35 protein-coding genes, 4 tRNA genes, 1 other RNA gene and 1 pseudogene are annotated in these 40444 nt (G+C 71.3%); 18 read left to right on the top strand and 23 right to left on the bottom strand.

The annotated features are described in order from the left end of the window. The 8 genes from H293_RS51620 to purS form a co-directional block, all read right to left on the bottom strand. On the bottom strand, positions 1-237 hold a 237-nt coding region (locus H293_RS51620; RefSeq protein ID WP_033416542.1), incomplete at its 3' end, for a transposase domain-containing protein. Between the two features lie 59 nt (positions 238-296). Beyond that, positions 297-1361: a phosphoribosylformylglycinamidine cyclo-ligase gene (purM, locus tag H293_RS0144750; RefSeq protein WP_020124280.1), complete on the bottom strand. Its 1065-nt coding sequence runs from the start codon at positions 1359-1361 to the stop codon at positions 297-299. A gap of 45 nt (positions 1362-1406) precedes the next feature. Then, positions 1407-2933, bottom strand: a complete 1527-nt coding sequence (purF, locus tag H293_RS0144745; protein ID WP_020124279.1) for an amidophosphoribosyltransferase — start codon at positions 2931-2933, stop codon at positions 1407-1409. Positions 2934-2990: 57 nt separating this feature from the next. Further along, the gene (locus tag H293_RS0144740; protein WP_020124278.1) at positions 2991-3815 is read right to left on the bottom strand and encodes an META domain-containing protein; all 825 of its coding nucleotides are present in this window, start codon (positions 3813-3815) and stop codon (positions 2991-2993) included. A 31-nt stretch (positions 3816-3846) separates the two neighbouring features. Beyond that, positions 3847-4644, bottom strand: coding sequence for a maleylpyruvate isomerase family mycothiol-dependent enzyme (locus tag H293_RS0144735; protein WP_020124277.1), 798 nt, complete (start codon positions 4642-4644; stop codon positions 3847-3849). A gap of 281 nt (positions 4645-4925) precedes the next feature. Next, positions 4926-7184, bottom strand: a complete 2259-nt coding sequence (gene purL, locus H293_RS0144730; protein WP_020124276.1) for a phosphoribosylformylglycinamidine synthase subunit PurL — start codon at positions 7182-7184, stop codon at positions 4926-4928. Next, entirely contained in the window at positions 7181-7885 is a 705-nt protein-coding gene (purQ, locus tag H293_RS0144725) for a phosphoribosylformylglycinamidine synthase subunit PurQ (protein ID WP_020124275.1), read from the bottom strand. Before purQ ends, purL begins: the two co-directional genes overlap by 4 nt. Next, on the bottom strand, positions 7882-8145 hold the full coding sequence (gene purS, locus H293_RS0144720) for a phosphoribosylformylglycinamidine synthase subunit PurS (protein WP_020124274.1): 264 nt from the start codon (positions 8143-8145) through the stop codon (positions 7882-7884). The genes purQ and purS overlap by 4 nt, the downstream gene beginning before the upstream one ends. Before the next feature lie 269 nt (positions 8146-8414). Between purS and H293_RS0144715 the strand changes: the two genes are divergently transcribed. From H293_RS0144715 to H293_RS0144680, 8 genes are all read left to right on the top strand, one after another. Further along, complete coding sequence (locus H293_RS0144715) at positions 8415-8732, top strand: histone-like nucleoid-structuring protein Lsr2 (RefSeq protein ID WP_020124273.1); 318 nt, start codon at positions 8415-8417, stop codon at positions 8730-8732. Between the two features lie 125 nt (positions 8733-8857). Further along, positions 8858-8929: transfer RNA gene (locus tag H293_RS0144710), tRNA-Gly, on the top strand. A gap of 80 nt (positions 8930-9009) precedes the next feature. Continuing rightward, positions 9010-9082, top strand: a tRNA-Gly gene (locus tag H293_RS0144705). A 140-nt stretch (positions 9083-9222) separates the two neighbouring features. Then, the gene (locus H293_RS0144700; RefSeq protein ID WP_020124272.1) at positions 9223-10161 is read left to right on the top strand and encodes an ABC transporter ATP-binding protein; all 939 of its coding nucleotides are present in this window, start codon (positions 9223-9225) and stop codon (positions 10159-10161) included. Then, the gene (locus H293_RS0144695) at positions 10158-10931 is read left to right on the top strand and encodes an ABC transporter permease (RefSeq protein WP_020124271.1); all 774 of its coding nucleotides are present in this window, start codon (positions 10158-10160) and stop codon (positions 10929-10931) included. The genes H293_RS0144700 and H293_RS0144695 overlap by 4 nt, the downstream gene beginning before the upstream one ends. Before the next feature lie 14 nt (positions 10932-10945). Further along, on the top strand, positions 10946-12163 hold the full coding sequence (locus tag H293_RS0144690; protein ID WP_033416546.1) for a sensor histidine kinase: 1218 nt from the start codon (positions 10946-10948) through the stop codon (positions 12161-12163). Further along, on the top strand, positions 12160-12768 hold the full coding sequence (locus tag H293_RS0144685) for a response regulator transcription factor (protein WP_020124269.1): 609 nt from the start codon (positions 12160-12162) through the stop codon (positions 12766-12768). The genes H293_RS0144690 and H293_RS0144685 overlap by 4 nt, the downstream gene beginning before the upstream one ends. Positions 12769-12790: 22 nt before the next feature. Next, a tRNA-Gly gene (locus tag H293_RS0144680) sits at positions 12791-12863 on the top strand. 44 nt (positions 12864-12907) lie between these two features. On the opposite strand, the gene H293_RS0144675 is transcribed toward H293_RS0144680, so the two are convergent. From H293_RS0144675 to ffs, 6 genes are all read right to left on the bottom strand, one after another. Then, complete coding sequence (locus H293_RS0144675) at positions 12908-13807, bottom strand: phosphoribosylaminoimidazolesuccinocarboxamide synthase (RefSeq protein ID WP_020124268.1); 900 nt, start codon at positions 13805-13807, stop codon at positions 12908-12910. A 124-nt stretch (positions 13808-13931) separates the two neighbouring features. Beyond that, positions 13932-15443, bottom strand: a complete 1512-nt coding sequence (locus tag H293_RS0144670; protein ID WP_020124267.1) for a N,N-dimethylformamidase beta subunit family domain-containing protein — start codon at positions 15441-15443, stop codon at positions 13932-13934. Between the two features lie 255 nt (positions 15444-15698). After that, positions 15699-18056, bottom strand: coding sequence for a M48 family metalloprotease (locus tag H293_RS0144665; RefSeq protein ID WP_020124266.1), 2358 nt, complete (start codon positions 18054-18056; stop codon positions 15699-15701). Between the two features lie 302 nt (positions 18057-18358). Next, entirely contained in the window at positions 18359-19612 is a 1254-nt protein-coding gene (gene purD, locus H293_RS0144660; protein WP_020124265.1) for a phosphoribosylamine--glycine ligase, read from the bottom strand. A 108-nt stretch (positions 19613-19720) separates the two neighbouring features. Further along, a complete protein-coding gene (locus tag H293_RS0144655; protein WP_028808753.1) occupies positions 19721-22222 on the bottom strand; it encodes a DNA polymerase III subunit gamma and tau in 2502 nt (833 codons plus the stop codon). 59 nt (positions 22223-22281) lie between these two features. After that, positions 22282-22380: signal recognition particle sRNA small type (gene ffs / locus H293_RS54380), an RNA gene on the bottom strand. 72 nt (positions 22381-22452) lie between these two features. Here ffs and H293_RS0144650 point away from each other — a divergent pair. Then, positions 22453-22540 (top strand) — tRNA-Ser (locus H293_RS0144650). 79 nt (positions 22541-22619) lie between these two features. Here the strand turns inward: H293_RS0144650 and H293_RS0144645 are convergent. Then, positions 22620-22955: pseudogene (locus tag H293_RS0144645) on the bottom strand (tyrosine-type recombinase/integrase); the annotation flags it as partial. A gap of 212 nt (positions 22956-23167) precedes the next feature. Further along, positions 23168-23473: a putative quinol monooxygenase gene (locus H293_RS0144640; RefSeq protein WP_020124262.1), complete on the bottom strand. Its 306-nt coding sequence runs from the start codon at positions 23471-23473 to the stop codon at positions 23168-23170. Positions 23474-24202: 729 nt separating this feature from the next. Between H293_RS0144640 and H293_RS0144635 the strand changes: the two genes are divergently transcribed. From H293_RS0144635 to H293_RS0144625, 3 genes are read left to right on the top strand one after another with little or no spacing between them, the layout of a single operon-like run. Beyond that, positions 24203-26629, top strand: a complete 2427-nt coding sequence (locus tag H293_RS0144635) for a helicase-associated domain-containing protein (RefSeq protein ID WP_020124261.1) — start codon at positions 24203-24205, stop codon at positions 26627-26629. Between the two features lie 14 nt (positions 26630-26643). Beyond that, a complete protein-coding gene (locus tag H293_RS51615; RefSeq protein ID WP_033416540.1) occupies positions 26644-26814 on the top strand; it encodes a hypothetical protein in 171 nt (56 codons plus the stop codon). After that, positions 26811-27233, top strand: coding sequence for a PIN domain nuclease (locus H293_RS0144625; protein WP_020124259.1), 423 nt, complete (start codon positions 26811-26813; stop codon positions 27231-27233). Before H293_RS51615 ends, H293_RS0144625 begins: the two co-directional genes overlap by 4 nt. 195 nt (positions 27234-27428) lie before the next feature. Here H293_RS0144625 and H293_RS0144620 read toward each other — a convergent pair whose 3' ends face one another. Continuing rightward, positions 27429-28208, bottom strand: coding sequence for an SDR family NAD(P)-dependent oxidoreductase (locus tag H293_RS0144620; protein WP_020124258.1), 780 nt, complete (start codon positions 28206-28208; stop codon positions 27429-27431). 31 nt (positions 28209-28239) lie between these two features. Here H293_RS0144620 and H293_RS0144615 point away from each other — a divergent pair, with 31 nt between their 5' ends. Continuing rightward, the gene (locus H293_RS0144615) at positions 28240-29112 is read left to right on the top strand and encodes a DUF72 domain-containing protein (protein WP_020124257.1); all 873 of its coding nucleotides are present in this window, start codon (positions 28240-28242) and stop codon (positions 29110-29112) included. Here the strand turns inward: H293_RS0144615 and H293_RS0144610 are convergent. From H293_RS0144610 to H293_RS0144590, 5 genes are all read right to left on the bottom strand, one after another. Beyond that, entirely contained in the window at positions 29084-30943 is a 1860-nt protein-coding gene (locus H293_RS0144610; protein ID WP_020124256.1) for a copper resistance CopC/CopD family protein, read from the bottom strand. The genes H293_RS0144615 and H293_RS0144610 overlap by 29 nt on opposite strands. 123 nt (positions 30944-31066) lie before the next feature. Next, the gene (locus tag H293_RS0144605; RefSeq protein WP_020124255.1) at positions 31067-31819 is read right to left on the bottom strand and encodes an SDR family NAD(P)-dependent oxidoreductase; all 753 of its coding nucleotides are present in this window, start codon (positions 31817-31819) and stop codon (positions 31067-31069) included. Beyond that, complete coding sequence (locus H293_RS0144600) at positions 31816-32283, bottom strand: cupin domain-containing protein (RefSeq protein ID WP_020124254.1); 468 nt, start codon at positions 32281-32283, stop codon at positions 31816-31818. The genes H293_RS0144605 and H293_RS0144600 overlap by 4 nt, the downstream gene beginning before the upstream one ends. Next, complete coding sequence (locus H293_RS0144595; RefSeq protein WP_020124253.1) at positions 32273-32884, bottom strand: GNAT family N-acetyltransferase; 612 nt, start codon at positions 32882-32884, stop codon at positions 32273-32275. Before H293_RS0144595 ends, H293_RS0144600 begins: the two co-directional genes overlap by 11 nt. 8 nt (positions 32885-32892) lie before the next feature. Beyond that, positions 32893-35052 carry a penicillin acylase family protein gene (locus tag H293_RS0144590; RefSeq protein ID WP_020124252.1) on the bottom strand — a complete coding sequence of 720 codons (2160 nt, stop codon included), beginning with the start codon at positions 35050-35052 and terminating at the stop codon, positions 32893-32895. 74 nt (positions 35053-35126) lie between these two features. On the opposite strand from H293_RS0144590, the gene H293_RS0144585 reads away from it, so the two are divergent. The 3 genes from H293_RS0144585 to H293_RS0144575 all read left to right on the top strand — a co-directional run bounded on the left by H293_RS0144585 (position 35127) and on the right by H293_RS0144575 (position 36939). Then, positions 35127-35873 carry a siderophore-interacting protein gene (locus tag H293_RS0144585; protein ID WP_020124251.1) on the top strand — a complete coding sequence of 249 codons (747 nt, stop codon included), beginning with the start codon at positions 35127-35129 and terminating at the stop codon, positions 35871-35873. A 33-nt stretch (positions 35874-35906) separates the two neighbouring features. Then, positions 35907-36503, top strand: coding sequence for an HhH-GPD-type base excision DNA repair protein (locus H293_RS0144580; protein WP_020124250.1), 597 nt, complete (start codon positions 35907-35909; stop codon positions 36501-36503). A gap of 115 nt (positions 36504-36618) precedes the next feature. Then, positions 36619-36939 carry a hypothetical protein gene (locus tag H293_RS0144575; protein WP_028808752.1) on the top strand — a complete coding sequence of 107 codons (321 nt, stop codon included), beginning with the start codon at positions 36619-36621 and terminating at the stop codon, positions 36937-36939. A gap of 196 nt (positions 36940-37135) precedes the next feature. Here the strand turns inward: H293_RS0144575 and H293_RS0144565 are convergent, their stop codons facing one another. Further along, positions 37136-38689 carry a helicase HerA-like domain-containing protein gene (locus H293_RS0144565; RefSeq protein ID WP_028808751.1) on the bottom strand — a complete coding sequence of 518 codons (1554 nt, stop codon included), beginning with the start codon at positions 38687-38689 and terminating at the stop codon, positions 37136-37138. A gap of 170 nt (positions 38690-38859) precedes the next feature. Between H293_RS0144565 and H293_RS0144560 the strand changes: the two genes are divergently transcribed. Further along, positions 38860-39156 carry a type II toxin-antitoxin system VapB family antitoxin gene (locus H293_RS0144560; RefSeq protein WP_003999914.1) on the top strand — a complete coding sequence of 99 codons (297 nt, stop codon included), beginning with the start codon at positions 38860-38862 and terminating at the stop codon, positions 39154-39156. Positions 39157-39255: 99 nt separating this feature from the next. Then, positions 39256-39900, top strand: coding sequence for a LytR C-terminal domain-containing protein (locus H293_RS0144555; protein WP_259294693.1), 645 nt, complete (start codon positions 39256-39258; stop codon positions 39898-39900). Positions 39901-40444: the final 544 nt, after the last annotated feature.

Below are 40444 nucleotides of genomic sequence, written 5' to 3'. Positions count from 1 at the left end.
CTGCGTGAGCAGCCGCGCAACCTCCTCATACCCCTGCCCGGAGAACAAGCACATCGCCAGCACGAAGTAGACCACCACCCGCGGCGGCAGCAGCCGAGTGCGCTGACCCGAACGACCGGACTCAGCGACCACCCGGTCCACCAGCTCCGGCGGAAATGTACGCGTTAGCAGCCCGACCGCGATCCGGTCCGACAACCGCTCATCCGTCTCCGGCTTGACCTGCCCAGGGCGTGGCATCCAGGCACCTCCTGGATGCCACGCTACCAGTCGAGACCCTTAAGTCACTGGTATTGGGTCTAGGCGTAGTCACCGACGAGCTCGGCACCCGTGGCGTGCTCGCCGCGGTCCGTGATCTCGCCCGCGACCCAGGCCTCGACCCCGCGGTCGTCCAGGGTGGCCAGAGCGACGTCCACCGATTCCTCGGGGACGATCGCGATCATGCCCACGCCCATGTTCAGGGTCTTCTCCAGCTCCAGGCGCTCGACCTGCCCCGTCCTGCCGACGAGGTCGAAGATCGGGTCCGGGGTCCACGTGGCGCGGTCCACGACGGCGTGCAGGCCGTCGGGGACGACACGGGCCAGGTTGGCCGCGAGGCCGCCGCCGGTGACGTGCGAGAAGGCGTGCACCTCGGCCGTGCTGATCAGGGCCAGGCAGTCCAGCGAGTAGATCTTGGTGGGCTCCAGGAGCTCCTCGCCGAGCGTGCGGCCGAGCTCCTCGATCCGGGCGTCCAGGGCGAGGCCCGCCTCGTTCAGGAGCACATGCCGGACGAGCGAGTACCCGTTCGAGTGAAGTCCCGAGGACGCCATGGCGATCACGGCGTCACCCTTACGGATGCGATCCGCGCCGAGCAGCCGGTCGGCCTCCACGACGCCCGTACCGGCGCCGGCGACGTCGAAGTCGTCCGGGCCCAGCAGACCCGGGTGCTCGGCCGTCTCGCCGCCCACCAGAGCGCAGCCAGCGAGCACACAGCCCTCGGCGATGCCCTTGACGATCGCGGCGACCCGCTCCGGGTGGACCTTGCCGACACAGATGTAGTCGGTCATGAACAGCGGCTCGGCACCGCACACCACGATGTCGTCCATGACCATCGCGACCAGGTCGTGGCCGATGGTGTCGTAGACGCCCAGCTGGCGCGCGATGTCCACCTTGGTGCCGACACCGTCGGTGGCCGAGGCCAGCAGGGGACGCTCGTAGCGCCTCAGGGCGGAGGCGTCGAAGAGGCCGGCGAAACCGCCGAGGCCGCCGAGGACCTCGGGGCGCTGCGTCTTCTTCACCCACTCCTTCATCAGCTCTACGGCGCGGTCGCCCGCCTCGATGTCGACGCCCGCGGCTGCGTAGCTGGCACCAGTTGTCTCAGACATGGCTAGTGAGAACCTTCGTGTCGTACTGCAGGTGGGACGGGCCGTCTACGGGCGACGGATCGCGTCGGCGGCGGCCGTGGCGGCCGGGCCGGCGGCCAGCTCCGTCTCCAGGAGCTGCTTGCCGAGCAGCTCGGGGTCCGGGAGATCCATCGGGTACTCGCCGTCGAAGCAGGCGCGGCACAGGTTCGGCTTGGCGATGGTGGTCGCCCCGATCATGCCGTCGATGGAGATGTACGCCAGGGAGTCGGCGCCCAGCGAGGTGCCGATCTCGTCGATCGTCATGCCGTTGGCGATGAGCTCGGCGCGGGTGGCGAAGTCGATGCCGAAGAAGCAGGGCCATTTCACGGGCGGCGAGGAGATCCGGATGTGGACCTCGGCGGCGCCCGCCTCACGGAGCATGCGGACCAGCGCCCGCTGGGTGTTGCCGCGCACGATCGAGTCGTCGACGACGACCAGGCGCTTGCCCTTGATGACTTCCTTGAGCGGGTTCAGCTTCAGGCGGATGCCGAGCTGGCGAATGGTCTGTGAGGGCTGGATGAACGTACGGCCGACGTAGGCGTTCTTCACGAGACCCGCACCGAAGGGGATGCCGGACGCCTCGGCGTAGCCGATGGCCGCCGGGGTGCCGGACTCCGGTGTCGCTATGACCAGGTCGGCCTCGACGGGCGCTTCCTTGGCGAGCTTGCGGCCCATCTCCACGCGGGAGAGGTACACGTTCCGGCCGGCGATGTCGGTGTCGGGGCGCGCCAGATAGACGTACTCGAAGACACAGCCCTTGGGCTTCGCTTCCGCGAATCGGGAGGTGCGGAGGCCGTTCTCGTCGATGGCGACGAACTCGCCCGGCTCGATCTCGCGGACGTAGGCCGCGCCGCAGATGTCGAGGGCGGCGGACTCGGAGGCGACCACCCAGCCGCGCTCCAGGCGGCCGAGGACCAGCGGGCGGATGCCCTGCGGGTCACGGGCGGCGTAGAGGGTGTGCTCGTCCATGAAGGCGAGCGAGAAGGCGCCCTGGATCTGCGGGAGGACCTTCGCGGAAGCCTCCTCGATGGTCAGCGGCTTGCCGTCCTCGTCGACCTGGGCCGCGAGAAGCGCGGTGAGCAGGTCGGTGTCGTTGGTGGCGGCCACCCGCGGGCTGCGGCCCTCCTGCTTGGGGAGGTCGGCGACCATCTCGGCGAGCTGCGCCGTGTTGACCAGGTTGCCGTTGTGGCCGAGCGCGATGGAACCGTGCCCGGTGGCACGGAAGGTCGGCTGGGCGTTCTCCCATACGGAGGCACCGGTGGTCGAGTAGCGGGCGTGACCGACCGCGATGTGACCCTGGAGCGAACCGAGAGAGGTCTCATCGAAGACCTGGGACACGAGGCCCATGTCCTTGAAGACGAGGATCTGGGAGCCGTTGCTGACCGCGATTCCCGCGGATTCCTGGCCCCGATGCTGGAGGGCGTAGAGCCCGAAGTACGTGAGCTTGGCGACCTCTTCGCCCGGAGCCCAGACACCGAAGACGCCACAAGCGTCCTGGGGGCCCTTCTCACCGGGGAGCAGGTCGTGGTTGAGTCGTCCGTCACCACGTGGCACGGCTCCGAGTGTAGGCGAGATCGACCACTGGTCCGAATTCGCGGAGAGTGGGCTTTCTTACTCCGCGCGGGCCGTAACACTCCTCCCGGGGGTCTTGGTGATCTTCAGAGAATCGTGTTTCTGCTGGTAGGAGACCTTTCCGTCGAGGATTTCGGCGAGTTCGCGCTCGGTCTTCATCACCGAGCCCGCACACATCATGCGCGTGGTGACGAGGGGCCCGAACTCGATGGTGCCGTCCTTGACGGTGGCCCTGCCGTGGAACGTGTTGCAACCGAGGCTGCCGGTGACGGTGTTGTTCTTGGTGAGGGTGAGATAGGCGTTCTCGCCGAGGGACCAGCGGGTGCCCTTCAGGGCGGGGGGCTTCTTCTCCCGGAAGGTGATGCTGTCGCCGCCGGGACGGGTCAGGGTCAGGGTGCTGACGCCGTTCCGTGCCGTGACCTTGGCCGTGTGGGTGCCTTGGAAGACGTCGACGAACCGCGCCTCGAACTCTCCGAGCGGGTCGGGGCAGCCGATCAGCGTCTGGACCAGGTCGGTGATCCGCACGGTGTCGCCGTCGATCTCGGAGTCCGCGCCGATGCTGTTGCAGCCGACCGAGCCGCCGGACTCGCCGCCGTCCTCACGGGAGGCGTCGGCGTCGGGCTTGAAGATGATGCGGGCGTCCTGGACGGTCTTGGCGTCCTTCGGCAGGACGTACTCCTTGCCCTTCACGGTCACCTTCTGCGGCAGCCACTCCACGTCCTTGATGTCGGCCGGCCGGGACGCCTTCCCGCGGTCGGTGACGCTGTCGCTTCCGGTGCCGGATTCCGTGCCGCAGGCGGCTGCCAGCAGTGTGGTGCCGGCGGCGGCCAGGGCGGCGCATGTCACGCGTGTCGTCCGCTTCATGGCTCTTTGACGCACGAGCCCCGTGAAGGGTTCAGCCCATCAGCGGGAGCAGCCCGTCCAGGTCCGCCCGCTCGCCGCTCGCGCTGACCCTCGCCGCGTCGAGCGCGTCCTTCCAGCCGAGCCGGCCGGTCGCGAGCCGGATCCAGGTCAGCGGGTCGGTCTCGACGACGTTCGGCGGGGTCCCCCGGGTGTGCTTCGGCCCCTCGACACACTGCACGACGGCGTACGGCGGGATCCGCACCTCGGTCGAGCCGCCGGGCGCCTTGGCGGCAAGGGCGTCGGCGAGGAGCCGGGTGCAGGCGGCGAGGGCCTGACGGTCGTGGGGAATGCCGAGGCCGGGCACGGCGGCGTTGAGGTCGTCGGTGTGGACGACGAGTTCGACGGTCCGGGTGACCAGGTAGTCGGCGAGCGGCATCGCGCCCGCATTCGTCTCCAGGAGCCGCGTACCGGGGTGTGTGTCCAGCAGTTCGGTCAGGGTCCGCTCGATGTCGCCGAGGTAGGCGTCCAGGTCGCGGTGTTGCTCGGCGAGGCCCCGGGTGAACTCGGCGATGGCCGCGGAACTGGCGGCGGTGGCGGCGGGCCAGTCAAGAACCGTGGCGTCCTGCCGCACGGGTGCGGGCCGGTCCAGGCTCCGGTGGACGGCCGTGACCGCCATCCCGATGTGCGCGACCAGCTCCCGTACGGTCCACTCCCCCAGCCGCGTCGGGAGCGCCAACTGCTCGGGGGACAGTGTGCGTACAGCCTCTCGTACGTTTCCGAGCTGGGCCTGCACGGCCTTGCGGATCTTGACGGAGTCGTACGCGCGGGCGCGCTTCCTGGCCGGGGGCATGGCGGTGAGCCTAGTCGGCGGGGAAAGGGGGAGGGCGAGGTGGTCTTCCAGCGGCCCCGTACCCGGTCGCGCGGCCTCGACCGTGGCGCGAGCAGCGACCGGCGCGGTCTTCCGGATCGATGCCGGACTCACGCCCTGGACGCGCTGTCGGCCCTGCGGCCGCCCAAGTCACCTGCCCTACCGAGCACTTCGGAGCCGGAGCGAACGCGAACCGGTATCGCGTCGTGACGAAGGCCCCGCCCGTCGGGTGACGGGCGGGGCCTGCTCAGTCGTACGACCGACTACTTGAGCAGCGCCGGGATCGTCTCCTCGTGAGCCGTCCGCAGCTCCTCCAGGGGCAGCTCGAACTCGCCCTGGAGCTCGACCGAGTCGCCGTCGACGACACCGATGCGGGTGGCGGGCAGGCCGCGCGCGCCGCACATGTCGTTGAAACGGAGCTCCTCGGAGCGGGGGACCGCCACCACCGCGCGACCGGCCGACTCCGAGAACAGCAGCGTGAACGCGTCCAGACCGTCCGGCACGATCAGGCGGGCACCCTTGCCGCCGAGCAGTGCCGACTCCACGACCGCCTGGATCAGGCCGCCGTCGGAGAGGTCGTGCGCGGAGTCGATCATGCCGTCCCGGGAGGCGGAGATCAGGATCTCGGCGAGCAGCCGCTCGCGCTCCAGGTCCACCTTGGGCGGCAGACCGCCGAGGTGGTCGTGGACGACCTGGGACCAGGCCGAGCCGCCGAACTCCTCACGCGTGTCGCCGAGGAGGTACAGCAGCTGGCCCTCCTCCTGGAAGGCGACCGGCGTGCGGCGGGCCACGTCGTCGATGACGCCGAGGACCGCGACCACGGGGGTCGGGTGGATGGCGACCTCGCCGGTCTGGTTGTACAGCGAGACGTTGCCGCCGGTGACCGGGGTGCCGAGCTGCTGGCAGGCGTCGGCCAGTCCGCGGATGGCCTCCGCGAACTGCCACATGACGGCCGGGTCCTCGGGCGAGCCGAAGTTCAGGCAGTCGGAGACCGCGAGGGGCTTGGCACCGGTCGTCGCCACGTTCCGGTAGGCCTCCGAGAGTGCCAGCTGCGCGCCCGCGTAGGGGTCCAGCTTCGCGTAACGGCCGTTGCCGTCGGTCGCGATGGCGACACCGAGGCCGGTCTCCTCGTCGATGCGGATCATGCCGGAGTCCTCCGGCTGGGCCAGCACCGTGTTGCCCTGCACGAAGTGGTCGTACTGCGAGGTGATCCACTTCTTGGAGGCCTGGTTGGGTGAGCTCACCAGCTGGAGGACCTGCTGCCTCAGCTCCGCCGAAGTCCCGGGCCGGGGCAGCTTGTTGGCGTCGTCGGCCTGGAGCTCGTCCTGCCAGGACGGGCGGGCGTACGGGCGCTCGTAGACCGGGCCGTCGTGCGCGACCGTGCGCGGGTCGACGTCGACGATCTTGCCGCCGTGCCAGTAGATCTCCAGCCGGTCGCCGTCGGTGACCTCACCGATGACGGTGGCGATGACGTCCCACTTGTCGCAGATCTCCAGGAACCGGTCGACCTTCTCCGGCTCCACGACCGCGCACATGCGTTCCTGGGACTCGCTCATGAGGATTTCCTCGGGCGAGAGGGTCGAGTCGCGCAGCGGTACGTCGTCCAGGGTCACGCGCATGCCGCCGGAGCCGTTGGAGGCGAGCTCGGAGGTGGCGCAGGACAGGCCGGCCGCGCCGAGGTCCTGGATGCCGACGACCAGCTTCTCCTTGAAGGCCTCCAGGGTGCACTCGATGAGGAGCTTCTCCTGGAAGGGGTCGCCGACCTGGACGGCCGGGCGCTTGGAGGGCTTGGCGTCGTCGAAGGTCTCGGAGGCCAGGATCGACGCGCCTCCGATGCCGTCACCGCCGGTGCGGGCCCCGTACAGGATGACCTTGTTGCCGGCGCCGGACGCCTTCGCGAGGTGGATGTCCTCGTGCCGCATCACACCGATGGCACCGGCGTTGACCAGCGGGTTGCCCTGGTAACAGGCGTCGAAGACGACCTCGCCGCCGATGTTGGGCAGGCCCAGGCAGTTGCCGTAACCGCCGATGCCCGCCACCACGCCCGGCAGCACCCGCTTGGTGTCCGGGTGGTCGGCCGCGCCGAAGCGCAGGGGGTCGACCACGGCGACCGGCCGCGCGCCCATCGCGATGATGTCGCGGACGATGCCGCCGACCCCGGTGGCCGCGCCCTGGTAGGGCTCGACGTAGGACGGGTGGTTGTGCGACTCGACCTTGAAGGTGACCGCGTAGCCCTGGCCGACGTCCACCACGCCCGCGTTCTCACCGATGCCGACGAGAAGGGCGTCCGACTGGGGAGCCTTCTCGCCGAACTGGCGCAGGTGCACCTTCGACGACTTGTACGAGCAGTGCTCGGACCACATGACGGAGTACATGGCGAGCTCGGCACCGGTGGGCCGGCGCCCGAGGATCTCGACGACCCTCTCGTACTCGTCCTTCTTCAGGCCCAGCTCGGCCCAGGGCAGCTCGACGTCGGGGGTCGCGGCCGCGTGCTCGACCGTGTCCAGAGGCGTCCGGCTCATGCGTTGACCAGCTTCTTGAGGATCGAGGTGAAGAAGGGGAGGCCGTCGGTGCGGCCGGACCCGATGAGCGGCTCGACGGCGTGCTCCGGGTGCGGCATGAGGCCTACGACGTTCCCGGCCTCGTTGGTGATGCCGGCGATGTCACGGAGGGAGCCGTTGGGGTTGCCGCGCTCATTGGCGACTCCGTCGCGGGCCAGGTACCGGAAGACCACCCGGCCCTCCGCCTCCAGCTTGTCCAGCGTGTACTCGTCGGCGACGTACCGGCCGTCCATGTTCTTCAGCGGGATGTGGATCTCCTGGCCGGACGTGTAGTCGACGGTCCAGGCGGTGTCCGCGTTCTCCACCCGCAGCTTCTGGTCGCGGCAGATGAAGTGGAGGTGGTCGTTGCCGAGCATCCCGCCCGGGAGGAGGTGGGCCTCGGTGAGGATCTGGAAGCCGTTGCAGATTCCGAGAACCGGAAGCCCGGCCTTCGCCTGCTCGATGACCGTCTCCATCACCGGCGAGAAGCGGGAGATGGCACCGGCCCGCAGATAGTCGCCGTAGGAGAAACCGCCGGGGAGGACGACCGCGTCGACCTGGTGGAGGTCCTTGTCCTTGTGCCAGAGGGCGACCGGTTCGGCACCCGCGAGGCGGATCGCGCGCTGGGTGTCACGGTCGTCGAGGCTGCCGGGGAAAGTGACGACGCCAATACGAGCGGTCACTTCGCGGCCTCCGCGACTTCCTCCACCTTGACGGTGAAGTCCTCGATCACGGTGTTGGCGAGGAAGGATTCCGCAAGATCGTGGATGCGGGCGAGCACGGCCTCGTCGACCGGCCCGTCAACTTCCAGTTCGAATCGCTTTCCCTGACGTACGTCGGAGATGCCTTCGAAACCCAGACGCGGCAGTGCACGCTGCACCGCCTGGCCCTGGGGGTCGAGGATCTCCGGCTTGAGCATGACGTCGACTACGACGCGTGCCACTGGCACTCCCGGTGGTGTGGTGCTGAGCAGGTTCCTTCAGACTACCCGCACAAAATTTCTACGCGCGTTGAGTTGTAGGAATCTACGTGACGGCCATCACGACGCGGGGCGGGTGCGGGTCTTCGCGAAAGTTTCCGGGAAAGATCTCAGATCGACACCCGATACCTATTGCGCTCGGACACGCGGAAGGATTTAGTCGAGCTTCACAATGCATTGTCGGGCACTGTACAAATGAATTGTCAGCGTGCCGTACGAAGGGACCGATATTCGTGGCGCAGAAGGTCGTGGTCACTCTCTTTGACGACATCGACGGCTCGGAAGCGGCGGAAACGATCGCCTTCGGACTCGACGGCAAGTCGTACGAGATCGACCTGAATCAAGCCAATGCCAAGAAACTGCGTAAGGCGCTCGAGCCGTACGTGGAGGCCGGCCGCAAGCGGTCCAGGTCGGGCAAGGCGTACAGGCAGACCGAGGTCGCTCCCGACCCGGCGGCGGTCCGGGCCTGGGCCCAGGCCAACAAGATGGACGTCCCCGCCCGCGGACGGATCCCCAAGAAGGTCTACGAGGCGTTCGCCGAGGCCCGTTAAGGGCCTGTCGACGCCGGGTCACCCGCCCCTCGGAGCAACCGACTTGCGTTGCACCCCACCTGGTCAGCTAGAGTCTGGAGCACGCCGAGGGGCGAGGCCGAAAAGGCCCAGCTCACGGAGTACACGCGGGTGTAGTTCAGTAGTAGAACATCCCCCTTCCAGGGGGAAGGCGCAGTGTGCAATTCCTGTCACCCGCTCTGCACCACTTGTCCGGCCACTCTGGTGGATCAGGTAGGATGGTGCTCGCGCCGATCGGTGAGAGCCGGTCGGAGGCAATGCGAACGTAGCTCAGTTGGTAGAGCGCAACCTTGCCAAGGTTGAGGTCGCGAGTTCGAACCTCGTCGTTCGCTCGGTCGTTTCGAAGGCCCCGGTCCACTGGATCGGGGCCTTCGGCGTTTCCCCGTACCCCGCGGCCCCTTCTGACATTTGTCATACACATAGGTGACAGCGCGCACTCCTGCCGGGACCCTGCCGCCGGGACGCTGAAGTCATGAACACCAACGAACACGAACACGTGATTGAGGTCACCGACCTCCGGCGTGTGTACGGGGGCGGGTTCGAGGCGGTGCGCGGAATCAGCTTCTCCGTGGCCCGCGGAGAGGTCTTCGCCCTGCTCGGCACCAACGGCGCCGGCAAGACCTCCACCGTCGAACTCCTGGAGGGGCTCGCCCGGCCGACCGACGGACGGATCCGCGTCCTCGGACACGATCCGTACACCGAGCGGGCCGCGGTCCGCCCGCGGACCGGGGCGATGCTCCAGGAGGGCGGCTTCCCCTCCGAGCTGACCGTCGAGGAGACCGCGCGGATGTGGGCCGGCTGTGTCAGCGGGGCCCGGCCGCCGCTGGAGGTGCTGGAACTCGTCGGGCTCGCCCGGCGGGCCGGCGTACGGGTCAAGCAGTTGTCCGGGGGTGAGCGGCGGCGCCTCGACCTGGCGCTCGCGCTGCTCGGCGACCCCGAGGTGCTGTTCCTCGACGAGCCGACGACCGGCCTCGACGCCGAAGGCCGCCGGGACACCTGGGAGTTGGTGCGGGCCCTGCGCGACCGCGGGACGACCGTGCTGCTCACCACCCATTACCTGGAGGAGGCCGAGGATCTCGCCGGGCGGCTGGCGATCCTCCACGAGGGGCGGATCGCGGCCACCGGGACACCGGCCGAGGTGACCGCCGCGCAGCCGTCGCGGATCTCGTTCGAGCTGCCGGAGGGGTACTTCGTGGGGGATCTGCCACCTCTCGGGGAGCTCGGGGTGTGCGGACACGACGTCGACGGGAGGGTCGTACGGCTGCGGACGCACGCGTTGCAGCGGTCGGCCACCGGGCTGCTGACGTGGGCCGAACGGGCCGGGGTCGAACTGCGGCGGCTCGATGTGCGGTCCGCCTCGCTGGAGGAGGCGTTCCTCGGGATCGCGGCGCGCGAGGAGGTGGCGGCATGAGCACACTCACCACTCCCGCCGGGCGGCTGGGCGCCCTCGCCCGGGCCGAGTTCACGCTGCTCGGGCGGAGCAAGGCCACGCTCGTGACGGCCGTGCTGGTACCACTCGCGCTGCCGTTCAGCCTGCGGTCCGTCGTGGACGACATGGACGTCGAGGAGGCCGGGCTGAGCGTCGGCACAGTGCTGCTGCCGGCCGCGATCGGCTTCGCCCTGCTGTTCGGTGTGTACAGCGCCCTCGTCGCGGTCTTCACCGCCCGGCGCGAGGAGCTGGTGCTGAAGCGGCTGCGCACGGGGGAACTGCGGGACGTCGAGATCCTCTGCGGAACCGCGCTGCCGATCGGCGCGACCGGGCTCGTGCAGTCCCTGGTGCTGGTGGCAGGAAGCACGGTCCTGCTCGACCTGCCCGCGCCGCACGCGCCCCATCTCGCCGCCCTGGGGCTGCTGTTGGGCCTGGTGATGTGCACGGCGCTCGCGGCCCTGACGGCGGCCGTGACCCGGACCGTGGAGAGCGCGCAGGTCACCTCGTTGCCGTTCGTACTGATCTCGATGGCCCTCTCGGGCGTCACCGTCCCCCTGGAGATGCTGCACGACCGGCTCGCGTCGGTGTGCGAACTCCTGCCCCTGTCACCCGTCATCACCCTGGTCCGCGGCGGCTGGACGGGCACCCTCTCGACGTACGAGGCACTGGGCGCCCTCGGGACGGCACTGGCCTGGACCGTGCTCGCGGTGTTTGCTGTGGGCCGGTGGTTCCGGTGGGAGCCGAGGCGCTGAGGTACGGGGAGAGCATGCGCGAGGCAGGAGGCTGGTGGCGGCGCAAAAGCACGCCGGCGAAGGTGGAGACGTACACACGCTGGTCGTTCCACTTCTTCGTGCTGATCTACGTCGCCTCGGTCGGCCTGCCGGTCTTCGGGCAGGTGACGGGGCAGCTCGCGGTCTGGTTGGTAGTGCTCGTGTGCGCGCATGCCGTGGTGTGCGCGGTGACCGCGTCGCGGGCGCTCGACTGGACGCGGGGGCGGCGCGCGCAGCCGGTGCGCACGCTGTGGGTGCTCGGGGCGGTCACTCTCGCCATCTCCGTCGCGGTGATCGGCATAGCCGAGCGGGGTCCGGACGATGACGGGCACCACATGGCGGTGGGCGCGGTCTTCGTGGGCGTGCTGACCTTCGCGGCCGGTATCGGCGCCCTCGGCGTCCGCGGGCGACGGCACGTGCTGGCGCTCGTGGGCGGCTTCGCCGCGGGCGCCGCGCTCGGCGGCTTCCCCCTCGGATACGCCGTCCCGGAGTCACTCGTCACCGGCATGGTGGTGCTGGTCGCCGCCGGATTCCTCGCCTTCACCTCCATGTTCTCCGTCTGGCTCCTCGACGCCGTCTACGAACTCGACGAGGCCCGCGAGACCCGCTCCCGGCTCGCCGTCGCCGAGGAACGGCTGCGGTTCGGGCGGGACCTGCACGACGTCATGGGGCGGAACCTGGCCGTGATCGCGCTGAAGAGCGAACTTGCCGTACAGCTGGCCCGTCGGGGACGCGACGAGGCCGTGGACCAGATGACCGAGGTGCAGCGGATCGCACAGGAGACACAGCGCGAGGTGCGGGATGTCGTACGGGGCTACCGGGAGGCCGATCTCGGCATCGAACTCACGGGCGCGCGGGGGGTGTTGATCGCCGCCGGCATCGACTGCGAGGTCACCGGGGAGCCGGGCGGGCTGCCCGCCGAGGTGCAGTCGGCGCTCGGCTGGGTGGTCCGGGAGGCCACCACCAACGTACTGCGGCACGGGGACGCCAAGCGGTGCACGGTGGCCGTGTCGAGGGAGGAGGAGCGGGTGGTGCTGACCGTGGAGAACGACGGGATGCTGAGGTCGTCGGGTGGCGCCGGCGGGTCCGGGCTCGCCGGGCTGCGGGAGCGGCTCGCGGCGGTGGCCGGGACGCTGGAGGCGGGGCCCGCGCGGGAGGGCGTGTTCCGGCTGGTGGCGGAGGTGCCGCTGGTGGCGCCGGAGGTGGTCGCGTGACCGTGCGTCTGTTGCTCGCCGATGACGAGCATCTGATCCGGGGCGCGCTCGCCGCGCTGCTCTCGCTGGAGGACGACCTGGCCGTCGTCGCGGAGGCGGCCACCGGCCCCGAGGCGCTGGCGATGGCCCGGGCGCACGGACCGGACGTCGCCGTACTGGATCTCCAGATGCCCGGTGCGGACGGTGTGAAGGTCGCCACATCCCTGCGGACCGAGCTGCCTTCGTGCAAGGTGCTGATCGTCACCAGTCATGGGCGTCCCGGGCATCTCAAGCGGGCCCTGGAGGCCGGTGTGCGGGGGTTCGTCCCGAAGACCGTGAGCGCGCGGCGGCTCGCGGAGATCATCCGCACGGTGCACGCGGGAAACCGTTACGTGGATCCCGAGTTGGCCGCCGACGCGATCTCCGCCGGAGACTCCCCGCTGACCGTGCGGGAGGCCGAGGTACTGGAACTCGCCGCCGACGGGGCGCCCGTCGCCGAGATCGCCGAACGGGCCGCGCTGTCCCAGGGGACCGTACGGAACTATCTGTCGTCGGCCGTCTCCAAACTCGGGGCCGAGAACCGTCACGCGGCGGTGCGGCTCGCGCGGGAGCGAGGTTGGGTATAGTGGTTCTCGCGCCACGGCGCATGCGAACGTAGCTCAGTTGGTAGAGCGCAACCTTGCCAAGGTTGAGGTCGCGAGTTCGAACCTCGTCGTTCGCTCTGTTTCGGCAAAGGCCCCCGGTTCTCACCGGGGGCCTTTCGCGTTACGACCAGCTCGTGCCCGTCAGGCGCTCGTACGCCTCGATGTACTTGGCGCGGGTGCGGTCCACGACCTCCTGCGGCAGCGGCGGCGGAGGCTGCTCGCTCTTCCTGTCCCAGCCGGACTCCGCCGAGGTCAGCCAGTCGCGCACGAACTGCTTGTCGTACGACGGCTGCGCGTGCCCCGGCTCCCACTGCTCGGCCGGCCAGAAGCGGGAGGAGTCCGGGGTGAGGACCTCGTCCGCGATGACGAGGGTCTCCCCGTCGAAGCCGAACTCGAACTTGGTGTCCGCGAGGATGATCCCGCGGTCCCGGGCGATGTCCCGGCCCCGCGAGTACACGGCGAGGGTCGCCTGGCGCAGCTGGGCCGCGGTGTCCGCGCCGACCTGGCGGGCGATCTCCTCGTAGGAGACGTTCTCGTCGTGCTCGCCGACGGCGGCCTTGGTGGCCGGGGTGAAGATCGGGGCGGGCAGCTCGCTGCCGTCGACCAGGCCCTCGGGGAGGGCGAGCCCGCAGACGGTGCGCGACTCGTTGTACTCCAGCAGTCCGGAGCCGGTGAGATAGCCGCGGGCGACGGCCTCCACGGGGACCATCCGGAGCGACTTGCAGACCAGGGTGCGGCCCGCCCAGTCCGCGGGGGCGCCTTCCGGCCCGTCCGTGCTCAGGACGTGGTTCGGCAGCAGGTCGACGATCTGGTCGAACCACCACAGTGACAGCTGGGTGAGGACGCGGCCCTTGTCGGGGATCTCGGTCGGCAGCACCCAGTCGAAGGCGGAGATACGGTCACTGGCGACCATCACGAGGTCGCCCGCCTCGTTCTGGTACAGCTCGCGCACCTTGCCGGTGTGCAGGTGCACCAGGCCCGGAACCTGGAGCGGCTCGGGCTTTTCTACGAATCCGGACACGGTTCCTCCCCGTGGCTATGTCCAACGGGTCGATTGTCCCGTACACCGGGCTGACCTTGGACTTGGGGTGTGCTGCGGGTGCTTCCCCGGTGTCTTGCTGTCTCGTGCTGTGTCTTGCGTGGGCTCAGTCACGCTTGCAGATGCGGTCCAGGAGGTTGGCGGTGGCGCGCTGGACACGGGGGTCGACATGGCCCGGGCGGTCCAGTGCCGGGGACCAGGCGAAGGTGCCGGCGGCGAAGACCAGCGCGCCGGAGGGGGCGCGGTACAGGGAGGTTTCCTGGTGGCGCAGGGCGCCCTCGCTGTCCGCGTACGGCGAGTGGGCGAGCAGGATGCGGTCGTCGTGCTCGGGGAGCGGGGTGCGCGGGAAGTAGCGGTCGGCCTCGCCCGCGACCAGGCCGGCGAGTTCGTCGCCCTCCTGCGCGCCGGTCGCGTCCCACAGCCAGTGCTCGGCGTTGCGGACGATCAGGGGGTGCGGCTCGGGCACCCTTCCCGCGTACTGGATGCCGACCACCTGCTGCTCGGGGCGGTCCACCTCGCGCCAGAGCGCCGGTTTTCCCGGCCCCCTGCGTTTTCGGCAGGTGAGCAGGCGGTCGGGGACGCCGGACGGTGAGGGCGCCAACTCGACCTGCCAGTACATGGTGTTGGCGGACAGGAAGACCAGGGAGGTGCCGCTGTCCCGGGCACGCTCGACCGTGCGGCGCATGGCCGTCGACCAGTACTCGTCGTGGCCGGGGAAGACCAGGCCCCGGTAGCGGGTGGGGTCGAGCCGGCCGGCGTGCAGGTCGCGGGCGTCGGCGTAGGCGAGGTCGTAGCCGTAGCGCTCGGCGAAGCGGATGAAGTCGTAGGCGTGGCCCACGTGCATCGGCAGGCCCGCGCCCGCGTACGGCCGGTCGAAGGAGACCGTGGTCGCGGCGTCGGCCTCGCCGAGGAGCCGGCCCTGTTCGTCCCAGGCGTGGTAGAGGCTGGCCCCGGTGCGGCCGTCCTCCGGATAGAGGTTGTACGCCTGCCAGGTCACGTCGGGCAGCAGGAGCAGCAGGTCCGCGGGGTGGTTGTCGCGGACCGTGAAGGGGATGTGGGAGCGGTAGCCGTCGGCGGTGGTGAGGACGGCTACATACGCCCCGACGCTCCAGTACGAGGGGATCTGGAGTCGCCAGGACAGCCACCAGTGGTGGCAGGAGACCGTGCGGTCCGCGGTCAGCGGCGGGGGCTGCACGATGCCGGAGAGACGGGGGCTGGTGGTGACCTTCGCCGCGCCGTCGCCGCTGTAGTGGCCGATGCGGTAGATGTCGACGCCGAACTGCTGCGGCGGGTCGACGGTGATGTGGAAGTCGACTGCCTCGCCGGGGGCCACCGCGCCGGTCGAGGTGAAGCCCTTGATCTGACGGCGGACGTCGTCGGCGGAGCGGGGGCCGCCGCCGGAGCTGCGGGGGGAGGGGAGGCGGACGCGCGGGGCGCCCTCCTTCGGGGCGTGGGCGGGGTCCGTCTCGACGTACCAGGGAACCACCTGGCCGGTGTCGCCGAAGTACGTCTCGCTGCCGCGCAGCCAGGGGACGGGGCCCTGGCCGAAGGGGTCCGTCACGGCGTGCGCGAGTGCTCCCGACTCCCAGCGGCGGATCTGCTCCGGTCCTGGCCCCATGGACGCTCCCCTCCCTCGTGCCCCCGTCGTTCGTCCTGCGCGGTGCGGTGCGGTGCGGCGCGGTGTGCGCGTGTGCTGTGCGCGTGCGGTGTTGCCCCGTGTGGTGTCGCCGCGTGTCGTGCATGTGTCGTGCGCCTGTCCTATGGCGCGCGCCCTTGCCATGTGCGCGATCGGTCCCAGCACATCACATTCCGCGCTCGGACTGTCACTATTCGTCGCGGATTGGCCGAAAGTGGAAGAGGGTATTCCGTCTCGTCAGACGAGGCGGACCGGCTTCTCGGGGCGTATCCCCGACTTGACCAGCCAGGCCCGCAGAGGGGCCGGGTCGCCGTCCTCCACGAGGCTCAGCACGCGGGGGGCGAGGTCCGCGGCGCGCTCGCCGTTGATGAGGAGGGACGGGCCGTCGAGCCAGTCCAGGCCGGGGGTGGCGCCGGCGGTGTCGATCGCGGCACAGCAGACCATCGCGGTGACGTGGTCGGTGAGGAGCTCCCGGGCGCTGCGAGGGGGCTGCAGCGGGAAGAGGGGCAGGGCCGTGTCGTCCCAGGGGGCGATGTCGGGGGCGGTACGCGAGTGGGGGGCGGCGGCTTCCTCCCGAGCGAGCTCGGCACTGAGCGCTGCGGCGAGGGTCTCGGCTTCGGCTCCTGTGGTTCCAGGTGTGGGGTCGGGGTGCGCTTCGTCGGCGGTGGGGCCGACCGGCAGGGCCGGGTTGCGGTCGGCCGCCATGGTGTCGTCCTGCGGGGCCGGGGCCGGGGCCGGTACGGGGTCTGCGGCGGCGGAGTCCGGGGTGCCTGTGTTGGTGGGTGCAGGGTGGGCGGGCTGGTCAGCGGCCGTGAGGTGAGGTGCGGGGCCGGCGAGGTGGGCGGCGGCCGTGGGATGCGGCGGCGTCCGGTCGCCGGGCCCGGTGGCCGCGGCGGACTCCGAAGCGGGATCTGCAGGTCGATCGGCGGCTGTGGGCTGTGACATGCGGTCGGCGGACCCGGCCGCTGCCGCGGACGGCGAGGCCGGACCGGCAGGTCGATCGGTGGCACTGGGCTGCGATGTCCGGTCCGTGGCCCCGGGCGCCGCCGCGGCCTCTGCGGCAGAACCGGCAACTCGATCAGCAGCCCTGGACGGTGAAGCCGGGTGGGCAGACCCGTCGGCGGCCGCGGACTCTGGCGCCGGAGCAGCGGACCCCTCGACAGCCGAGGACCGCGACATCGGGTCGGCTGAACCGTCGGCGGCCAAGGACTGTGAAGCCGCACCAGCGGCCCCCGCGACGGCCGAGGACTGTGACATCGAGCCGGTTGACCCGTCGAAAGCCGAAGACTCCGGTGTGGGACCCGTCGGCTGGGGTGCGGACAGGTGGGTCAGGACGCGGGAGAGGGTCGGGGCGTCGGACTCCGGTGGGGTGGATTCCGAGGGGCGGCGCACGCCCTGGGCGTCGAGGACGCGGTGGAGGCGGGCCGCGTCCAGACGCCACTTCCGGTCCACGACCTCTTCCGGGTACTCCTGCCAGTCCACCGGGGACCAGTCCGGGCCGGTCTCCGCGGGGCCGCCGTGGAAGAGGCGGGCGGCGAGCAGGGAGGCGGCCTCGTCGATCGCGCCGGGCTCTTCGAGCAGGTCGCAGGCGGGGCGCTCGCCCAGCCGGGAGGCGAAGCCCTCGGCCAGGCGGTCACGGCGGGACAGTTCGGTGAGGGCCGCCACCACACCCGCGTCCAGACGGGAGGGCCAGCGCCCCATCCGCCACGCGGGAAGCGCGACCCGGGTCAGCAGCCGGTCCCAGCCCGCGTACGCCAGGCCCACCTGCTCCTGGGCCACGATCCTGAGGCCGTAGTCCACAGCCTGTGCACGCTCCGCGGCCGCGGCGGCGACCCCTCGCTCCATCTGGGTCGCGTGCTCCCGGCAGCTGCGCAGAAGGAGACGGGCCACCCAGGCGACGCCCGCGCACAGCACACGGGTGAGCCCGCAGCGGCCGGGAACGGAGCCGACGGCGACCGCCGCGTCGAGACCCCGTACGAAACGACGGGCCGCGGCTATGTCGGGGTGGGCCGAGGGGCCCGTACCGGCGACGACCGGGGCGAGGACCGCGCGCAGTTCGCCGACGCGCATCCACCACAGGAACGGCGAGCCGATGACCAGCACCGGTGCGGCCGGGACACCGCGGTGGGAGCCGGGGACGCCCGCGATCTCGTCCTCCCGGCCGGCCTGCGGGGGCGGCCCGTGGGCGGGGTGGGTGCGGTCCTCCAGCCAGCTGTCGCAGTCCGGGGTGAGCGCTATGGCGGAGGGGGCGGGGACGTCCAGGCGGTCGGCGAGGTCGCGCACCATGCGGTACAGGTCTGGCGCGGACTCCTCGGCGATCGCGACGGTCGGGGTGACGGCGGGGCGGGCGCGGGCGACGACCAGGGCGACGGCCCCGGCGGCGAGCAGCACCGCGGCCCCGAGAACGCTCATGACCAGCCGGGCGGTGTCCCAGAACCCGCCCACGAGATGGTCGGTGGACCCTCCGGCGAGCAGCACCACGGCCAGGGCCGCGGGCAGCAGCGCCACGGCCAGCGCACGGCTGCGGATCCGCAGCACGGCGAGGGCCCGGGAGCGCGCGGCCTGCGCGCCCATCTCCACACCGATACCGGTCATGACCGGACCTCACCCCCTCGCTGCCGTCCTGAATGCCCAGCCGTCCTGGCGTTGCTCACTCCCCCACTGTGGCACCCGTCACTGACACCGCAATGCCGGTGGGCCAAGTGCCGGACCGCTTGCGCGGCACCCTAGTTGGGGCCCGGGCCCCCGTCAGCCGTATGCGGCCCCGGTCACTCGATGGAATGGCTTTGGGGAAAGGTGGATGACGTACAGCAAAGATCAGGCCCCGAATCCTTAGACGGATCCGGGGCCTGTCGGGTTGTTCGGGAGCGGGGGTTTCGCCCCGGTTTTCGGACTTCTCAGGCCCCGGACGCCGCCTTCGCCGCGATGTCCGTCCGGTGCTGGGAACCGTCGAGCCGGATACGGCCCACGGCCCGGTACGCGCGCTCGCGGGCCTCGGTGAGGTCCTTGCCGGACGCGGTGACCGACAGGACGCGGCCGCCGGCGCTGACGACGGCGTCGCCGTCCCGCCTGGTGCCCGCGTGCAGGACGTACGCGTGCGGGGCGTCCTGCTCGGCCACCTCGTCGAGGCCGGTGATCGGGTCACCGGTGCGCGGGGTGGCGGGGTAGTTGTGGGAGGCGACGACCACGGTGACCGCGGCGTCCTCGCTCCAGCGCAGCGGCGGCAGGTCCTCGAGGTTGCCGCTCGCGGCGGCGAGCAGGACACCGGCCAGCGGGGTCTTGAGGCGGTTCAGGACGACCTGGGTCTCGGGGTCGCCGAAGCGGGCGTTGAACTCGATGACCCGCACGCCCCGGGAGGTGATCGCGAGACCGGCGTACAGCAGTCCGGAGAAGGGAGTGCCGCGGCGGCGCATCTCGTCGACCGTCGGCTGCAGAACCGTCTCCAGGACCTCGTCCACCAGCTTCGGGTCGGCCCAGGGCAGCGGGGAGTACGCGCCCATGCCGCCGGTGTTCGGGCCCTCGTCGCCGTCGAGGGCGCGCTTGAAGTCCTGGGCGGGCTGGAGCGGGAGGACGGTGTCGCCGTCGGTGATGGCGAAGAGGGAGACCTCGGGGCCGTCGAGGAACTCCTCGATGACGACCCGCTCGCAGGCGTTCGCGTGTGCCGTCGCGGCCTCGATGTCGCTGGTCACGACGACGCCCTTGCCCGCGGCGAGACCGTCGTCCTTGACGACGTACGGGGCACCGAAGGCGTCGAGGGCCTCGGCGACCTCCTCGGGGGTCGTGCAGACGTAGGAGCGGGCGGTCGGCACTTCGGCCGCGGCCATGACCTCCTTGGCGAAGGCCTTGGAGCCCTCGAGCTGCGCGGCCTCTCCGGACGGGCCGAAGACCGGGATGCCCACCTCGCGCACGGCGTCGGCGACTCCCGCGACGAGCGGGGCCTCCGGGCCTACGACGACCAGGTCGACGCCGAGTCGCTGTGCGAGCGCGGCCACCGCCTCGCCGTCGAGGGCGTCGACCGGGTGCAGCTCGGCGACCTCGGCGATGCCGGCGTTGCCGGGTGCGCAGTGCAGTGCGCTGACGTCGGGGTCGAGGGACAGGGAGCGGCACAGGGCGTGTTCGCGGGCGCCGTTACCGATGACGAGGACCTTCACGGGGGTCAGCCTAACGGGGTTTTTGTGCCGGCTTCCTAAGGGGTGGAGGGAGAGGAGTCGTAGGTTCCTCCAAGTTGAGGTGCCTTGCCCGCTCCTCCACCGGCCCCCCTACTCGTTCGTGATCTCCTCGACCACGGTCGCCCCGAGCTCCCGCACGATCAGTTCGCGACCCGAGAGGGCCGACTCGTTGAGGTCGGGGTCGTCGTCCTCGGGGATGTCGTCCTCGATGGAGACGGGCGGGGGTTCCGGCGCGGACCGCTGTGGGGCGGGGGCCGGTGCGGAAGCGGGCGCCGAAGTGGGCCGGCCCGCCGGGGCGGGCGTCGACTGGGAGGACGGCGGGGTCTGGGGGGCCGGGGCGCCGTACCCACCCGAGTTCCCGGTGCCGTAGCCGCCGCCGGTACCCCCTCCCCCGTAGCCACCGCCACCGCTGCCGCCGCCGTTGAAGCCGCCGGAGGCCGGGGGTGCCGCGCCGCCGCCCGAGGGGTCGACGACGGCCTCGATCTTCCACTGCACGCTGAACTGCTCGGAGAGCGCCTGGCGCAGCACCTCCTCGCTGCCGCTGCTCGCGAAGTTGTCACGGGCGCCGGCGTTGACGAAGCCAAGCTGGAGGGTGGTGCCGTCGAAACCGGCCACGTGGGCGTTCTGGCTGAGCAGGATCCAGGTGAAACGGCGGCGGTTCTTGACCGCTTCCAGGATGTTGGGCCAGAGCTGCCGGGGGTCGAGGCCGCCGGCAGGTGGGGCGTAGGCGGCCGGACCGGGTGCGGAGGTCGCGGACGCCGCGGGAGCGGGAGCGGGAGCGGGCTGGGCCGGTGCCGAGGCGGCCGCGGGTCGGTGAACCGCGGGCGCCTGGGACTGGCCGCCACCGGCCGGGGTCGGGGTGGGCCACCCACCGGGACGCCGGCCGCCACCGGCAGGAGCGGCGGCGGGCCAGGCGCCGGGGGCCGGGGCGGATGCTGCGGGGGCCGGAGATGGGCCGGCCGGTGGACCGGAGGGAGCGCCAGGGGCCTGACCCGCGGGAGAGGAGGACGGGTCGTCGGGGGCGGGGGCGGCCGGAACGGCGGGGGGCGCCGAGTCGGCCGTAGCGCCGGGGAATCCACCCGGGCCACCTGTTCCACCGGGGAATCCACCTGGGCCATCTGCTCCACCGGGGATGCCGCCACCCTGCGTGCCACCTCCGGGCAGGCTCCCGCCCTGGATGCCACTGCCCAGGGTGCCGCTGCCGGGCCCTGAACCGCCAGGCGCGCCCGCCGCTCCTGCGGCCCGGACCGCCGCCCGCGCTGCGGCCGGACCACCGCCGGGCGGAACCGGAGCTGGTGGCGGAACGGCACCCGATGACGGGACGGCGGCCGATGGCGGGACTGCGGCCGTGAAGGGGCCGGGAGCGGCTCCCCCGTGGGCCTCCGGCCCCGGTACGTACCCCATCGCGGGGGCGCCGCCGCCGGCCGAGAAGTTCACGCCCCGCTCGATGCGGTCGAGGCGGGCCATGACCGAGCGCTCGTCCCCGTAGGCCGCGGGGAGCAGCACGCGTGCGCAGATGAGTTCCAGCTGGAGGCGGGGCGAGTTGGCGCCGCGCATCTCCGTCAGGCCTTCGTTGACGAGGTCGGCGGCGCGGCTGAGCTCGGCGGGGCCGAAGGTGCCTGCCTGGGCCTGCATGCGCTCGATGACGTCGGCGGGGGCGTCGATGAGCCCCTTCTCGGCGGCGTCGGGAACGGCGGCGAGGATGACCAGGTCCCGCAGCCGCTCCAGCAGGTCGGTGACGAAACGGCGCGGGTCGTTGCCGCCCTCGATGACACGGTCGACGACCTCGAAGGCGGCGGCGCCGTCACCGGTGGCGAAGGCCTCGACGACGGAGTCGAGCAGGGAGCCGTCGGTGTAACCGAGGAGGGAGGTGGCCATGGCATACGTCACACCCTCCTCCCGCGCTCCGGCGAGCAGCTGGTCCATGACGGACATGGAGTCACGCACGGACCCCTGACCGGCCCGCACGACCAGCGGAAGCACCCCGTCCTCGACGGGGATCTTCTCCTTGCCGCACACCTCGCCGAGGTACTCCCGCAGAGTGCCGGGCGGTACGAGCCGGAAGGGGTAGTGATGGGTCCGCGACCGGATCGTCCCGATGACCTTCTCGGGCTCGGTGGTGGCGAAGATGAACTTGAGGTGCTCCGGGGGCTCCTCGACGACCTTCAGCAGCGCGTTGAAACCCGCCGACGTGACCATGTGGGCCTCGTCGATGATGTAGATCTTGTAACGGCTGCTCGCCGGCCCGAAGAAGGCCTTCTCCCGCAGCTCACGGGCGTCGTCCACACCACCGTGGGAGGCGGCGTCGATCTCGATGACGTCGATGGACCCCGGGCCGTTCCTGGCCAGGTCCTGACAGGACTGGCACTCACCGCACGGGGTCGGCGTGGGCCCCTGCTCGCAGTTCAGGCACCTGGCGAGGATGCGCGCGCTGGTCGTCTTGCCGCATCCGCGCGGACCGCTGAACAGGTACGCGTGATTGACCCGGTTGTTCCGCAGCGCCTGCTGCAGCGGGTCGGTGACATGCTCCTGCCCGATGACCTCGGCGAAGGACTCCGGGCGGTAGCGGCGGTACAACGCGAGAGACGACACGCATACGAGGTTATAGGCGCCCACTGACAACCCGACCCCGCGCGGGCCCCCGGTCCGGGAACGCGAACGCCCCCCACGCACCCGCCAGAGCCAACCTACCCTTGCTGCCTTCCGGCCCTGGGGGAGTTCAGTCAGATAGCGCCGCGTGAGGGGCTGCCCAAACAGTACCCGATGGCAGGGGGTGGGAACGAGTTCGCGAGCACTCCTCAACGTCTTGTATTGTTTGCCGCGGAGGATTCGCCTAGAGGCCTAGGGCGCACGCTTGGAAAGCGTGTTGGGGGCAACCCCTCACGAGTTCGAATCTCGTATCCTCCGCCAGTGCCTCACCGGGCACGATGTCGAAGGGCCCCACCGTTCGCGGTGGGGCCCTTCGACGGTTGCGGTCTCATCTACAGTCTCAACGCGAGCCTGCGGAGCCCTCCGGGCCGCCTTCCTCGGCGGCCTTGGCCACATCCCAGATGAGACCGCCGACCCGCTGCGCCACGTCGGCCATGATCCCGCTCGTCACGTGCTGGTAGCGGGCCGCCATCGCGGTCGACGACCACCCCATGATCTGCATCACCACCCGTCCCGGAACTCCGAGGATGAGCAGGATCGTGGCGGCGGTATGCCGGGCGTCATGCAGCCGGCCGTCCCGCACCTTGGCATCGGTGAGGAGCTGCTTCCACACGTCGTAGTCCGTGCTGGGCACCAGCGGCTGACCCACGGGAGACGTGAAGACAAAACCGGGCTGTCCTAGGTCCAGCACCGTTGCGTTTGGGGTGGCGTCGCGTGTCAGTTAAGGCTGTGAACAGCGCAAACGGGACGCCTGGTAGGTCAACGGGTGTCAGACAAGTGATCCGCGGCCGTTCTCCCAGACGGATATCGATCGCCGCGCTGACCTGCTGCAAACCCGCGTCCTGGGATCAGTCCGACGCGCCGGCCGTGGAGCAGTCCGCCTGCTCTTCAGGGGAGCTTGTGGGCGAGGACGTCGAGGCGCTCGACGGAAGGTGGTTGGGCGAACAGTTCACCGGCTCGTTCCATCAGGGCGCTGCCCAGGCGGCCGGCGAGATGGGTCTGGCGTGCGTCGTCGTCGGGAAAGGCGTCGAAGATGGCGAAGGTGGACGGGCTCAGGCGCACAGCGAACCAGGCGACGGTACCGGGCTCCTCCTGGACGAGGGCAAGGCCCTTGCGGAGGAAGGCGGCGACCTCTTCCTCCTTGCCGGGCAGGGCCTCGACCTGTACGTGCAGCGCGACGTTGATGTCGGCCATGAGGGGCTCCTTTCCAATGCTCGGCCGCCCGGGAGCGACAGGGCACCGGAGTAAATGGTTGGCATCGAACGGGTCTCCTGTATGACCGCATCGATACCTCACCCTTCACCGTTTTGCCCCAGTTCGCGATCTTGGGTGCGTCTACTTGGGTGCGTCTGGTGGGGGTGCTCGGTGGCCGCACCGCGCTGTATGTAGCGCCAGTTCCCAACCTTCGGCAGGACCATAGTGGGCCCCGTGACCGAAGGCGCGCAGTGCACTACGGAGTAGACGGGCTGACCGGTCGGTGAGAAGGGTGACTCCTGGGATCTGTGGGACTGGCGTGGGTTAGGGAGCCGACAACAAAGGTTGCGGCTGGCTGAAACTGCTTGGGCGGGCTGTAAATCTGCCAACTGTCGCTGGCGTCCGGTCTCAACGGCAGTCTCATCCGTGGCGGTTCACGCTTGTTCAAGGCCGTGCCGACAGCAGGCAACACGCAGGATCTGAACGGGCCTGAACTACCAGGAACGGGAGATTTGGGCGAGCGGGCGGCCGGATCTTCTCCTGCCGTCGGCTCGTCTCGTCGGCCTGGGCCCGGCGGGGAGGCGCCGCGGGCTCTGTCTTCGTACGACATCCGCGGATCATGGAACTGCGCCATCCTTGGCGTTGGCGTTGGCGTTGACGTTGGCGTTGGCGCCGAAGCGGCTTCGGCCCGCCTGTGACGTATTTCCTGTTCTGTCGAGGTGCATCCTCATGAAGTCCCGATCAACACTTGCGACCTGGCTGAGTGAACTCGACCGTTCCCGCCTGGCACGCGTACTCGCCCTGCGGAAGGACGCGGCCTCCTCTCCGGAACCACGCTCGGTGGGGGAACTGGCGGACCGTCTCCAACGTCCGGGGTCCGTGGCACTCGTCCTGCCACGACTCACGCTGCCGTGCTTGCAGGCCGCCGAGGCGCTGGCAGCCCTGGGAGCACGAGCGACCCGCGACAGCCTCGCGGAGTTGCTCGGCTCGACCTCCCCTGCGGCGGTGCACGCGCTAGACGCGACCCTGGAGGCGCTGTCGGATCGGGCGCTCGTGTGGCACGACGGCGGCGGGGTCCTCCGCATGCCCACGCCCTTGCGCCAGGCGTGGAGCACGCCTCTGGGACTTGACGCCCCGCTGGAAGCGCTGCTGGCCGGCACCACCTCCGAGGAACTGCGCGGCATGCTGGCGGTCCTGGGTATCAAGCCACCCGGCACCAAGCAGCAGCGGCTCGCGGCTCTGGTGGAGCATCACAGTGACGCGGAACGGGTCGCCGCGCTGGTGGCGGGGGCACCGGCGGCCACACGGAAGGTGCTTGAGCAGAGCGCCAGGTTCACTCCGCGTCAGTCACCGTTCGCCGTGTTCGGGGGTCTTGGACTCGATCTCCCACCAGGCGCCAGTTGGGCACTCGACCGCGGGCTTCTGCTCCAGGACCGTCACCGGTACGGGCCCGTCCGGATGCCGGTCGAAGTGGCCCTGGCTCTGCGGGGACCCGGTTGGCACGCTCCGTTCGAACCTCTGCCGCCCGTCCCGCAGTTGGTGCCCATCACCTCGGCGGAGGTGGAGCGGGAGGCCGCGGTGGCCGCCACCGCGTTCGCGGCCCAGGCAGCCTCCGTGCTTTCGGCGTGCGCGGCCGCCCCACCGGCCCGGCTGAAGTCGGGCGGGATCGGCGCGCGTGAACTGGCCCGGCTCGGCAAGGTCGCCCACGCGGAGGACGCCGTCGTACGCATCGCCCTGGAGACCGCGTACGCCGCCGGACTGCTGGCCCGCGACGGCGATCGCGTACCTCCCACCGAGGCGTACGACACCTGGGCCGAGCAGGAGCCCGCGGAACAACTCGCCGTACTGCTCCGGGCATGGCGGGACCTGCCGCTCACCCCCACCCGGGCGCGCGACGAAGACAACAAGGCGCTTCCCGCGCTCGCCGGTGCGCCTGCCTGCGGCGGCTGTCTGCAAGCCCGCCACGGGCTGCTCACCGCGGCGGCGGGACTCCCGGCAGGACAGGGTGTGAAGGTCGCTGCGGAGCTGGGGCCGCTCGTGGCCTGGCACCGCCCGCTCGCCGACGACGCCTCGCCCGAGGACGCGGCACCGTTCAGCACCGTGATCCGCGAAAGCGAACTGCTGGGCGTGCTGGCACGGGGTGCGCTGTCCCCACTCGGTGCCCACCTGGCGGCCCACACCGACGAAGAGCTCGACATCACGGCCCGGCGGCTGCTGCCCCCCGCGACCACGACGGCCCGGATCGGCGCCGACCTCACCGCCGTCGTCACCGGCACGCCGTCCGCGCGGCTCTCGGCGCTGCTGGATTCGATGGCCGACCGGGAGACCAGTGGCACGGCGTCGGTATGGCGCTTCAGTGCCGGCAGTATCCGCCGGGCCCTGGACGCCGGCCGCACCCCGGACGACATCGCAGCCGACCTGGCCGCTATCTCCGCCACGGCCCTGCCACAGCCGCTGACCTATCTCATCGCCGACACCGCGCGAGGTCATGGACGGGTGCGCATCGCCCCCGCGGCCTGTGTCATCCACGGCGACGAACCCGCGCTCCTGGCCGAACTCGCCGCCCACCGGGCACTGTCCAAGCTCGCTCTACGGCAACTCGCCCCCACGGTCCTGGTCAGCGGCAGCCCACCGGCGACGACCCTCGCCACGCTCCGTGCCGCGGGCTACGCCCCGGTCGCCGAGACCGCCGGGGGAACGGTACGCATCGAGAAGCGCCTGCCGCAGAGGGCCGCCGCCGTCCCGCCCCCGCGAGGGAACGTCGGGCGGCGCGGCCCCCGGACCACCGCGACCCGCGCCTCGGACGTGCGCACCGACACCGGGATGGACGCCCTGGCCGACCTCCTGCTCAAGGCCCCGCCGAGTGCACCGGAACCCGACCCGTTCGGTAGCGGGGTGCCTTTCGCGACGGACACCGAGGAGATCGTCGCCGGATACGCGAAGCACCTGTCGTACAGCGACGTCCGACAGATCGCCCACGCCATCGACACCGGTGCGGCCATCACTGTCGAGTACATCGCCACCTCGGGCAACCGGACCGTACGGACCCTCAGTGACCTGGAACTCGACCCGCCCTACCTCGACGCGTGGTGCCACCTGCGCGAAGCGGAACGCGTCTTCACGCTCTCCCGCATCCATGGCGTGATGCCTGTGTAGGGCTCGGCGCGGATGTGGCCAAAGCCCTCGGGACAAGTACCAAGAGGGAGACGGTCAACACCGCTCTTCGCGAGGTGCTGGAGAGTCGGCGTCGCGCCCTGGCTCTCGCCCGGCTGCGGACCGCAGCCGGGGACGGCGCATTCGATCTGGAGCTGTTCGAGAGCAAGGGGAACTACCGCCGGTGAACGCGGCCCAGTTCCTGATCGACACCAGCGCGCTCGCTCGGTTCATGGGCGAGGACGCGGAGCAGTACGGCTGGGACCAGGCGGCAGCCGCTGGGCTCATCGCCACCTGCCCGATCACCGAGCTTGAGTTCTTCTACAGCGCCCGGTCGGCCGCCGACAGGGCGCGCGGCATCGAGGACGTGCGACTGATCTTCGGTTGGGTTTCCGTCGACGACCGCGCATACGACCGCGCCTGGCAGGTCCAGGAAGCCCTCACCAAACAGGGAAAGCACCGCGGTCCGGGTGCGGTTGATCTCGTCGTCGCCGCGACGGGCGAGTTGCAAGGGCTCACCCTCCTGCACCGCGACCACGACTTCGCCTGCATCGCGGCGGTGACCGGCCAGGCTCTTCGGTGGTACGGCCCGGAAAGCGGCAAATAGCCGGGCGGTGGTTGCAGTTCCGGTTGCATTCACCTCCGTACAGCACCGGTCAGAAGCCCCACCCACCACAGCTGCACCGCGGGTCAGAACGCTCCCGCACACCCCTGTGTCACCAGCAGTCCTGCCAGGATCCGCTGCCACCCGACGGCCCGGGACCCGCACAGCTCCGGAGCCCCCCGCCCCCGGCAGAACAGCTCAGTGCACCGACAACCCCCCATCCACAAAGATCGACTGCCCGGTGACATACCCCGACGCCCCGCTCGCCAGGAAGACCGCGGCCCCTGCGAAGTCGTCGGGGAGGCCGTTGCGGCCGGTCATGGTGCGGGCGGCCAGGGTGGCGACCTGGTCCGGGTTGTCGGCGAGGCGTGAGTTGAGGGGGGTCAGTACGAAGCCGGGGACGAGGGTGTTGCAGGTGACGCCGTGTGGGGACCAGGCCTCGGCCTGGGAGCGGGCCAGGGACTCCAGGCCGCCCTTGGAGACGCCGTAGGCGCCGCTCTGGACGAAGGCGCGGTGGGCCTGCTGGGACGTGATGTGGATGATCCGGCCGAAGCCGCGCTCGGCCATGCGGGGGCCGAAGCGCTGGCCCAGGAGGTAGGGGGCCGCCAGGTTGACGGCCATGGTGGTGTCCCACACGTCGTCGGTGAGCTCGGTCATCGGTGGACGCAGGTTGATGCCCGCGGAGTTGACCAGGACGTCCGGCTCGCCGAACAGGGCGGCGGCCGCCTCCGCCGCCGTACGGACGCCCTCCCTCGTGCTCAAGTCGGCGCTCACCCAGGCCGCCCGGCAGCCTTCGGACGTCAACTCATCGACCGCAGCGACCAGTTCGCGCTCCCTGCGGGCCACGATCACCACGCTCGCCCCCGCCCGTGCCAACGCCCCCGCGATCGCCCTGCCGATGCCCGAACTGCCCCCGGTCACCAGCGCCACTCGGTCGTCCAGCGAGAAGAGTTGGGAGAGATACGCCTGGGAAGTCATGGCCGCACCCTAAGTCGGTACCCGGGCCCCCATGACCCGCATTCTCGTCGGCACGTGCTCCTGGACCGATCCCGCGCTCGTCCGCAGCGGCTGGTACCCGCCGGGGCGGCGGGACGCCGAGGGGCGGTTGCGGTACTACGCCGAGCGGTTCCCGGTGGTGGAGGTGGACGGCACGTTCTACGCCCTGCCCAGCGAGCGCAACAGCCGTCTGTGGGTGGAGCGCACGCCCGCCGATTTCGTGTTCGACGTGAAGGCGTACGCCCCGCTCACCGGGCATCCGGTGAAGCAGCCCGCGCTCGCGGACGTGCCGTTGGACGAGGTGTTGGCGCGGTTCGCCGCCGGGGTCGAGCCGTTGCGGGAGGCCGGGCGGCTCGGTGGGGTGCTGTTCCAGTTCCCTCCGTGGCTGCGGCCGGGGGCGCGGGCGGAGCGGTTCCTGGAGGAGACCGCGGACCGGACCGCCGGATGGCCCGTCCAGGTGGAGTTCCGGCATCCGTCCTGGTGGGAGGAGGGGCAGCGGGACCTCACCTGCGCGCTGCTCGGCAAGTACGACTTCGCCGCCGTGGCCGTGGACATGCGCCAGGGCCTGCCCGCCTCCCTGCCGCCGGTCACCCCCGTCACCGCGCCCCGGCTGTCCGTCGTGCGCTTCCACGGGCGCAGCTCCTCCTGGGGCCGCGGCAGCAAGGAGGAGCGTTTCCGGTACGACTACCCGCGCGCCGAACTCGCCGAGTGGGTACCGCGGTTGCACGCACTGGCCGAGCGGGTCGACGAGCTCCACGTCCTGTTCAACAACTGCTGCGGAGCGGCCGCCGTGCACGCCGCCGGGACCATGGCGGACCTGCTCGGCCCGCTTGACCCACTCGACCCGCTCGACCCGCTCAGCCCACGATCCTCACCGTCTTCGTGACACTGATCTGGTCGACGTCCGAGACCCTGATGGTCGCCTTCATCCGCCAGTCGCCCGCGAGGGGCAGGGTGAGGTCGTTGGTGCCCCAGTAGCCACCCTTGTTCCTCAGCTGGGCGTCGATCGGGCCGATCCGCTTGGCCGGGAGAGTGAAGGACAGCCGGAGTTCGGGGACCGTGGCGAGGCCTCCGTCGGCCGCGTAGACGATGGCCTGGACCGAGTTCTGGCCGGTGCGGCCCGGGTCGAGGGTGATCTGCACCTTGCCCGTGGCGCCGCCCACCGCGAAGGGGACGTTGGTGACGGACGCGGCGGGCAGTCCGCCCGTGGCCGGGCCCGCCTCGGCCGCCTCGGCCTGCGCCCGGCCGGGCAGCGTGCCGCTCAGCACGGTGCTCAGCACCAGGACCACGACCCCGACGGCCACTTCGGCGAGCACGGAACGGCGCAGGCCGTGCCGGTAGGCCGGTGCGGCCGGACCGGGGGTGACGGGCGCCGGTTCCGGAGCCGACGGCGATCCGCCCACCCGCTCCGGCACCTTCTCCCCCACGACCGCCGTCGGAGCCTCCTCCAGTACGCCCCCCGTCGACACCTTCTCCCGTACGACCGCCGCCGGCACCGTCTCCCGTACGACCGACTCCGCCTCGGCCGCGACCGTCTCCGACTTGGCCACGACCGTCACCAGCCGTCCCGTCCACTGCCGTGACAGCCTCGCCGCCGCCAGCAGCAGCGTCACCGCGAGCAGCTTGAGGACGAGCAGATGACCGTACGTCGTGCCGGTGATCGCGCTCCAGGAGCCGAGGCCGCGCCAGGACTGGTAGACGCCGGTGCCGACGAGGACGGTCACCGAGGCGAAGGCCAGCCGGGAGAAGCGGGCGGGGACGGCGGCCGGGAGCTGCGCCGAGGCCCGGTACAGCGTGGTGAGCAGGGCCGCGAGGCCGCCCAGCCAGACCGACATCGCCAGCACGTGCAGCACCGCGGACGTCATCGCCACCGGCACCTGGATCCCGGCGGAGGCGTGCTCGGCGGCGGCCCAGGTCAGCGCGAGGCCCACGGCGAGCGCACCGCCCGCCGCCTGCCACACGCGGGGCAGCCTCTCCTCGCCCAGCCGCAGCAGTCGTACGACGAAGAAGTACCCGACCAGCAGCAGGGCCAGGCGGACCAGGAGGGCCTCGCCGGGGCGGGTGGTCAGGGTGCGTTCGAAGGCCTTCAGGGAGAACGCGGAAGCCGGGCCCGCCCCCGACTCGTACGGCGCCCGCAGCACCAGCAGGAACACGGTCGAGCCGAGCAGGGTGCCCCAGCCCGCCCACAGCAGGCGGCGCAGCCGGGCCGGCTCCGGGGGGCGGCAGGCGGTGACGAAGACGGCGGTGCCGATGAGCAGGGCCACGGCGAGGTAGGCCAGGTAGCGGCCCATGTTGAACAGGCTCTCGGTGGCCGGGTCCTCGGTCGGGCCGGTGTCCGCGACCACGATGGCCGGGGAGGGTTTGCCGACGGAGAAGGTGAAGGCGCCGGAGACCGGGTGGCTGTCGGCCGAGACCACCCGCCAGGCCACCGTGTAGGTGCCCTGGGCGAGCTTGGCGGGCAGCGAGACGCGGGCCGTCTCCGAGCCGCCCGGACCGTGTCCGGCGTCACCGACCTTCAGGCGCTTGCCGTCGGGGTCGAGCACCCGGAAGGAGTCGTCGAGCAGGCCGACGGACTCGGTGAAGGTCAGGGTGATGTCACGGGGGGCGGACTTGAGGACGGTGCCGTCCTTCGGGTCGGTGGCCCGGAGGGCCGCGTGGGCCGAGGCCGCTCCCGCACCGCCGAAGAGGAGCAGGACCAGCACGCTGCCCAGCAGCACCAGCCCTTGAAGTCCTCGCCTTCGCCGGCCTGCGCTGCTGCCTGCACGCTCACACCTCACGTCACTACTCCGTACCTGGGCTCGCGGTCTTCCCGACATGTACGGACGCGAACCCCCGAGCACTCACCACGTCGGCCGGGCGGACACCCCGCCGTCCACCACCAGGTCGTGTCCGGTGACCCAGGACGCGAGCGGGGAGGCGAGGAACACGCACGAGTCGGCCACGTCCTCGGGCCGCCCGAGCCTGCCCAGCGGCGCCTTCCGTACCCACCGCTCCACCCCCTCCGGCCAGTCCTCGGCCAGCCCCTCCCGGTCGATGAGCCCGGGCGAGACCGTGTTCACCCGGATGCCGTGCGCACCGTACTCCAGGGCCGCCGCCCGCGCGTGCGCCACGATCGCGGCTTTGGAGGCGGAGTAGTGGGCGTGCTCGGGCGCGGGGTGGCCCGCCTCGACGGACGCGATGTGGGTGACGGACCCGCCCGGCCGCATGAGCTCCGCGGCCGCCTGGGTGCACGCGAAGACGCTGCCGAGGTTGGTGTCCATGACGGCCCGCCACTGCGCGGCCGTCATCCCGGGCAGGGACTGGGTGGGCTGCACGCCGGCGTTGTTGACCAGGGCGGTCAGCCCGCCACCCCACGCGGCGGCCTCCCGGACCAGCCGCCGGCACGCGTCCTCGTCCCGCAGATCCGCTTCCAGTACGACGGCCCGGGCGCCCGAGTCCTCGATGCGGGACGCCACTTCACGCGCCGCCGTCACGGCCGTACGGCAATGGAGGGCGACCGCCGCGCCCTGCTCGGCGAACCGCAGCGCGATCCCCCGTCCGATGCCGCCGCCCGCGCCCGTGACCAGGGCGACCTGTCCGTCCAGGAGTCTCATGGACGGCACAGTCCCGCGATCCGGGCGGCCTCGGACGGGTAACGCGCCGTCAGTTCGGCCGCGCTGCCGTGCTCGTAGTCCTCATAGGTGAATCCGGGGGCCATCGTGCAGCCGAAGAAGGTCCAGGCACCGCGGGTCGTGGCCCCCATCCAGGTGCCCGCCGGCACGGTCAGCTGGAGGTGCTGGCCGGCGCGTATGTCCGGGCCCAGGACGGCGGTGGCCGTGGTCCCGTCCGGAGCGAGGAGCAGCATCTCCAGCGGGTCGCCGAGGTAGTGGTGCCAGATCTCGTCGCTGGGCAGGCGGTGCAGGGCGGAGTAGTCGTCCGAGGTCAGGAGGGCGACGATCGCCGTGCCGTGCGGCCTTCCGTCGGCACGCTCGGTTCCGGCCCAGGTCTGCCGGAACAGTCCGCCCTCGCGGGGGATCGGTTCCAGTCTGTAGTGGGCGACGAGGTCGTCAGGCGTCACCCGGGAAGGCTACCTCCCTTGTCAGGAACGCCAGTTGGGCGTGCTTCTCGGGCAGATGCACGTCGGGGAGGTCGATCTCCGGCAGCACGACCGCGTCTCCGGCCACGAAGCCCTGCTTCAGGAAGCGGGCGACGGCCTTCTCGTTGCGCACGTCGGGGTCGACCACGACCCGCCGCTTGTCCAGGCCCAGCAGTACGTACGAGGCCACGACGCCGAGCAGCGCCGACGACCAGCCGGTGCGGGCGCCGTGCGGGCCGGGGGGCGGGAGCAGCAGGTGGAGGCCGATGTCACCGGGTTCGACGGGGTAGCACTCGCTGACGCGGTCGGCCTCCGGCTCATAGGTCTGCAGGAGTCCGGCCGGTTCGCCGTCCTTCTCCAGCAGATAGGCGTGGTGGGTGTCCAGGGTGTCCAAGTGGGCGTAGATCGCGCCCACTTGCTCTTGGGTGAGGCCGTTCATGCCCCAGAACGCGGCGTGTTCCTCACGCACCCAGGCGTGGACGGTCGCGGCGTCGGCGTGCGGGTCGAGACGCAGGATGCGGACGGTGCCGTAGCCGTCCACGGTCCGGGTGTGGACCGCTTCACGGGTGGGGGTGTCGGACATCGGTCTCCTCAGTCTTCCTTCGTCAGGTACAGCAGGTCGGTGACGACCGGGACGAGATCTCCCCTGAGCCACAGGGGGAGTTGGTCGCGGTGATGGGGTGAGCCGGGCGTGCCGGAGGCGCCCAGCGGGACCACCCAGAGGCTGTCCTCGCGGCGGGCCAGGTCCCAGACGTAACGGGCGGCCGGGCCGCGCGCGGCGAGGTCGGTGAGTCCGGGCACGGCGGAGGTGCACAGGACGCAGTCGTGGTCGCCGGAGAGGGCGGGGGCGAGGGCGGGGGTGTCCCGCCCGCTCTCGGGAAGCGCCCGCCAGGGGGCGAGGCGATGGGTGTCGCCCCAGGCGCCCCGCGGCGGTTCGGCGGCCACCTCCTCCAGGGCGGCCCGCACGGCCTCGGCTCGGTCGATGCCGTACAACTCCTCGGCGCGCAGGAGGTGTTCGAGTGCGAAGGCGATCCGGGGGACGAGGCCGAGCCAGGGGAGGAGGACGTCCGGGTAGGCGGGCGGCTCGGCCAGGGCGGCGAACGCGGGGTGTGCGGCGAGCCGTCGTACGACCGCGCTGCGCACGGCGGCGTACAGGGCGGCCTCCGTGCTGCTCGCGGTCATACGGCGATCCCAGTGAAGGATCGTGTCCCTGATGGTCATGGCCTCGGGGCTCAGACGAGTGTCGTCCAAGGCCTCGATGTGATCCAACAGGGGCTGTGCCGAGGCGAGATGGGTGTCCATGTGGATCAACGGCATGTCGGCGGCCGACCACCGCTCCTTCTCGTTCAGCAGGGCGGCGATGCGGTTCGCCCGGTGGGGCGGGGCGAACTCCACACCGAGCGGGGTGGCGGGCCCACGCTGGTTGGCCATCACGGCGACGCCGTCGGTGAGACCGGCACGGGGAGTGTCGTGCCATCCCCGCCAGTCGTGGCCGGGCTCCCAGGCGGGGACGGGCCGGAGCCGGTTGGCCTGAGCGCGCACGGGGACCCGGCCGGCGACCCGGTGCAGCAGCCCGCCCTCGGCGTCGGCGGCCTGGACGACGTTCACGGGCTCGGCCCACAGATCGAAGGCACGGTCCACGTCGGCGGTGCGGCGGGCGCGGAGGAGCGGGAGCAGGGCGCTGAAGCCGAGGTCCTCGGTGACCCGGGGTGGGTAGCGGAGGGAGAGGGCGACGAGGGTGGCGGCCGTGTGCCCGGGAGTGGACGCCCGTGCGGGGGCGGGCCGGGAGGCATCCGTGGTCGGGGGCTCCTCCAGCACTCCTCCTCCCTCCAGCCCCTCCGGGCCTCCCGCGATCACCGGGCCCCGCTCCGTCTCGATCACCTCGATCTCGACCGGGGTCTCGCCCGCCACCTCGACGGTCTCGGTGTGGCGGGTGGCGCGGTGCCAGGTGCCGTCCGGGCCGAGGGCCTCCACGCCGGCCCCCGTGCGGCGCAGACGCTCGCGGTAGAGGTCCTGGTAGTCGGCCATGGCGTTGGTGATGGACCAGGCGACCGTGCCGGTGTGGCCGAAGTGGGCGATGCCGGGAACACCGGGGACGGCGAGACCGATGACGTCGAACTCGGGGCAGACCAGGTGGATCTGCTGGTAGACGCCGGGGTCCTCGATGAAGCGGTGCGGGTCGCCCGCGAGGACGGCGTGGCCGGTGGTGGTGCGGGCGCCGGCGACCAGCCAGCCGTTGCTGCCGGAGGTGCCCGGGCCGTCGGCGGCGAAGAGACCGACCGCGTCCGGGCCCAGGTGCCGTATCGCCTCGTCCCGCCAGAGCTTGGCGGGGAAGCCGGCGAAGAGGATGTGGGTGGCGAGCCAGACGCCGAGCGGGGTCCAGGGCTCCCAGCGCCCGGGAGCGAGCCCGACGCGGGCGAACTCGGGGGCCGAGGTGGACGGCAGTTCCTCGTTCACGCCGTCGACGTACGCCCGCACCCACGCGGCCGTCTCCGGGTCCCGCCTCTCCAGCGCCCCGAAGCAGCGTCTCGCCGTGTCGTCCAGGCGGGCCCGTCTCGCGAGGGTGTCCCAGGACACGGCCCCGGCACCGAGGAAGGCGGCCGAGGTTCCCTGGGCGCGGTGCCGTTCGACCTCCAGCTGCCAGGCGCGGTCGCGGGCGGTGACCCGGCCCTGGGCACGGGCGAGTTCCCGCGCGCTGCCCGCGCGGAGGTGGGGGATCCCCCAGGCGTCGCGGTGGATCTCGATACGCACCCTCGAACCCGTCTTCCCTTAAGTTAGGCTTACCTAAGTGATCTCGATGATCCTACGCGAAGGGTGACAAGACCATGGGGCAGGGGCACGGCTGGGAGGGAGCGGTCCTGCGACTGCTGCGCGCGAAGGACTTCGTGTTCACGGTGACCGGCGCCGAGAACGTCACCGACGCGTACCGGCGGGTGCGTCTCACCGACGGCGGGATGCTGGCGGTCACCGGCGTCCATCCCACGATGTGGGTGCGCCTGTGGTTCGCCGCCGCGGGCAAGCCGCACCAGCGCGCCTACACCCTGGTCGACCCGGACCCCGAGGCGGGCACCTTCACCCTGGAGTTCGCGCTGCACGACGGAATCGCCAGCGACTGGGCCCGCGCCGCGAAGCCCGGCGACACCGTCGAGGCCACCGTCCACGGCACCGGCTTCGACCGCCCCGACCCCGAGCCCACCCATGTGTTCGCCTTCGGCGACCCGGCCTCCCTGCCCGCCCTCAACTCCCTCCTCGACGCCCTGGACTCCGCCCCCGCGACCGTCTGGTTCGAGGGCGGCGACGAGGGCCTCCCCTTCCGCACCGACCCGTCCCGCCACGAGGTCCGCCGGGTGCTCCGCCTCGAATCCGGGGCGCACCTGGTCGCCCAGGCGAAGGTGGACCTGCCCGCCCTGCTGCGGAGCCACCCGGACGCGTACGTCTGGATCGCCTGCGACACGGCGACGACCAGGACCCTGTCGTCGTACGTCCGCAAGGAGCTGGGCGTGCCGAAGGAGCGGGTGCAGGCGCTCGGCTACTGGCGGGACCAGCCCGTCGGCTCCCGCGGCTCCCGGTAGAGGCCCGCTGCCGACGGGGGCATCATCGGGGACATGGACGTCACCCTGCACCTCGCCCAGGACCCCGAGGCCGACGAACTCCTCGGCCGCTCACCGCTCGCCGCGCTGGTCGGGATGCTGCTGGACCAGCAGGTCCCGATGGAGTGGGCGTTCAGGGGTCCCCGCACCATCGCGGACCGTCTCGGCGCGAGCGACCTCGACGCGCACGACATCGCCGCGCAGGACCCGGAGGCCTTCGTCGCCCTGCTCTCCGAGAAGCCGGCCGTGCACCGCTATCCGGGCTCGATGGCCAAGCGGATCCAGCAGCTGTGCCAGTACCTCGTCGAGCACTACGACGGTGAGGCCGAGCTGGTCTGGAAGGGCGTGGACGACGGCCGCGAGCTCCTGCGCCGCCTGGAGGAACTGCCGGGCTTCGGCAAGCAGAAGGCGCAGATCTTCCTGGCGCTGCTGGGCAAGCAGCTCGGCGTCCGGCCGGAGGGCTGGCAGGAGGCCGCGGGCGCCTACGGCGAGCCGAAGTCCTTCCGGTCCGTCGCCGACATCACCGGCCCCGAGTCGCTGACCAAGGTCCGCGCGCACAAGCAGGAGATGAAGGCGGCGGCGAAGGCCGCCAAGGCGGCCGGAAAGTCCTAGTCAGCCGGGTGGTCCGCCCCCACACCGCCCTCGGCCATCGCCACGCCTGCTGCAGCCGGGTGAATTGCCGGGCCGAAATGATGACGCGTGCGTGCCGGTGGGGGAGACGACGTGTGTGAGTTCCGTACGACGTGCCCCGTGCAGCCGTGACTGGCTGCGGGTGCTCGTGCTGCTGCTCGCGTTGCTGGTTTCCGGCGCACATGCGCAGGCGCACCCGATGCCAACCGTCCCGGCCGGGGAGCTCGTCGAGTACGACGTCCTCGACACGGCCCTGCGGCCGCCGGCCCGGGCCGTACACCGGATGGCCGTACCTCTGCGCCCTGCTCCGCGACCGGAGACGATTCCCGGCGTGCCGGCGGACCGTCGGCCCCTCCCGGCGTCCCCGCGACCGCCGCACGCACTGCCCGCCCTTCGCTCCGTGGTCCTGCGCTGCTGACAGAGCCCGCTCCCCCAGGCCTGCTCAGCACTCACGACTCACGCGAGGAACACCGTCATGCCCGTCGACCCGTACGCGGTCCTGCGCGCCCTGCTGCGCGCGGAGGCCGCACGCAGTGCGCCGAAACCGCGGAGCACGAACAAGCAGCCCCCGCCGAGAGAGGAGAAGCGCGGCTGATCCTCCGGAGGAGGCGGCGCTACCGCCTCCTCCGGGCCGTACCGAAGACCGAGCGGGTGATCTCCCGCCCGATCTGCGTGCCCAGCGACCGCGCGAGCGACTTGAACATGCCGCTGCCGACGACCTGTTCGACAACGGAGGGCTCCTCCTCATGCGACCGTGGCGGGGTCTTCATCTCGTCCGGGCCCTTCGCGCCACGGGAGTCACCGCGGGAGTCGAGCTTCTCGTACGCCGACTCCCTGTCCACAGCCTGTGCGTAACGCCCGTACAGCGAGGAGGACCGGACCGCCGAGTCCAGCGCACCGGCGTCGACGGGCCCCATCAGCGACTCGGGAGCACGCAGGCGGGTCGCGGCGACGGGCGTGGGAGCCCCCTTCTCGCTCAGCACGGTCACCACGGCCTCCCCCGTCCCCAGGCCGGTGAGCAGTTCCTCCAGGTCGTACGCGGAGTCGGGGAAGGTCTTCACGGTCGCCTTCAGCGCCTTCTGGTCGTCCGGCGTGAAGGCCCGCAGCGCGTGCTGGACCCGGTTGCCGAGCTGGGCGAGCACGTCGGCGGGTACGTCCTTCGCGGTCTGCGTGACGAAGAAGACGCCGACCCCTTTCGAGCGAATCAGCCGGACGGTCTGCGTGAGGGAGTCGAGGAACGCCTTCGAGGCCCCGTTGAAGAGCAGATGCGCCTCGTCGAAGAAGAAGACGAGCTTCGGCCGGTCGACGTCCCCGACCTCCGGCAGATCGTGGAAGAGATCGGCGAGCAGCCACATCAGGAAGGTCGAGAACAGCCGCGGCCGGTCCTGTACGGCGGCCAGTTCCAGGACGGACACCAGTCCGCGCCCGTCGTCCGCGGTCCGCAGCAGTTCGGCGGTGTCGAACTCCGGCTCGCCGAAGAAGTCGGCCATGCCCTCCGCCTCGAAAGCGGTGAGGGAGCGCAGGATGACTCCCGCCGTGGCCGTGCTCAGCCCGCCGATGTTCTTCAGTTCGCCTTTGCCCTCGTCGGAGGTGAGAAAGGCGACGACGGCCCGCAGGTCCTTGAGGTCGACCAGTTCCAGGCCCTTCTGGTCGGCGTAGTGGAAGATCAGGCCGAGGGACTGCTCCTGGGTCCGGTTGAGCTGGAGCACCTTGGACAGGAGGAGCGGCCCGAAGCTGGTGACGGTGGCCCGGACGGGGATGCCGTGCCCGATGCCGCCGAGGGCGTAGAACTCCGCGGGAAAGCCCGTGGCCTCCCACTGCTGATGCACCTCCGCGGCCCTGGCCTGCAGCTTCTCGTTCCGCGCACCCGGCGCGGAGATTCCCGACACATCGCCCTTGATGTCGGCGAGAAAGACGGGGACCCCCTGCGCCGACAACTGCTCGGCGATGAGCTGGAGCGTCTTGGTCTTGCCGGTGCCGGTGGCGCCGGCGACGAGCCCGTGCCGGTTGAGCATCGGCAGGGGGATCCTGACCTGCGCGTCCGGGAGGCAGACGCCGTCCCACAGCAGCGCGCCGAGATCGAGCGCGGGCCCACCGAAGGCGTAGCCGGCGGCGATCTCCAGGGCCTCCTGGGGCAGCGCGGCGGAGCCGGACTGTGCCTCCGGCATGGACCGGTCGGCGGTTGCCGCGGCGGCCCCTGTCACGCCCTTCGGCGGGGTCTTTCGCTCGTTCATACCAAACCCCTGCTCCCGTTTAGCCCCTTTTCGCGGCTTTTTTCAAGCGTCGCACTCGGTCGCCATGGCTGCGCCCGGAAGGTCTTGACCGGTAGGCTTTCCGTGTGATCTTCAAGCGCATCGGAAACGGCCGGCCGTACCCCGACCACGGCCGGGAAAGCACCCGGCAGTGGGCGGACGTCGCACCGCGCCCGGTCCGCCTCGATCAGCTGGTGACGACCAAGGGCCAACTCGACCTGGAGACCCTGCTCGCCGAGGACTCGACGTTCTACGGCGACCTGTTCGCGCACGTCGTGAAATGGCAGGGCGACCTGTACCTGGAGGACGGCCTCCACCGCGCGGTGCGGGCGGCGCTCCAGCAGCGACAGGTGCTGCACGCGCGCGTGCTCGAGCTGGACTGAGTGACCGCGCTGTAAAGGTTTGACCCTTTCGGGTTCTCCTGCGCGGCGGCCAATGATCATCTAGTAGGCATTGCCGCCCGGGCGCACTACGCTGCGCCCATGAGCATGCTGACGCCCCCCGGCATGGGCGGTAAGTACCGGATCACGGGCGACAAGTACCCCCGGATGCGTCGGCCCCGGCGGCGCGGCAGGCTCGCGGTCGGCGTGGTGGCCTCCGTCGCCGCGCTGAGCCTCGTCGGCTGGGGCACGCTCCAGCTCATCGACGTGTTCACGGGCGGTGGTGACCAGGCCTCCGCGGCCGGCTCCAAGACGAACTGCCCGACGAAGGCCGGCGCGTCCCCCTCCGTCTCCGCGGCACCTCTCCCCAAGCCGGGCCAGATCACCGTCAACGTCCTCAACGCCACGGCGCGCGGCGGACTCGCCAAGAAGACGGCGGACGAGCTGAAGAAGCGCGGCTTCAAGATCGGCGACGTGGGCAACGCGACGGCGACCTACGACAAGAAGGTCAAGGGCACGGCGATACTGCTGGGCCCCTCGTCCGCCCTCAAGACCTCCCTCCCGGTCCTGAGCACGCAGCTCACCTCCGCGGAGACCCGCACGGACACCCGCAAGGGCACCGAGCTCGACCTGATCATCGGCACCGCCTTCAAGAGCCTGACCCCCAAGACAGCAGCCGACAAGGCCCTGACCACGCTGAACGCACCCGCGCCTACGACCACAGGCTCGAAGAAGCGCTGCGGGTAGCTGCGCTGGGCTTGGGCGGGGCGCTTATGGGGGTGCCGGGTCCGGTTGTGGTGCGGCTGCGGGTGCGTTGTGCCTGGTCGCGCAGTTCCCCGCGGACAGCTGCGCTGGGCTTGAGCCGGGCGCCAATGGGGTGCCGGGTTCGGTTGTGGTGCGGCTGCGGGTGCGTTGTGCCTGGTCGCGCAGTTCCCCGCGCCCCTGGGTGGGTGCAGTCACGTCGGCCAGGACGGGACCGTACGCCACCTCCCGCGCGCCACGACGGGCCGTTGGTCACCCCCTGCGCCGCGACGGGTCGTTGGTCACCTCCTCCGCCGCGACCGCGCGCCCCGACGGGGCCGGTAGCCGCGTACGGCGGGCAGGGGACGGGGTGGGGGGTGTCCGCCCGCAGCGGCCGGCGTCCGTTACAGAGCCCTACTCAAGGGACCGAGCCGCCGGACCGAGGACGGATACCCCCCACCACACCCCACGCGCTACACAAGCCCCCACCGGACCCGCAGCTGCGCCGCAGGCACCAGGGGCGCGGGGAACTGCGCAAAACGCCCGCCCC

Origin of the sequence: Streptomyces canus 299MFChir4.1 (assembly GCF_000383615.1) — a bacterium.
In the GTDB taxonomy this organism is placed as follows: Bacteria; Actinomycetota; Actinomycetes; order Streptomycetales; family Streptomycetaceae; genus Streptomyces; species Streptomyces canus_C.
Note: the sequence above shows the minus strand (reverse complement) of the source record. Positions and strands in the feature narration are given on the sequence as shown.

What these genes read in the sequence shown, in the direction of transcription:
- purM (WP_020124280.1), bottom strand. Translation starts at nt 1,361, where the DNA reads ATGTCTGAGACAACTGGTGCCAGCTACGCAGCCGCGGGCGTCGACATC.
- H293_RS0144740 (WP_020124278.1), bottom strand. Translation starts at nt 3,815, where the DNA reads ATGAAGCGGACGACACGCGTGACATGCGCCGCCCTGGCCGCCGCCGGC.
- H293_RS0144735 (WP_020124277.1), bottom strand. Translation starts at nt 4,644, where the DNA reads ATGCCCCCGGCCAGGAAGCGCGCCCGCGCGTACGACTCCGTCAAGATC.
- purL (WP_020124276.1), bottom strand. Translation starts at nt 7,184, where the DNA reads ATGAGCCGGACGCCTCTGGACACGGTCGAGCACGCGGCCGCGACCCCC.
- H293_RS0144700 (WP_020124272.1), top strand. Translation starts at nt 9,223, where the DNA reads ATGAACACCAACGAACACGAACACGTGATTGAGGTCACCGACCTCCGG.
- H293_RS0144695 (WP_020124271.1), top strand. Translation starts at nt 10,158, where the DNA reads ATGAGCACACTCACCACTCCCGCCGGGCGGCTGGGCGCCCTCGCCCGG.
- H293_RS0144690 (WP_033416546.1), top strand. Translation starts at nt 10,946, where the DNA reads ATGCGCGAGGCAGGAGGCTGGTGGCGGCGCAAAAGCACGCCGGCGAAG.
- H293_RS0144670 (WP_020124267.1), bottom strand. Translation starts at nt 15,443, where the DNA reads ATGGGGCCAGGACCGGAGCAGATCCGCCGCTGGGAGTCGGGAGCACTC.
- H293_RS0144665 (WP_020124266.1), bottom strand. Translation starts at nt 18,056, where the DNA reads ATGACCGGTATCGGTGTGGAGATGGGCGCGCAGGCCGCGCGCTCCCGG.
- H293_RS0144640 (WP_020124262.1), bottom strand. Translation starts at nt 23,473, where the DNA reads ATGGCCGACATCAACGTCGCGCTGCACGTACAGGTCGAGGCCCTGCCC.
- H293_RS0144635 (WP_020124261.1), top strand. Translation starts at nt 24,203, where the DNA reads ATGAAGTCCCGATCAACACTTGCGACCTGGCTGAGTGAACTCGACCGT.
- H293_RS0144620 (WP_020124258.1), bottom strand. Translation starts at nt 28,208, where the DNA reads ATGACTTCCCAGGCGTATCTCTCCCAACTCTTCTCGCTGGACGACCGA.
- H293_RS0144615 (WP_020124257.1), top strand. Translation starts at nt 28,240, where the DNA reads ATGACCCGCATTCTCGTCGGCACGTGCTCCTGGACCGATCCCGCGCTC.
- H293_RS0144605 (WP_020124255.1), bottom strand. Translation starts at nt 31,819, where the DNA reads ATGAGACTCCTGGACGGACAGGTCGCCCTGGTCACGGGCGCGGGCGGC.
- H293_RS0144595 (WP_020124253.1), bottom strand. Translation starts at nt 32,884, where the DNA reads ATGTCCGACACCCCCACCCGTGAAGCGGTCCACACCCGGACCGTGGAC.
- H293_RS0144585 (WP_020124251.1), top strand. Translation starts at nt 35,127, where the DNA reads ATGGGGCAGGGGCACGGCTGGGAGGGAGCGGTCCTGCGACTGCTGCGC.
- H293_RS0144580 (WP_020124250.1), top strand. Translation starts at nt 35,907, where the DNA reads ATGGACGTCACCCTGCACCTCGCCCAGGACCCCGAGGCCGACGAACTC.
- H293_RS0144565 (WP_028808751.1), bottom strand. Translation starts at nt 38,689, where the DNA reads ATGCCGGAGGCACAGTCCGGCTCCGCCGCGCTGCCCCAGGAGGCCCTG.
- H293_RS0144555 (WP_259294693.1), top strand. Translation starts at nt 39,256, where the DNA reads ATGAGCATGCTGACGCCCCCCGGCATGGGCGGTAAGTACCGGATCACG.